Source organism: Streptomyces laculatispora, from assembly GCF_017353455.1.
GTDB lineage: Bacteria > Actinomycetota > Actinomycetes > Streptomycetales > Streptomycetaceae > Streptomyces > Streptomyces laculatispora.
Map to the genome: position 1 here is coordinate 1 of NZ_JAFMPZ010000505.1, position 40636 is coordinate 40636.

Genomic DNA, 40636 nt, shown 5'->3' on the forward strand with positions numbered 1-40636 from the left:
CCGGGCCTCGTCCAGCACCCCCGGCTGCACTGCGTGGTCGCCGCGGAGGGCAGCACGGGCGCCGAGGTGCGTCTGCTCGTCGACGGCGTACCGCTGGGACCGGTGGGCGTGCCGGGCGACGGCCTGACCTTCACGGAGCGGCTGCCGGCCACCTTCGGCGCCACCGTCTCCTTCGAGATCCAGGCGAAGGTCGCGGCCACCGGCGACACCCTGCGCTGCCGTCCGCTGGCGCTGTACGGCATCCAGTCCTGACGCGCTCCGGGACCGGCCGCGCGTCACGCGCGGCCCGGTCCCGATCCGTCAGCCGTCGGACGGCCACCCCATCAACCACCGAGGAGGGCACCCGCGTGCTGCCTGAAAACATCCCCACCGTCACCGTCACCGCCCGCTACCTGACCCCCGACGGCCGCCCGATGAGCGGCACCGTCGAATTCCGGCCCCCGGCGCTCCTCACCCACGCCGAGGAGGACCTCTTCCTGGGCGGTCCGATCCGGGCCACGCTCGACGCGGAGGGCAGGATCAGCGTCGTCCTGCCCGCCTCCGACGCCCCCGGCTGGAACCCCGCCGCCTGGACGTACACCGTCACGGAGAAGCTCGCCGGGCTCTCCCGCGGCGGACGCGTCTACCAGATCGCTCTGGCGGCCGCGGTCCCGGCCGTGGACCTCGCCGACATCGCCCCGGCCGATCCGGGCACCCCGCAGTACGTGGCCGTACCGGGGCCGCCGGGACCCGCCGGGGAGCTGGGCCCCGAGGGCCCGGCCGGACCGGCCGGCGCGGTGCACTCCGTCAACGGCCACGCCGAGGCCGACATCGTGCTGGGCGCGGCGGACGTCTCGGCCCTCGCCGCGGCGTCGGCGGGAGCGCCCGGCGGCGTGGCCACCCTCGGCACCGACGGGCTGGTCCCGGCAGCCCAGCTCCCGGCCGGCGGCGGCGCCGTCGCCTCCGTCAACGGCCAGACCGGTGAGGTCCTGCTGACCGCGACCGACCTGGGGGCGCTGACCCAGGCGGCGGGCGACGCCCGCTACCTGGCACTCGGCGGCGCCCCGGTCGCCTCGGTGAACGGCCTCACCGGCGCCGTCACCCTCGCAGCGTCGGACGTGGCCGCGGTACCGGCGGGCGAAGGCGTCCTGCTCGCGGGGGCCCAGGAGATCGCGGGCGCCAAGTCGTTCGTCACCCCGCCCTCCACGAAGGCTGCCCCGGCCACCGCCGACCAGCTGACCCGTCGCGGCTACGTGGACGCGGTCTCGTCGGCCGGTACCTGGACCCCGTCGTCGATGGGCTTCAGCGGCTGGGCGTTCGACCCGGCGGTGAGCTCCGCGAGCACCCCGCAGTACTGCATCAACGGCTGGGTGTACCTCATCGGCGTCCCGCTGCACGCGCCCACGACCGTGAAGAACGTGGTGTTCTACATCCCGGGGTACGTCGGCGGCACGCTCAGCGTGTCCTCGTACGCGGGCCTCTACACCGACACGGGCACCCGGGTCGGGCTGACCGCCAACCTCACCACACTCATCAAGCAGACCGAGGGCACAACCGTCGTCTGCCCGCTGGCGGCCTCGTACAACGCGGCGGCGGGCAACTACTGGATCGGGCTCGTCGTCAACGGCCCCAACCCCAGCAACAGCGGCCCCGCCTTCCTGCGGGCGGCCAGCGTGGGCGAGGCCCCCGGCGGCAGTGCCCGGATGCCCGGCAAGTTCATCCGCCACGGCCGGCTGAGCACCACCGGCCAGACCTCGCTGCCCAACTCCTTCCCCACCGACAAGGTGGTTGCCGACTCCAACTCCATCTGGGCGGCGCTCTCCTGACCACGCCTTCGTGAAGGGGCCCCGCACCGGGTGGTGCGGGGCCCCTTCACGTACCCACCCGAACGAAGGGACCACACGACCATGGCCACTCCCCTGACCGCCGGCCAACTGCTCGCCGCGTTGCACGCCGAAGGCGTCGACGTCGTCGGCTACGAGAGCTGGCGCACCCACAACCGCAACCACAAGGGCGCCTGGGGCCCGCTGAACGGCGTGATGATCCACCACACCGTCAGCAGCGGCACCGACGCCTCCGTGGCGCTCTGCTACAACGGCCACTCCGCACTGCCGGGCCCCCTGTGCCACGGGGTCATCGACAAGGCCGGCACCGTCCACCTGGTCGGCAACGGCCGCGCCAACCACGCAGGCGGCGGCGATCCGGCCGTCCTCCAGCGGGTGATCGCGGAGGACTACGGCGACCGCCCGCCCGCCCCGCACGAGCACGAGGGCAGCGCCGGTTCCGTCGACGGCAACGCCCGCTTCTACGGATTCGAGTGCGTCAACCTCGGCGACGGCGAGGACCCGTGGCCGGCCGCCCAGCTCGAAGCGATCGAACGCGTCTCGGCCGCCATCTGCCGCGCCCACGGCTGGACCGCCCGCAGCGTCATAGGCCACCTGGAATGGTCCGACTGGAAGGTCGATCCGCGCGGCTTCACCATGCCCGCGCTCCGGGACCGGGTCGCCGCCCGGCTGGGCGGCCCGGCCGGTGGCGGGTCCGCTGGCCGGCCGGCCGGCGGGACCTCCGCCCCCCGGTACCAGCCGTTCCCGGGCGCCTCGTTCTTCTCCGGCCGCACCAGCTCGCCCGCGATCACCGCCATGGGGCGCAGGCTCGTCGCCGAGGGCTGCTCGTCGTACACCGTCGGCCCCGGCCCCCGCTGGACCGACGCCGACCGCCGCTCGTACGCCGCCTGGCAGCGCAAGCTCGGCTTCCGGGGCAGCGACGCCGACGGCGTACCGGGCCGCACCTCCTGGAACGCCCTCAAGGTCCCGTACACGAAATGAGGAGCCCGCGACCATGTCCGATGCCGCCCGCCGCACCACCCGCACCCTGGTCCAGACCGCCCTCTCCCTTGCCGTGCTTCTGCCCGCACTCGTCGACGCGTCCGGGCTCGCGGCGACCCTGCCCCGGGTCGCCGGGGCCCTGGCCGTCGCGGGGGCGCTGACCCGGGTGATGGCCGTACCCGGGGTGCAGGCGCTGCTCCCGGCGTGGCTGCGCACCGGGCCGACGGGGGACGACACCACAGGAGCCGCCCATGACCGAGACTGATCCGAACAATCCGGTCGCCGTCGCCCTGGAGCTGGAACGCCTGCGCGGCACGCTGGAGGCAGGCTTCGCCCGCGCCGACGGCCAGCTGGCGCTGCTGGTCCAGCGCAGCGACCAGACCGACAAACAGCTGGCCGACCACGAGTCCCGGCTCGACGCGCTGGAACGTACCCGCTGGCCGCTGGCGAGCATCGGCGTCCTCACCGCTACCGCCGGCCTCGCCGTCGCCCTGTGGGAGACCGTGCGCTGACCCGCGCCCGGATCGGCCTGCGGCAGTCAGGCCTCAGACGACGCGGCAGCCGCTCGCTAGCGCCTGTATTGCGTTGTCACGCGGCGTCACGGGGCTGGGCACGCAGAAGGGCGCCCACCCCGTACCTGACGGGGTGGGCGCCCTTCTCACTCACTTCTACTGGTTGTACGGACCGTAGTCGTAGTCCTCCAGCGGAACGGCCTGGCCGGAGCCCGTGCCGAACGGCGAGTAGTCGATGTCGTCGTAGCCGACGGCCGAGTACATCGCGGCCTTGGCCTCCTCGGTCGGCTCGACCCGGATGTTGCGGTAGCGGGACAGACCCGTACCGGCCGGGATGAGCTTACCGATGATGACGTTCTCCTTGAGGCCGATCAGGGAGTCGGACTTGGCGTTGATCGCCGCGTCCGTCAGGACCCTGGTCGTCTCCTGGAAGGAAGCCGCGGACAGCCACGACTCCGTCGCCAGCGAGGCCTTGGTGATACCCATCAGCTGCGGACGGCCGGAGGCGGGGTGACCGCCCTCGGTGACCACACGACGGTTCTCGGTCTCGAACTTCGAACGCTCGACGAGCTCGCCCGGCAGCAGTTCCGCGTCGCCGGACTCGATGATCGTCACACGGCGCAGCATCTGCCGGATGATGATCTCGATGTGCTTGTCGTGGATCGACACACCCTGCGAGTTGTAGACCTTCTGGACTTCGCCGACCAGGTGGACCTGGACCGCGCGCTGACCGAGGATCCGCAGCACGTCGTGCGGGTTGGTGGCACCCACGGTGAGCTTCTGGCCCACCTCGACGCGGTCGCCCTCGCCCACCAGCAGACGGGCGCGCTTGGAGATCGGGAAGGGGATCTCCTCGCTTCCGTCGTCCGGCGTGACGACGAGCTTCTTGGTCTTCTCGGTCTCCTCGATCCGGACCCGGCCCGCGGACTCCGAGATCGGGGCGACACCCTTGGGCGTACGGGCTTCGAAGAGCTCGACGACTCGGGGCAGACCCTGGGTGATGTCGTCACCGGCCACACCACCGGTGTGGAAGGTACGCATCGTCAGCTGGGTACCGGGCTCACCGATGGACTGGGCGGCGATGATGCCGACCGCCTCACCGATGTCGACCAGCTTGCCGGTGGCGAGCGAGCGTCCGTAGCAGAAGGCACAGGTGCCGACCGCGGACTCACAGGTCAGGACCGAGCGGGTCTTGACCTCCTCGACGCCGGCGCCCACCAGGGCGTCGATCAGGACGTCACCGAGGTCGACGTTGGCAGGCGCGATGACCTTGCCGTCGATGACGACGTCCTCGGCGAGCATGCGGGCGTAGACCGAGGTCTCGACGTCCTCCGTCTTGCGGAGCACGCCGTCGGCGCCCTTGACGGCGATCTTCAGCTTGAGGCCGCGGTCGGTGCCGCAGTCCTCCTCGCGAATGATCACGTCCTGCGAGACGTCCACCAGACGACGGGTCAGGTAACCCGAGTCGGCGGTACGCAGGGCGGTGTCCGCCAGACCCTTACGGGCACCGTGCGTGGAGATGAAGTACTCCAGAACGGTGAGGCCCTCACGGAAGGACGCCTTGATGGGACGGGGAATCGTCTCGTTCTTGGCGTTGGACACCAGACCACGCATACCGGCGATCTGACGCATCTGCATCATGTTTCCTCGGGCACCCGAGTCAACCATCATGAAGATGGGGTTCGTCTTGGGGAAGTTCGCGTTCATCGCCTCGGCAACCTCGTTGGTCGCCTTGGTCCAGATCGCGATGAGCTCCTGCGTGCGCTCGTCCTTGGTGATCAGACCGCGCTCGTACTGCTTCTGGACCTTCTCGTCCTGGTCCTCGTAGCCCTTGACGATGGCCTTCTTGGCCTCGGGCACGACGATGTCCGCCACGGAGACGGTGACGCCGGAACGGGTGGCCCAGTGGAAGCCCGCCGCCTTCAGGTTGTCGAGCGTCGCCGCCACGATGACCTTGGGGTAGCGCTCGGCGAGGTCGTTGACGATCTCGGAGAGCTGCTTCTTGCCGACCGAGTAGTCGACGAACGGGTAGTCCTCGGGCAGCAGCTCGTTGAAGAGCGCGCGGCCCAGGCTCGTCCGCAGCCGGAAGGTGTCACCCGGCTGGTACTCGGGCTCGCCCTCCTCGGCGACCGGCGGCACCCAGCCACGCGGCGGGATGGTGCCCACCGGGAAGCGGATGTCGACGGACGACTGGAGCGCCAGCTCACCGGAGTCGAACGCCATGATCGCCTCGGCCGTGGAGCCGAACGCGCGGCCCTCGCCCTTGGTGTCACGGAGTTCACCGTCGGTGGTCAGGAAGAACAGACCCAGCACCATGTCCTGGGTCGGCATGGTGACGGGACGGCCGTCGGCCGGCTTCAGGATGTTGTTCGAGGACAGCATCAGGATGCGGGCCTCGGCCTGCGCCTCCGCGGAGAGCGGCAGGTGCACGGCCATCTGGTCACCGTCGAAGTCCGCGTTGAACGCGGTGCAGACGAGCGGGTGGATCTGGATGGCCTTGCCCTCGACCAGCTGCGGCTCGAAGGCCTGGATGCCGAGGCGGTGCAGGGTCGGTGCACGGTTCAGCAGCACCGGGTGCTCGGCGATGACCTCTTCGAGGACGTCGTACACCACGGTGCGGCCGCGCTCGACCATGCGCTTGGCCGACTTGATGTTCTGCGCGTGGTTCAGGTCCACCAGGCGCTTCATCACGAACGGCTTGAAGAGCTCCAGCGCCATGGCCTTCGGCAGACCGCACTGGTGCAGCTTGAGCTGCGGGCCGACGACGATCACGGAACGCGCGGAGTAGTCCACGCGCTTGCCGAGGAGGTTCTGACGGAATCGGCCCTGCTTGCCCTTCAGCATGTCGCTGAGGGACTTGAGCGGGCGGTTACCGGGACCGGTGACCGGGCGACCGCGGCGGCCGTTGTCGAACAGCGCGTCGACGGCCTCCTGCAGCATCCGCTTCTCGTTGTTCACGATGATCTCGGGGGCACCGAGGTCAAGGAGACGCTTGAGGCGGTTGTTGCGGTTGATCACACGGCGGTACAGGTCGTTCAGGTCGGAGGTCGCGAAGCGGCCACCGTCCAGCTGCACCATCGGACGCAGGTCCGGCGGGATGACCGGCACGCAGTCGAGCACCATGCCCTTGGGCTTGTTGCTGGTCTGCAGGAACGCGGAGACGACCTTGAGGCGCTTGAGCGCACGGGTCTTCTTCTGGCCCTTGCCGGTACGGATGATCTCGCGGAGGCGCTCGGCCTCCTCGTCGAGGTCGAAGGACTCCAGGCGCTTCTGCAGAGCAGCGGCACCCATGCAGCCGTCGAAGTACGTGCCGAAGCGGTCACGCAGCTCGCGGTAGAGCAGCTCGTCGCCCTCGAGGTCCTGGACCTTGAGGTTCTTGAAGCGGCTCCACACCTCGTCGAGACGGTCGATCTCGCGCTGCGCACGGTCGCGCAGCTGCTTCATCTCGCGCTCGGCACCTTCGCGCACCTTGCGGCGCACATCGGCCTTGGCGCCCTCGGCCTCCAGCTCGCCGAGGTCGGTCTCGAGCTTCTTGGCACGGTTCTCGAGGTCCGAGTCGCGACGGTTCTCGACCTGCTGGCGCTCGACGGAGACGTGCGCCTCCAGCGACGGGAGGTCGCGGGTACGGCGCTCCTCGTCGACAAACGTGATCATGTACGCGGCGAAGTAGATGACCTTTTCGAGGTCCTTCGGCGCGAGGTCCAGCAGGTAGCCCAGTCGGGACGGGACGCCCTTGAAGTACCAGATGTGGGTGACGGGAGCGGCAAGCTCGATGTGGCCCATGCGCTCACGGCGCACCTTGGCGCGAGTTACCTCGACGCCACAGCGCTCACAGATGATGCCCTTGAAGCGGACACGCTTGTACTTGCCGCAGTAGCACTCCCAGTCCCGGGTCGGACCGAAGATCTTCTCGCAGAAGAGTCCGTCCTTTTCGGGCTTGAGCGTGCGGTAGTTGATGGTCTCCGGCTTCTTCACTTCGCCGTGGGACCAGGTCCGGATGTCGTCCGCGGTGGCAAGGCCGATCCGCAGCTCGTCGAAGAAGTTGACGTCGAGCACTTGTCGTCAATCCCTCTTTCGGGGGTTCGAGCCCCCTCGCATCACGCGAGAAATCGGGGCACTTCAGCAATGGTCTGAACGGGTCCGGGGAGAGCCGGCCGGATCACAGGGATCCGGCCGGCCAACCCGTCAGACCTCTTCGACGCTGCTCGGCTCGCGCCGGGACAGGTCGATTCCGAGCTCCTCCGCCGCGCGGAAGACGTCCTCGTCCGTGTCGCGCATCTCGATGGACATGCCGTCCGAGGACAGCACCTCCACGTTGAGGCAGAGCGACTGCATTTCCTTGATGAGCACCTTGAAGGACTCGGGAATGCCGGGCTCGGGGATGTTCTCGCCCTTGACGATGGCCTCGTAGACCTTCACGCGGCCGGTCACGTCGTCGGACTTGATCGTCAGCAGCTCCTGGAGGGCGTACGCGGCGCCATAAGCTTCAAGGGCCCACACCTCCATTTCACCGAAGCGCTGTCCACCGAACTGAGCCTTACCACCCAGCGGCTGCTGGGTGATCATGGAGTACGGACCCGTCGAACGAGCGTGGAGCTTGTCGTCGACGAGGTGGTGGAGCTTGAGGATGTACATGAAGCCGACCGAGACCGGCTCGGGGAACGGCTCGCCGGAGCGGCCGTCGAACAGGTTGGCCTTGCCCGAGGGCTGGACCAGCCGGTCGCCGTCGCGGTTCGGGATCGTGGCCTGGAAGAGGCCGGTGATCTCGTCCTCACGGGCACCGTCGAAGACCGGGGTCGCGACGTTGGTGCCGGGGGCGACCTGGTCGGCGCCGATGGTCTGCAGGCGCTTGGCCCACTCGTCACCGAGGCCGGAGACGTCCCAGCCGCGGCTGGCGAGCCAGCCGAGGTGGATCTCCAGGACCTGTCCCGGGTTCATTCGGGACGGGACACCCAGCGGGTTGAGGATGATGTCGACCGGGGTGCCGTCCTCCAGGAACGGCATGTCCTCGATCGGCAGGATCTTCGAGATGACGCCCTTGTTGCCGTGACGGCCGGCGAGCTTGTCACCATCGGTGATCTTGCGCTTCTGCGCGACGTAGACGCGCACCAGCTGGTTCACGCCCGGCGGCAGCTCGTCGCCCTCTTCGCGGTCGAAGACGCGGACGCCGATGACCTTGCCGATCTCACCGTGCGGCACCTTCAGCGAGGTGTCGCGCACTTCGCGCGCCTTCTCACCGAAGATCGCGCGGAGCAGGCGCTCCTCGGGGGTCAGCTCGGTCTCGCCCTTGGGCGTGACCTTGCCGACGAGGATGTCACCGGCGACGACCTCGGCACCGATCCGGATGATGCCGCGCTCGTCGAGGTCGGCGAGGACCTCTTCGGAGACGTTCGGGATGTCCCGGGTGATCTCCTCCGGGCCGAGCTTGGTGTCACGGGCGTCGACCTCGTGCTCCTCGATGTGGATCGAGGAGAGGACGTCGTCCTGCACGAGGCGCTGCGACAGGATGATCGCGTCCTCGTAGTTGTGACCCTCCCACGGCATGAACGCCACGAGCAGGTTCTTGCCCAGGGCCATCTCACCGTTCTCGGTGGCCGGACCGTCGGCGAGCACCTGGCCCTCGATGACCCGGTCGCCCTCGGAGACGACGACCTTCTGGTTGACCGAGGTGCCCTGGTTGGAGCGCATGAACTTCGCGATGCGGTACGTGGTGTACGTGCCGTCGTCGTTGGTCACGGTGATGTAGTCCGCGGAGACCTCCTGGACCACACCGTCCTTCTCGGCCTTCAGCACGTCACCGGCGTCGGTGGCGCAGCGGTACTCCATGCCGGTGCCGACGAGCGGGGCCTCCGACTTGATCAGCGGCACCGCCTGACGCATCATGTTCGCGCCCATGAGGGCACGGTTGGCGTCGTCGTGCTCCAGGAACGGGATCATCGCGGTGGCGACGGACACCATCTGGCGCGGCGAGACGTCCATGTAGTCGACTTCGGTGCCGGGCACGTAGTCGACCTCTCCGCCACGACGGCGGACCAGGACGCGGGGCTCGGTGAAGCGCAGCTCGTCGGAGAGCGTCGCGTTCGCCTGGGCGATGACGTAACGGTCTTCCTCGTCGGCCGTGACGTAGTCGACCTCGTCGGTGACCTGGCCGTCGACGACCTTGCGGTACGGCGTCTCGATGAAACCGAACGCGTTGACGCGTCCGTACGAGGCGAGCGAACCGATCAGACCGATGTTCGGGCCTTCAGGGGTCTCGATCGGGCACATGCGTCCGTAGTGGGACGGGTGCACGTCACGGACCTCGAAGCCGGCCCGCTCACGGGAGAGACCACCCGGGCCAAGAGCCGACAGGCGGCGCTTGTGGGTGAGACCCGACAGCGGGTTGTTCTGGTCCATGAACTGCGACAGCTGGCTGGTGCCGAAGAACTCCTTGATGGAGGCGACGACCGGCCGGATGTTGATCAGGGTCTGCGGCGTGATGGCCTCGACGTCCTGAGTCGTCATGCGCTCACGCACGACGCGCTCCATCCGCGCCAGGCCCGTGCGGACCTGGTTCTGGATGAGCTCGCCGACGTTGCGCAGACGACGGTTGCCGAAGTGGTCGATGTCGTCGGTCTCGACGACGATCGAACGGCCGGACTCGCCGACGGTCTCGGTCTCCCCGGCGTGCAGCTTCACCAGGTACTTGATGGTCGCGATGATGTCGTCGCTGGTGAGAACACCGGCGTCGAGCGGCTCATCCGCGCCGAGCTTCTTGTTCACCTTGTAGCGGCCGACCTTCGCGAGGTCGTAGCGCTTCGGGTTGAAGTAGAGGTTCTCGAGCAGCGTCTGAGCAGCCTCGCGGGTGGGCGGCTCGCCCGGGCGCAGCTTGCGGTAGATGTCGAGCAGCGCGTCGTCCTGGCCCTGGGTGTGGTCCTTCTCCAGGGTGGCGCGCATCGACTCGTACTCGCCGAACTCCTCCAGGATCTGCTCGGTGGTCCAGCCGAGAGCCTTCAGGAGGACGGTGACGGACTGCTTGCGCTTGCGGTCGATGCGGACACCGACCATGTCGCGCTTGTCGATCTCCATCTCCAGCCAGGCACCCCGGGAAGGGATGATCTTGGCGGAGAAGATGTCCTTGTCGGACGTCTTGTCGATCGAGGAGTCGAAGTAGACACCCGGCGAGCGGACCAGCTGCGACACAACGACACGCTCGGTGCCGTTGATGACGAAGGTGCCCTTGTTGGTCATGAGCGGGAAATCGCCCATGAAGACCGTCTGGGACTTGATCTCGCCGGTCTCGTTGTTGGTGAACTCGGCCGTCACGAAGAGCGGGGCGGCGAACGTGAAGTCGCGCTCCTTGCACTCGTCGATCGAGTTCTTCGGGGGCTCGAAGCGGTGGTCGCGGAACGTAAGCGACATCGACCCGGAGAAGTCCTCGATCGGTGAAATCTCCTCGAAGATCTCCTCCAGGCCGGACTTGGTGGGGACGTCTTGTCCACTGTCCAGAGCAGCCTCGACGCGAGCCTTCCAGGCGGCGTTGCCGAGGAGCCAGTCAAAGCTCTCGGTCTGCAGCGCGAGGAGGTTCGGAACCTCGAGGGGCTCCTTGATTTTTGCAAAAGAGATGCGCAGCGGGGCGGTGCTGGCGCCGTTGTTCGTATTCGCGGTCGAGGCGTTGCGCGAGGCGGCCAAGAGGGGGTCCTTCCGAGGGCTCGGACTCACTACGCGCGTACCGGTCCCAAACTGGACACATGGATAGATGTCCCTCTTCAGAGATGATCAATCCACGGTGCACAAGATGAGTATGCCCCTGGTGACGGGCAGGAGGCAGCTAACAGGCAGCGCAAAGGGTCAGTGTAGCCAAGCGGCACACTGATGTCCAGTCGGGGTTCTCAGAGACCCACGTTGCTCTCAACAGCTTGTTCTCAACACCTATGTCTAGCCCTGCATGAGCTGCGCTCTTCTTTACTGCCCTCTTCGTCATCGATCCATGCCTCGGATCCGGATCGATGTGACGACGCGCCTTGAGAATTGCGCGCCTCGTGCGGTTCGTCAAGGCCCCCCAGCCGGGCCAGGCCCCGGAGACCCGCATACGCCGCCCCTCTTCGCCGTTCGCGCTCCCCTTCGAGAGGCGCACGGCGAAGATCACCATACTCGTCAGCGCGGGAAGAGCAAGGCACCCTCATGGGTACGCCGAAAGGCGATCACCCGTACGGGTGATCGCCTTTCGCGATGTGACGTCCGTGCCTCGCGGCACGGGGGTCCAGACGAGTCAGAAGACTCGCAGGGTCACTTGACCTCGACGGAGGCGCCGGCGCCCTTGAGGGACTCGGCAGCCTTCTCGGCGGCCTCCTTGGCGACCTTCTCGAGGACGGGCTTCGGGGCGCCGTCGACGAGGTCCTTGGCCTCCTTGAGACCCAGCGAGGTCAGCTCACGCACGACCTTGATGACCTGGATCTTCTTCTCGCCGGCACCCGTGAGGATGACGTCGAACTCGTCCTGCTCGGCCTCGGCCTCGGCGGCGGGGCCACCGGCGGCGGGACCGGCGACGGCGACGGCCGCGGCGGCGGTGACGTCGAACTTCTCCTCGAAGGCCTTAACGAACTCGGAGAGCTCGATGAGGGTGAGCTCCTCGAACTGGGCGAGCAGGTCTTCCTGGCTGAGCTTCGCCATGATGGCGTCCTTCCACTATTCGGCAGGTGCCGGATGTATATGTCGGCGGGCGTACGTGGAGCCCGCTGGACCGCTGAGCGAAATTACTCGGCGGCCTCGGCGGGAGCCGGAGTACCGGCACCGCCCTGCTCTTCCCTCTTGGCGCGAAGCGCTTCCGCGGTGCGGACGAACTTCGACGGCAGAGCCTGGAAGAGCTGCGCAGCCTGAGTCTGCTTGCCCTTCATGGCACCGGCCAGCTTGGCGAGCAGAACCTCGCGGGACTCGAGGTCCGCGAGCTTCTTGAACTCATCGGCGGACAGCGCCTTACCGTCAAGGACACCGCCCTTGATGATGAGGTTGGGGTTGTCCTTGGCGAAGTCACGAAGACCCTTCGCCGACTCCACCGGGTCACCGGTGACGAAGGCAACCGCCGTCGGACCTGCGAACAGGTCGTCGAGCGTGTCGATCCCGGCCTCGTTGGCCGCAATCTTGGTCAGCGTGTTCTTCACCACGGCGTACTGGGCGTTCTCACCGAGCGAACGGCGCAGCTGCTTGAGCTGTGCCACGGTGAGACCCCGGTACTCGGTCAGCACGGCGGCGTTCGAGCTGCGGAACTGGTCCGCGAGCTCGGCTACCGCGGCAGCCTTGTCGGGCCTTGCCATGAGCTTGGCCTCCTTCCGGGTGATGAGGACCGCTCAGAAGGGGCCGGAAAAGACGAAACGCCCCAGCACAAGTGCCAGGGCGTAGCTCAACCGCACGAAGTCCGGGAGCTTTCCACAGTCACCTGCGCAGGTCGTCCGTGCTCAACGGATCCTTCGGTTGCTGTCCCCCTTGCGGGAGTGCAGCAACGACCAGCGGTCTTTGGCTTCTGCAGAAGAGTACGCGACCGGGGTCGCGCCGAGCAAATCCGTCCCACTCCGGGTACTGCGGGAGGTTCAGGACGCGCCGCCGGACGCTCCCTGCTGCTGCTTCAGGAGCTCGGAGAAGTCGACGCTGTCGGAGGCCGGCGGCCGCTCGACCGACACCTTGGTGCCGTAGTCGCTGTAGAACACGGTGGAGTTGAGCTCGCCGGTCTTCATCCGGCCGCGCTCGGTCTTCTTCACCAGCAGGTCGTTCTTGTCGACCCAGATGTCGACCTTCTCCGTGGTGATCCCGGCGTCGCTGAGCTGCTTCTTGAACGCGGCGAGCTGATCGGCGTCCAGCTCGGAGTTCTTGGCGGTCAGCTCGGCGACGTCGACCGTGCCGGAGTAGTGCGTGGTGGCGACACCCCGGACGTCCTCCTGGCCCGTCCTCTTCACGTCCCCGGAGGCCAGCAGCGCCTTCACCCCCTGGTCGGGGGTGGTGTTCTGCATCTGGTCCTTCATCAGCTCGCCCGAGGCGCCGGAGAGCTTGGCGAGGTCCTCGTAGCTGTAGTTGATCCAGTGCTTGCCACCGGCCTGCTGGGCGAAGGCATCGCCCATGTTGGCCGCGTAGCCGTCCTTGAAGTAGCGCGCCTGCATCGTGCCGTCGCTGCCGGACTGCTTCAGGGTGTCCGCCATGGTGCCGCCGGTGTACTTGATCTCCAGGGCGCCGCTGATGCCGTCGGACCAGTCGATGGCCCCGGACTGCTTCATGGACATCTGGGTGCCCATCGTGGTGGTGCCCTCGACCTTCGCCGAGTTCGCCCCGCCGGTCTTCTTCTGGACCGCGAGCAGTGCGGCGATCGGTTCGGCCTTCGTCGCCGCCGCGCCGCCGCGGCTCTCGCTCTTGCTGTCCGATCCGCCGCAGGCCGCGACCGACGTCAGCGCCGCTGCCACTGCCACGGACAGACCCACGCGCCGTACGGTACTTGTCCTCATATCCGCTCCCACCCCTGTGTCCGGCTCTCGGTGACCTCACGCTAACTCACGGCTCCGACAGCCACCGGTATGTACGTACGAGGACGGGCCCCGCACCTCGAAAGGTTGCGGGGCCCGTCAATGTCACACGTGACGCGGCGTTCGTACGAGCACTCAGGCTCAGACGGAGGCCGGGTCCTCCTCGACGAGGAGGTTACGGGTGCGGTTGGAGTCCAGCGGGATGCCGGGGCCCATCGTGGTGGCCAGGGTGGCCTTCTTGATGTAGCGGCCCTTGGCGGCGGACGGCTTCAGACGGAGGATCTCGTCCAGCGCCGCTGCGTAGTTCTCCACCAGCTTGGTCTCGTCGAACGAGGTCTTGCCGATGATGAAGTGCAGGTTCGAGTGCTTGTCGACGCGGAACTCGATCTTGCCGCCCTTGATGTCGTTGACAGCCTTCACGACATCGGGGGTGACGGTGCCGGTCTTCGGGTTCGGCATCAGACCACGCGGACCGAGCACGCGGCCCAGGCGGCCGACCTTGCCCATGAGGTCCGGGGTCGCGACGACGGCGTCGAAGTCCAGACGGCCCTTCGCCACCTCGTCGATGAGCTCGTCGGCGCCGACGATGTCGGCGCCCGCGGCTTCCGCGGCCGCAGCACGGTCACCGGTCGCGAAGACCAGGACCCGGGCGGTCTTGCCGGTGCCGTGCGGGAGGTTCACGGTGCCACGGACCATCTGGTCGGCCTTGCGAGGGTCAACACCCAGCGCAAACGCGACCTCGACGGTGCTGTCGAACTTCGTGGAGGCGGTGTCCTTGGCGATACGGACGGCCTCGAGCGGGGCGTAGTTGCGCGCCCGGTCGATCTTGGCGTCCGCAGCGCGGAGGTTCTTGCTGCGCTTCACTTCTACTCCTGTGGTTTCAGAGTGTGGAGTCGTGGTGCGGACCAGCGCTTGGTCCTACCACTGAGGGCGGTGGGGCTGAATCAGCCTTCGACCGTGATGCCCATGGAACGGGCGGTGCCGGCGATGATCTTCGACGCTGCGTCGAGGTCATTGGCGTTCAGGTCGGGGAGCTTCGTCGTGGCGATCTCGCGGACCTGGGCGGCCGTCAGCTTGGCAACCTTGGTCTTGTGCGGCTCGCCGGAGCCCTTGTCCACACCCGCGGCCTTGAGGATCAGCTTGGCGGCCGGCGGAGTCTTGGTGATGAAGGTGAAGGAGCGGTCGTCGTAGACCGTGATCTCCACCGGCACGACCATGCCACGCTGCGACTCGGTCGCGGCGTTGTAGGCCTTGCAGAACTCCATGATGTTGACGCCGTGCTGACCCAGTGCGGGGCCGACCGGCGGGGCCGGGTTGGCCGCACCGGCGTTGATCTGGAGCTTGATAAGCCCCGTGACCTTCTTCTTCTTGGGAGGCATGTGCTCTCTCCGGGTCCTAGTGAGAGTTTTCGCCGTCATCCGGTCATCCGGATGACGGCATACCGCACAACGATAACGGGTATAGCTGCGCGACCAAAAACCAAGCAGGTCAGACGGGCTTTGACAGCCGGTCTGACCTGCTTGGTAGGCATGTGTCCAGAAGCTGGCGGGCGCCTGCTACGGCAGTCGCTAGTTCTTCTGGATCTGGTCGAAGCTGAGCTCGACCGGCGTCTCGCGGCCGAAGATCTCGACGAGACCCTTGACCTTCTTCGAGTCGGCGTTGATCTCGTTGATCGTCGCCTGCAGCGTCGCGAACGGGCCGTCGGTGACGGTGACGGAGTCGCCCACCTCGAAGTCCAGCACCTGGACCTCGACCTTGCGGGACGGAGCCGGCTTGCCCTCGGCCTCCGCGGCCTCACGGGCGGCCTTCTCCTCGGCCTCCGGCGCGAGCATCTTGACGATCTCGTCCAGGGTCAGCGGGTACGGGTCGTAGGCGTTGCCCACGAAGCCGGTGACACCGGGAGTGTTGCGGACGACGCCCCAGGACTCGTTCGTCAGGTCCATGCGCACCAGGACGTAACCCGGGAGCTTGTTCTGACGGACGTTCTTGCGCTCGCCGTTCTTGATCTGGACGATTTCCTCCTCAGGCACCTCGGCCTGATAGATGAACTCCTCCACGTTCAGCGAGACGGCGCGCTGCTCCAGGTTGGCCTTCACACGCTTCTCGTAACCGGCGTACGTGTGGATGACGTACCACTCGCCCGGCAGGGTGCGCAGTTCCTCGCGCAGGGCCGTGACGGTGTCGACGGGGGCGGCCGGCTCGGCCTCTTCCTCGTCGGCCTCGTCGTCGGCTTCCTCGGCGTCGGCTTCCTCGGCGTCGGCCGCTGCGGCCTCGTCGGTGGTCTCGGCGTGCACTGCGGCCTGCTCGGCGGGCGCGCCCGCGGCGGCGTCGGCAGCTTCAGCCTGGTCCGGCTCCACAGCGTCCGCCGCCTCGACGATGTCGAGCTCGTCCTCGGCGGACTCGAAGGCGCCCGCCGTCGGCTCGACGGCGTCGTTCAGGTTCGGGTCAGACACGGTGGCTGCTTCTTCCTGGATACAAATGGGTGGAACATGCGAAAGGGGCGCCCATGAGGCGCCCTCCGCGGGATCAGCCGAAGACGTACTTGATGACCCGCTGGAATCCGAAGTCAATCACGGTAACGAGACCGATCATGACGACCACGAACACAATCACCACTGAGGTGTATGTCGTGAGCTGGTTGCGAGTCGGCCAGACAACCTTGCGGAGTTCGGCGATGATCTGGCGGTAGAAGAGCGCGAGACGGCCCAGAGGGCCCTTCTTGCCGCGCTTACCGCCCTTCCGGGTCTTCTTCTTCGACTCGGGGACTTCATCCTCGGCATCAGGCATGTCGATGGAGCCCACGGCGTCCGTCACGCTTCTCACCTGATTCCGGGTCATGGCCGTGCCGCGCCCGGTGGAGCCGCACGGCGATGCATTGAAGTACGTACATGCGCACACATCCTGGCGAAGGAGTGTGTAGCAGGGCCGGAGGGACTTGAACCCCCAACCGCTGGTTTTGGAGACCAGTGCTCTACCAATTGAGCTACGACCCTTTGTGGTTTCCACCAACCTACCGCATGTTCTCGGATGCCCCGAGTGCAGGAACGGTGCGGCTGGTGAAGGCCAACGACAGGTGAGTGTACGTGCTCAGCGGCCCGGCGTCGAACAGATAGCTCCCGACCGGTCCTGTCCGATTGTTGTCCGCATGCTGTCCGAGTGCTGTCCGGTCCCTGAAACCCCTGTGCCGACGCGGAATACGGTCTGGGAACATGGGGGGCATGAGCGCTGCTACTCCTCCCTCCGAGCGCCGGGTCTCCGCCCGCATCGGTGCAATCTCCGAGTCCGCCACCCTCGCCGTCGACGCCAAGGCCAAGGCCCTCAAGGCCGCCGGCCGTCCGGTGATCGGCTTCGGTGCCGGCGAGCCCGACTTCCCGACCCCCGGCTACATCGTCGACGCCGCGGTCGAGGCCTGCCGCAACCCGAAGTACCACCGCTACACCCCGGCCGGCGGGCTCCCCGAGCTCAAGGCCGCCATCGCGGAGAAGACGCTGCGCGACTCCGGCTACGAGATCGACGCCTCCCAGATCCTGGTGACCAACGGCGGCAAGCAGGCCATCTACGAGGCCTTCGCGACGATCCTCGACCCGGGCGACGAGGTCATCGTCCCGGCTCCGTACTGGACCACCTACCCCGAGTCGATCCGCCTCGCGGGCGGTGTCCCGGTGGAGGTCGTCGCCGACGAGACCACCGGCTACCGGGTCTCCGTGGAGCAGCTGGAGGCGGCCCGTACCGAGCGTACGAAGGTCGTCCTGTTCGTCTCCCCGTCGAACCCGACCGGTGCGGTCTACAGCGAGGCCGACGCCGAGGCGATCGGCCGCTGGGCCGTCGAGCACGGCCTGTGGGTGCTGACCGACGAGATCTACGAGCACCTGGTCTACGGCGACGCGAAGTTCACCTCGCTGCCGGCGATCGTGCCCGAGCTGCGCGACAAGTGCATTGTGGTCAACGGTGTCGCCAAGACGTACGCGATGACCGGGTGGCGCGTGGGGTGGATCGTCGGCCCCAAGGACGTGGTGAAGGCCGCGACCAACCTGCAGTCGCACGCCACGTCCAACGTCTCCAACGTCGCCCAGGTCGCCGCGCTGGCCGCCGTCTCCGGGAACCTGGACGCGGTCGCCGAGATGCGCACCGCCTTCGACCGGCGCCGGCAGACCATCGTGCGGATGCTCAACGAGATCGACGACGTGCTGTGCCCGGAGCCCGAGGGCGCGTTCTACGCGTACCCCTCGGTGAAGGCGCTGCTCGGCAAGGAGATCCGCGGCAAGCGCCCGGCCACCTCGGCGGAGCTGGCCGCGCTGATCCTGGACGAGGCCGAGGTCGCGGTCGTGCCGGGCGAGGCCTTCGGTACGCCGGGCTACCTGCGTCTCTCCTACGCGCTGGGCGACGACGACCTCGTCGAGGGCGTCTCGCGGCTCCAGAAGCTGCTGGGCGAGGCCAAGGCCTGATCACCTGACGCATCCAGCGGGCGACCCTCGGCCACGGCCGGGGGTCGCTTTCCTGTTCGGGGGGCAACTCGATGGGGAATCCGGCTACCGCGACACCCCGTCCGTGCGGCAGGATCTTGGAATGGAGCGTGATGTACGGCTGTTGCCCAAGGCCCACCTGCACTTGCATTTCACCGGGTCGATGCGGCCCACGACGCTGCTCGAACTCGCCGACAAGTACGGCGTGCGGCTGCCGGAGGCACTGACCGGCGGCGAGCCTCCCCGGCTGCGCGCGACGGACGAGCGGGGCTGGTTCCGTTTCCAGCGGCTCTACGACATCGCCAGATCCTGTCTGCGCTCGCCCGAGGACATCCAGCGGCTGGTGCGCGAGGCCGCCCAGGAGGACGTCGCGGACGGCTCCGGCTGGCTGGAGATCCAGGTCGACCCCACCTCGTACGCGCCCCTGCTCGGCGGGCTCATCCCGGCGATCGAGATCATCCTGGACGCGGTGGACAGCGCCTCGCGCGCGACCGGGCTGCCGATCCGGGTGGTCATCGCGGCGAACCGGATGAAGCACCCGCTGGACGCCAGGACCCTGGCCCGGCTCGCGGTGCGCTACGCCGACCGGGGCGTCGTCGGATTCGGGCTCTCCAACGACGAGCGGCGCGGCATGGCCCGCGACTTCGACCGGGCCTTCGCCATCGCCAGGGAGGGCGGCCTGCTGGCGGCCCCGCACGGCGGTGAGCTGTCGGGCCCCTCCAGCGTCCGCGACTGCCTGGACGATCTGGAGGCGTCCCGGGTCGGGCACGGGGTGCGGGCCGCCGAGGACCCGCGGCTGCTGCGCAAGCTGGCGGAGCGCGGGGTGACCTGCGAGGTGTGCCCCGCGTCCAACGTGGCGCTCGGCGTCTACGAGAAGCCGTCGGACGTACCGCTGCGCACCTTGTTCGAGGCCGGGGTGCCGATGGCGCTCGGCGCGGACGACCCGCTGCTCTTCGGCTCCCGGCTGGCCGCGCAGTACGACCTGGTGCGGCGCCATCACGCGTTCACCGACGAGGAGCTGGCGGAGCTGGCACGTCAGTCGGTACGCGGTTCGGCCGCGCCGGACGCGGTGCGGGCGGAGCTGCTGGCGGGCGTGGACGGCTGGCTGGCGAAGCCGGTGGGCTGACCGGCCGCCGGCCCGGGCTGCTCGCCGATCCCCCGCAGCAGCGCGCGGGCCACCGACGCGGCGAACTCGTCGAGGGACTGCGGCGGCCGCCCGTCCTCCGTGGCCGCGTAGGCGAAGGCCCGCTGTGCGCAGGCCCCCAGCAGCAGGGACGCGGCCGCGTAGGTGTCGGCGTCGGTCCGCACCCGGCCCGCGGACTGCTCGGCGCGCAGATAGGCGTCCAGCCCGCGGATCGGCACATGGGGGCCGGTACCCAGCTCCCGCATCGCCGCGTTGTGACGGTTCCTGAGCCTCGGCTCGGCGTACAGGGACGCCGCGATCGGGAAGCTCTGCTCGTAGAAGAGGGCGGCCTCGCGGGCGATCTCGGTGAGGTTCTGCTCGACCGTCCGCTCCCCCTCTCCCGGGTCGGCGATCAGCCGCTTCAGGATTCCGTCGACCTTGGGCAGCCGTTCCTTCAGGACCGCCACGAAGAGCTCCTCCTTGCTCGGGAAGTGCTTGTAGAGCGCGGCCTCCGAGCAGCCGGCGGCCTTGGCGATCTCCTTGGTGGTGGCGCGGGCCAGGCCGATGGTGAGCATCAGCCGGTGAGCGGCGTCGATGATGCGGGCGCGGGCCGGCTTCTGATCCATGTGCACTCCAACGAAGCTTGACGGGTGGGTAAGTGTTCACTCACTGTAGAGGTGAGTGAACACTTACCCACCCGAGGAGGGTGCGCAATGAGACTCACTGTGTTCGGTGCGACAGGCGGTATCGGACAGGAGATCGTCCGCCAGGCGGTGGCGGCGGGGCACCAGGTGACGGCGGTGGTGCGTGACCCCGCGCGGCTGCCGGTCCCGCTCTCCGACGTGACGGTCCACACGGTGGCCCGGATCGATGACCCGGAGGCACTGCGCGAGGCTGTCGCGGGCCGCGACGCGGTGCTCTCGGGCCTGGGCTCACGGGGCCGGAAGGCCGGCGGGATCGCCGAGCGGCTGACCCGCGCCGTGCTCGCGGCGATGGAGGCCGAGGGAACGCGACGGCTGCTCGTGGTGAGCGCGGCCCCGGTCGCGCCGGAGCCCGCGGACGACCCGCTGCTCGACCGGATGATGCTCTCGGCGATCGGCATGATCCTCAAGGAGGTCTACGCGGACCTCACCGCGATGGAGGCGGCGCTCGCGGCCTCCGCGACGGACTGGACGTCCGTCCGGCCCCCGAAGCTCACCAACGGCCCGATGACGGGGACGTACCGGACGGTCCACGGCAGCAACCCGCGCAGCGGCCGGTCCATCTCCCGGGCCGACGTGGCGCACGCGATGCTGGCGCTGATCGACGACCCCGCGGCGGTGAAACAGGGCGTGGGTGTGGCGTACTGACCGGCCGGCCCGCGCGGGGCCCTGCGGCCCGGGCGCTGCTACAGGGCCACGCCGACGGTCACCGGTTCGTTGACGAGCGTGACGCCGAAGACCTCGTGGACCCCGGCGACGACCTCGCGGGCCAGGGCCAGCAGGTCGTCGGTGCTCGCGGCGCCCCGGTTGGTGAGGGCGAGCGTGTGCTTGGTGGAGATGCGGGCCGGGCCGGTCCCGTATCCCTTGGTGAATCCGGCCCGGTCGATGAGCCAGGCCGCCGACGTCTTGGTGCGTCCCTCGCCCGCGGGGAAGGCGGGGGGCGACACCTCGGGTCCGAGCCGGTCCGCCACTCGGGCGAGGAACGCCTCGAACTGCTCCCGGTCCAGGATCGGGTTGGTGAAGAACGAACCGGCCGACCAGGTGTCGTAATCCTCGGGGTCGAGCACCATGCCCTTGCCGGCCCGGAGCCGGAGCACGGTTTCGCGGGCGGCGGCGGCGGGAACGCGCTCCCCCTCCGCGACGCCCATCGCGCGGGCCGTTTCGGGGTACTTCAGGGGCGCGGACAGGCCGCCCGCCTCCTCCAGCCCGAAGCGGACCCGCAGCACCACGAAGCGGTCGGGTTCGGCCTTGAAGCGGCTGTGCCGGTACGAGAAGTCGCACTCGGCGTTCGGGATCGTGACCGTCTCACGGCTGTGCCGGTCGTAGGCGACGACCTCCCTGATGGTGGACGACACCTCCTGCCCGTACGCCCCGACGTTCTGGATCGGCGTCGCACCGGCGGAGCCGGGGATTCCGGCCAGGCATTCGAGCCCGGCGAGACCGGCCTCCACACTGCGGGCGACGGCGTCCGTCCAGACCTCCCCGGCGGCCAGTTCGAGCGTCGCACCGTCCAGCACGAAACCCTTGGTGGCGATGCGCAGGGCGGTGCCGTCGAAGCCCTTGTCGCCGATGACCAGATTGCTGCCGCCGCCGATGACCAGGAGCGGGGTGCCGCTGTCATCGGCCGCGCGGACTGCGTCGACCACTTCGGCGTCGGTCGTCGCGGTGAGGAGGCGGGTGGCGGGGCCGCCGAGCCGGAAGGTGGTCAGGGGGGCGAGGGGCGCGTCGTGGAGTTCCTGCACGGGGACAAGAGTACGGTCCGCTACCCCGCCGTCGGGGCGGGGCCGCGGACCGTATCGGCGTGACAACCCCTCAGGCGGATACGGGGACCCGCGCCTCGGCCTGCTCCGCCTCCTGCGCCAGGGTGCTGCGGCGGCCCGGGATCATCAGGGCGACGAGCGCGGCGAGGGCCACCACCGCGGCGCCGATCCAGACCGCGAGGACGGTCCCGTCCGTGAAGGTCTGCGGGGAGTCGTAACCGCCCTGCGAGGAGAAGGCCGTGGCGAGCACGGCGACCCCGAGGGCTCCGCCGACCTCACGCAGCGCGTTGTTGGCACCGGAGGCGATGCCCTGTTCGCCGGGGCGGACGCTGGACATCACCAGGCTGGCGGCGGGTGCGAAGTACAGGGCCATTCCGACGCCGCCGACCATCAGACCGGGCAGTTGCGAGGCGTAGGAGGCGTCGGGTGCGAGGGCCAGGGCGAACAGGCCGAGGCCGGCGGCCTGGAGGGCGAGTCCGGTCACGACCACCGGGCGGCCGCCGAACCGGTCGGCGAGCAACCCGGCGACGGGCGCCACCAGCATCGGCATTCCGGTCCAGGGCAGCATCCGCAGACCGGCCTCGGTGGGCGAGTAGCCCAGCACCCCCTGGAAGTACTGGCTGAGCAGGAAGATCGAACCGAACATGCCGAAGAACATCAGCAGGCTGGCCGTGTTGATCCCGAAGAACGCCCGGTTGCGGAAGAGCCGCATCGGCAGCATCGGGTTCTTGGCGCGGAATCCGTGGTGGATGAAACCGCCGAGGAGAACGCCACCGGCGATGAGGGCGCTCAGGACGGTGGGGTCGGTCCAGCCGTCGGAGTTGGCGTTCACCAGGCCGTAGACGATCCCGAAGAGCCCGCCGCTGACCAGGAGGGTGCCGGGGATGTCGAGCCGGGAGTCCGGGGCGTGCGACTCCGCCAGGCGCAGCCGGGCGAGGGGCAGCAGGACCAGGCCGATCGGAACGTTCAGCCAGAAGATCCACTGCCAGGAGAGGTGTTCGGTGAGGGTGCCGCCGACCAGCGGCCCACAGGCCACCGCCAGCCCGGTCACGGCGCTGAAGAGGCCCAGCGCGGCGCCGCGGCGGGCGGGCGGCACGGCGGCCGTGAGCAGGGTGAGCGTCAGCGGCATCATGATCGCCGCGCCCACGCCCTGGATCGCGCGGAAGGCGATCAGTTCGTTGATTCCGGGCGAGAGGGCGGCTGCGGCGGAGGCGCCGGTGAAGATGCTGAGCCCGACGACGAAGAGCCGGCGCCGGCCGAACCGGTCACCGAGCGAGGCGCCGAGCATCAGCAGGACGGCGAAGGTGAGGGTGTACGCGTTCACCGTCCATTCGAGCTCCGGCAGCTCGCCGCCGAGGCTTTCGCGGATGGACGGCAGGGCGGTGGTGACGACGAGGTTGTCGAGGGCCGCCATGAAGCTGGCGACGCTGGTGATGACAAGGGCCCAGACCGCTCCCGAGCGGCCTTTCGTGTGCTGGGTCACTGCTTCTCCTGTGAGTTAGTCATTGATTACTAACTTTTTTGGGCAGAAAATCGGGCCGAACCCGGGCCGTGCCGGTCAGCCCGTCGGCTTGGCCGTCGGCTTGGCCGATTCGTAGAACCTGGCCCAGATCCGGTGGCCGGCCGGAAAGCCGAGCGAGGCCAGGGTGTTGACGAGCATTCCGTACGCGAGAAACGTGGTCGCCTCGTCGGCGTCGCCGAGCGTGAGGGCGATGTCGTCGAACATCTGCAGCCATCCGGCCCGCAGCGTCTCACCGAACTCGTGGTCGTCGGCGGCCTCGGCCGCCGCGACGGCCGCGTACATCTGCATCTGCATCAGCAGCCGGTCCGGGTCATCGACGATCAGGCGCTGATAAGCCGCGGCCATGGCATGCAGCGCGTCATCACCCTTGAGGCCGTCGGCGGCCTCGGCGAAGACTCCGCGGGTGTCCGCCAGGCACCGCTCGGCGGCCGCGATGAACATGGCCTGCTTGTTGGGGAAGAGCCGGAAGAGATACGGCTGCGAGACGCCCACCCGTCTGGCGATCACCTCGGTGGACGTGCCGTTGTACCCGCCGCGGGCGAACTCGGTGATCGCCGCGCGGATGACGCTTTCGCGTCGCTCGTCCGCACTCATCCTTGCCATGCGACTAAGTTAGTACTCAATCACTAACCTAGTCAACCCGGACGCCCGCACCGCTCATCGGCGCTGCCGCCACCGCTCGTGGCTGCCACCGCCCTCACCCATGCGCGGGGGGCGCGGGACATGCCCAGCACCTTCTTGCCGTCGCACATGGCCGTCAGGTCGACGCGCACCCGCTTGTCGTCCAGCAGGGCGGCCACCTTGCCGCTGACGTCGATCAGGGCGCCCTTGTCGTCGTTCGGCACGACGACCGGCTTGGTGAACCGCACCCCGTACTCGACGACCGCACCGGGATCGCCGGCCCAGTCCGTGACCACCCGGATCGCCTCGGCCATCGTGAACATGCCGTGCGCGATCACGTCCGGCAGCCCGACCTCGCGGGCGAACTTCTCGTTCCAGTGGATCGGGTTGAAGTCGCCGGAGGCTCCCGCGTACTGCACCAGCGTCGCCCGGGTGACCGGGAACGACTGCGCCGGCAGCTCCGTACCGACCTCGACCGACCCGAAAGTCACCTTCGCCGTCATCACGCCTCCTCGGCGGCGCGCGCCACCAGCTTCGTCCACGCCGTCACGACATGCTCCCCGGACGCGTCGTGGACCTCGCCACGGACGTCCAGGATGTCGTTGCCCGCCAGGGACTTGACCGCCTCGATGGTCGACGTGACCGTCAGCCGGTCCCCCGCCCGCACCGGGCGGGTGTACACGAACTTCTGATCGCCGTGCACCACCCGGCTGTAGTCCAGGCCCAGCTGCGGGTCCTGCACGACCTGCCCCGCGGCCTTGAAGGTGATCGAGAACACGAACGTCGGCGGCGCGATCACATCGCCGTGACCGAGCGCCCTGGCCGCCTCGGGATCGACGTACGCCGGATTGGCGTCGCCGACCGCCTCGGCGAACTCCCGGATCTTCTCCCGGCCGACCTCGTAAGGCGCGGTGGGCGGATAGGTCCGCCCCACGAAGGACTGGTCGAGCGCCATGAGCTCGCAACCTCCTGATGAAAGACGAATGGGCCGAAGTACAGCCCTATACAACGACACGAGGCCGCCCCCAACGGGGACGGCCTCGTGTACGAGCCTGATTCAGCGCGTTTCGCGGTGCGCAGTGTGCGAGTTGCAGCGCGGGCAATGCTTCTTCATCTCAAGACGGTCCGGGTTGTTACGCCGGTTCTTCTTGGTGATGTAGTTCCGCTCCTTGCACTCCACGCAGGCCAGCGTGATCTTCGGGCGGACGTCGGTGGCAGCCACGTGAGTGCTCCTTGGACGGACGGTGGACGGATGAACGCAAAAAAAGAGTAGCCGATCGGAGGACCGACCCCACAATCGGCTACTGTTAGTAGCGGTGACCGGACTTGAACCGGTGACACAGCGATTATGAGCCGCTTGCTCTACCGACTGAGCTACACCGCTTTGATGAGTGAGTCCCCCCGCCGAAGCGGGGTTTCCCGATCACCAGAGCCCCAATGCGGAATCGAACCGCAGACCTTCTCCTTACCATGGAGACGCTCTACCGACTGAGCTATTGGGGCGAGCGATGAAGACATTACACGCTCGGTCGCCGATCGCCCAAATCCGTTTCGAAGCCCCATCCCGAGCCCTTGATCGGCGCCGCTCCGAACCCTTGATCAGCCGCTCGTCCGGCACTTGATCAGCGGTTCGGCAGCCACCGGACCACCCCTCCCGGTACGTGCGCCCAGGTCCCGCGCACCTCACCGGACGGCACCGGTACGACTATTCAGCTCCTCCTCGAACCCGACACATCACACCCCTAGGCTCGACTCACTCTGCGTGACCCTGTCCCCTCTCTGGAGCGCAATGCCCGACAGCCGGCCGCGGCCGCCAGACGACCACACCGCCGACGCGGCCAACGGCCGGGAGAGCTCCGCGCTGACGCTCTGCGGTGCCCGTCTCGCCGATGGCCGCATCGTGGACGTACGGCTCGGCGGCAGCCGTATCGAGGCCGTCGGCACCGCCGGCAGCCTCTCCGCACCGTGCGCCCGCATCGATCTGCGCGGCCACCTCCTGCTGCCCGCGCCTGCCGAGCCGCACGCCCACAGCGACACCGCGCTCACCGCCGACGGCACCGGACCCGGCGCGCCCGGACCGGCCTCGCAACTCCCCGAGGACGTCCAGCGACGCGCCACCGAGGCCGCGTTGCTGCAACTCGGCCACGGCGCGACGGCGCTGCGCTCACACGTACGGATCGGCGGCGTGCAGGGCCTCGGCGCCCTCGAAGCCGTCCTCCAGGCGCGCCGCTCGCTGCGCGGGCTCGCCGATCTGACACCGGTCGCCGTCCCCCGGCTGCTCACCGGTGTCGCGGGCGCCGACGGCCTGGCCATGCTCCGCGACGCGGTGAAGATGGGGGCGGGCGCGGTCGGCGGCTGCCCCGACCTCGACCCGGACCCGACGGGGTACGTGGAAGCAGTCCTGGAGATCGCCGCCGAGCACGGCTGCCCCGTCGACCTGCACACGGACAGTGACGACCCGGCCCGGCTGGCCCGGCTCGCGGCCATGGCGGGCGGGCTGCGCCAAGGTGTCGCCATCGGCCCCTGCGCGGGTCTCTCGCGGCTCACCCGGGAGACCGCGGGCCGCGCCGCCGACCAGCTCGCCGCGTCCGGGGTGACGGTGATCTGTCTGCCCCAGGGCGGCTGCTGCGGAGTGGAGCGCCGGGGCACCGCCCCCGTACGGCTGCTGCGCGCGGCCGGGGTCCGGGTCGCGGCGGGCAGCGGGTCGCTGCGTGACCTCGCCAACCCGGTGGGGCGCGGCGATCCGCTGGAGGCCGCCTTCCTGCTGGCCTCGCAGAGCGGGCTGCGGGCCGAGCACGCCTACGAGGCGGTGTCCACGGAGGCCAGGCGCGTGCTGGGACTGCCCGAGGTACGGATCGAGGCGGGCTTCCCGGCCGAGCTGCTCGCCGTGCGCGGCGAGCAGCTCACCGGGGTGCTCTCACTGGCGTACAGCCGGATCGTGGTGCACCGCGGCCGGGTGGTGGCCCGGACCAGCGCGGTGCGCGAGTACTGCGACTCCGAGACGGGCGGCGGGCCCGGACTCCCCCGCCAGGGGCGATCGGAATCCAGTCCCGGCGGCGGGGCTTGAGCGCGCCGCGGCGTGGTCCGGCGTACGGTCGTGACCATGCGCATTGTCATCGCAGGTGGACATGGTCAGATCGCGCTGCGGCTGGAGCGGCTGCTCGCTGCACGCGGGGATGAGGCGGTGGGGATCATCCGCGATCCCGGACAGCGTGACGCCCTCCGGGCGGTCGGCGCGGAACCGGTGGTCCTGGATCTGGAATCGGCCACCGTGGAGGAGACCGCGGAGGTGCTGCGCGGCGCCGACGCGGTGGTCTTCGCGGCCGGTGCGGGCCCCAACAGCGGCGCGGACCGCAAGGACACGGTGGACCGCGGGGCCGCGGTGCTCTTCGCGGACGCCGCGGAACGGGCGGGGGTGCGGCGTTACGTCGTGGTCTCGTCCATGGGCGCCGACCCCGACCACCCCGGCGACGAAGTGTTCGACGCGTACCTGCGGGCCAAGGGTGCGGCGGACGCGTACGTACGCTCCAGGACGGCGCTCGACTGGACGATCCTGCGCCCCGGCATGCTGACCAACGACGCGGGCACCGGCCAGGTGCTGCTCGCCGCGTCGACCGGCCGCGGCCCGGTGCCGCGCGACGACGTGGCGGCAGCGCTCCTGGAGCTGCTGGACACCCCCGCGACGGCGGGCCTGACGCTGGAGCTCACCTCGGGCAAGGTGCCGGTGATGGTCGCGGTGAAGGACGTCGCGGGGAACTGACCAAGGCGCCGGGGGCGGCGGACCCGCCGCCCCGGTCAGCCGCCCGGTGCCGGGCGTACGGTGATGCCGTGCCGCTCCAGCAGGGCCGCGGTGACCCCGTCACCGTCGCGCAGCTCGCCGGTGAACGTGCCGTCATAAACCCTGCCCCGCCCGCACGAAGGGCTGCGGGCCATCAGCAGCGCCTCCGTGCAGCCGGCCCTGCGTGCCGCCTCCAGGGCCCGCTCTGCGCCCTCCAGGAAGGCCTCGGTGACATCGAGCCCGGTGTCGTCCACGACGCGTGCACGGCCGTCCAGCACGTCGTGGCCGTCGCCGCCGATGATCTCGGCGGGACGGCGGGGCGTGGACAGCCCGGCGGCGACCTCGGGGCAGAAGGACACGGGCCGGCGGTCGCCGATGGCCGCGGCCGTCTCCGAAGAGGCCTTGCCCCGGCCGTCGAAGCGGCACGGCACGCCTTGCAGACAGGCACTGACCAGCACGGATTCCATGTTCACGCCCCTCGCGACATAACAGAGTAAGGCCCCCGTCCGAGGACGAGGGCCTTGCTTTGTGGCGGCGCCAGGGTTCGAACCTGGGTAGGCTGAGCCGGCAGATTTACAGTCTGCTCCCTTTGGCCACTCGGGCACACCGCCAAGGGATGTTGCCGTGAGGACCGTCTCTCGACGGCGCTCTGTGGCAACGACGTAAACGATACCTGATGCCCAGGGGTGCTGTGCCACTGGATTGACCAGCGGCCCGAACGGGCTCGGGTGGCTAGGCTTTGGGGGGCGGCGTGGTGCCAGCGGGCCCCGCGGCCGCCCCGTGGACATTCCGTTTCCAGCACCCCCGATACAAGGAGCAACACGTCATGGCCGACTCCAGTTTCGACATCGTCTCGAAGGTCGAGCGGCAGGAGGTCGACAACGCCCTCAACCAGGCCGCCAAGGAAATCTCGCAGCGTTACGACTTCAAGGGCACCGGCGCCTCGATCTCCTGGTCCGGCGAGAAGATCCTCATGGAGGCGAGCGGCGAGGAGCGGGTCAAGGCGATCCTCGACATCTTCCAGTCCAAGCTGATCAAGCGCGGCATCTCGCTGAAGTCGCTGGACGCGGGCGAGCCCCAGCTGTCCGGCAAGGAGTACAAGCTCTTCGCCACCATCGAGGAGGGCATCTCCCAGGAGAACGCCAAGAAGGTCGCGAAGATCATTCGCGACGAGGGCCCCAAGGGCGTCAAGGCGCTGGTCCAGGGTGACGAGCTGCGGGTCAGCTCGAAGAGCCGGGACGACCTGCAGGCCGTTCAGGCGCTGCTGAAGGGCCAGGACTTCGACTTCGCCGTGCAGTTCGCGAACTACCGGTAGGACGCGGCGGTCCGGGCGCGGGGTGGAACATCCCGTTCCGCACCCGGACGTCATGTCCGAATACCGCCGGTCGCAGCGGTGCGGGCAACGCAGACTGGTCCGTGGCGGCCGATGATCCGGCTGTCGGCCGGACGAGGAGAGGGACGAGTCATGACCATGTACGCGACGGTCGACAGCCCACTGGGCGAACTGCTGCTGGTCGGCGAGCAGGCCGCGGGACCGGCCGGCGACGCGGTCGCGCTCGTCTCGCTCTCCCTGCCGGGCCAGAAGGGCGCGGCGGTCGTCCAGGACGGCTGGAGCTGCGAGCCCGCGGCCTTCGCGGGAATCGCCGCGCAGCTGCGGGAGTACTTCGAGGGGCGGCGGACCCGCTTCGACATCGCCCTGGCGGACGGCCGGGGCACCGCATTCCAGCGCCGGGTATGGGCCGCGCTGGACGACGTCCCCTACGGGGAGACGGTGTCGTACGGGCAGATCGCCGAGCGGGTCGGTGCCTCCGGGGCGGGGGTACGGGCCGTGGGCACGGCGATCGGGCGCAATCCGCTGCTGGTCGTACGGCCGTGTCACCGGGTGATCGGCGCGGACGGGGCGCTGCGCGGCTACGCGGGCGGCCTGGAGCGCAAGGAGCGGCTTCTGGGGCTTGAGGGCGCCCTGGCGGTGAGCTGATGGCCGGGCTCTTCCCCAGGCCGCGGGCACAGGTCGCGCCGGGTGCCGTGCATGTCCCCGAGTGGCTGTCCGTGGAGCAGCAGCGGGAGTTGGTGACGGCCTGCCGGGAGTGGGCGCGCGGGCCCGTACCCCTGCGGCACACGGCGCTGCCGGGCGGCGGGGTGATGTCCGTACGGACTGTGTGCCTGGGGTGGCACTGGCAGCCGTACCGGTACACGCGTACGGCGGACGACGTGAACGGCGCACCGGTCGCCCCGTTTCCGGAGTGGCTCGGGGAGTTGGGGCGGGCGGCGCTGGTGGCGGCGTACGGGCAGGAGAGCCCGGTGCGGGCGTACGCGCCGGACACCGCGCTGATCAATTTCTATGACGACGCGGCGCGGATGGGCATGCACCAGGACAAGGAGGAGCGGTCCGGCGCCCCCGTGGTGTCGCTGAGCATCGGTGACACCTGTGTCTTCCGCTTCGGGAACACGGAGAACCGGGGAAGGCCCTGCACGGACGTGGAGCTGGCCTCGGGGGATCTGTTCGTCTTCGGCGGGCCGTCGCGTTTCGCGTTCCACGGGGTGCCGAGGATCCGCCCGGGTACGGCCGGTCCCGCGACAGGCATGAGCGGTGGTCGGCTCAATCTGACCCTGCGCGAGACCGGGCTGGGCGTCTGAGGAAAGGACGGGTCTCAGCGGCGTTCGCGGGAGTTCCCGAAGAACAGGCGGTAGATGATCAGCAGGACCAGCGATCCGCCGATGGCCGCGACCCAGGTCCCCGCGTCGAAGAAGTCCTTGGAGATCGGGCGGTCCAGGAACTTCGACGATATCCAGCCACCCAGGAAGGCGCCGACGATCCCGGTCAGGGTGGTCCCCACGAGGCCACCGGGGTCTCTGCCCGGCAGCAGAATCTTGGCGATGACGCCGGCAATCAGTCCGAGAATGATCCAGCCAATAATGCTCATGCGTGCGAACCTACCCGTCACTCGGTCTTGGAATCCAAGACGTTCGTGATGGTCGGCCGGTTGCGGTCCGCGGTGCGCGAACTGCGCGTATCCCGTTGTCCCGTCCGCCGCCCGGGGCTTCTACCAGCCGGCGAACGGTTCGTCGGTACTGACGATCTCCTTGCCGAAGGGCATCAGCGATACGGGGATCAGCTTGAAGTTCGCGATGCCCAGCGGGATGCCGATGATCGTGATGCACAGGGCGATTCCGGTGGTGATGTGCCCCAGCGCCAGCCACCAGCCGGCGAGGACCAGCCACAGGACGTTGCCCACGCAGGAGGGTGCGCCCGCGTCCCGGCGGTCGACGACACGGTGGCCGAAGGGCCAGAGGGCGTAGACGCCGATGCGGAAGGCCGCCAGGCCGAACGGGATACCGATGATCGTGATGCACAGCAGGAGGCCCGCGACGAGGTAGCCGAGGAACATCCAGAAGCCGCACAGGACCAGCCAAATGACGTTCAGAATCGTTTTCACGGGCGATGACCTGCCATCTGCTCGAGTCGGGCAATACGCTCCGCCATCGGCGGATGTGTCGAGAACATCTTGGACACACCCTGCCCCGGGCGGAAGGGATTCGCGATCATCATGTGGCTCGCGGTCTCGATCCTCGGCTCGGGCGGCAGGGGAAGCTGCTTCGTGCCGGCCTCCAGCTTCCGCAGGGCGCTCGCCAGGGCCAGCGGGTCACCGGTCAGCTGGGCGCCCGAGGCGTCCGCCTCGTACTCGCGGGAACGGCTGACGGCCAACTGGATGACGGAGGCGGCGAGCGGGCCCAGGATCATGATCAGCAACATGCCGAGGATGCCGGGGCCCTCGTCGTCGTTGGAGCGGCCGACCGGGATCAGCCAGGCGAAGTTGACCAGGAACATGATGACGGAGGCGAGGGCTCCGGCGACGGACGAGATCAGGATGTCGCGGTTGTAGACATGGCTGAGCTCATGGCCGAGGACACCGCGCAGCTCCCGTTCGTCCAGGATCTGGAGGATGCCATCGGTGCAGCAGACCGCGGCGTTGCGCGGGTTGCGGCCGGTCGCGAAGGCGTTGGGGGCCTGCGTCGGGGAGATGTAGAGCCGTGGCATGGGCTGGCGGGCGGCGGTGGAGAGCTCGCGGACCATGCGGTAGAGCTGGGGCGCCTCGAACTCGCTCACCGGGCGGGCGCGCATGGCGCGCAGCGCCAGCTTGTCGCTGTTCCAGTACGCGTAGGCGTTGGTGCCGACAGCTACCACGAGCGCGACGATCAGGCCGGTACGTCCGAAGAAGCTGCCGATGAGGATGATGAGTGCGGACAGGCCCCCGAGGAGTACGGCGGTTCTCAGCCCGTTGTGCCGGCGGTGCACGGTACGCCCTCCAAATGGTGCAAGCAGGGGAACCCTTTGCTTGGTGGTGCTCCACTGCCCAGTGGAGCCTCCCGTACTGGTCAACGCCAGGCGAGGAGAGCTAGTTCCCTTGTGCTCACGGCCGCGGGGCCCGGCCGGCTCCGGCTGTTCGCGCCGGAGCGGGCCGTAGGCCGTACGGGTGGAGGTGTGCGTCCGGGTCAGCGCTGGACGGGGAGTTTCGCGAGCGCCAGGGCCTCGGGGTCGGGCTCGACCTCGCTGGTGCAGTGGGCGCAGCGGGAGGCCACGGCCGGGATCTCCGTGTAGCAGCGGGGGCAGTCGCGCAGGGCTGCCTTGATGTCGGCCTTCTCCTCGTCCTTCTTGGCCGTGAAGCGGTTCTGGACCTTGGCCATGGGCACGACGACACAGAAGTAGAGGACCGCGGCGGTGATGAGGAAGGCGATCGCGGCGCTGACGAAGAGTCCGTAGGGGAACGTCACACCGTCGAACTTGAAATCGGCCTTGCTGAAGTCGCCGGTGCCGCGGGTGATGATGCCGATCAGCGGCACGATGAACGCGTTGCTGAACCCGGTGACGACTGCGGTGAACGCGGCTCCGACGGCGAGGCCGATCGCCATGGAGATCACGTTTCCGCGCAGGATGAAGTCCTTGAACCCGTTCAGCACTGCTCTGGCTCCTCTGTGATGTCAACGCCGAGTGCGTCATGTGCGGGCATGACCCTGCCCTGTGCGGGCTGCCGGGGGCAAGCCGATCTTGAAGCCGTCGGAACAGGCGCCGGAACAGCCGCCGGAACAGGCGTCAGAACAGGCGTCAGAACAGGTTGACGGCGGCGAACCTGAGGACGGTCTGGGGAGCGCCCGAGAGGGCGATACCGGCGGCGGCGGTGAGGACGATCGCGGCGGTCAGCGGGGCCGGGGTCCGGTGCCGGGTGGTGGGCCGCGGCTGCTCCGTACCGTCTTCCGCGGGACCGCGGAACAGGACGGCGGTCCACTGGAGGTAGTAGTAGAGCGCGATCACGACGTTGACGGCCATGACGACGGCGAGCCAGCCGAGTCCGGCGTCGACGGCCGAGGAGAAGACGGTGACCTTGGCGAAGAGGCCGATGATGCCCGGTGGCAGTCCGGCCAGGCAGAGCAGGAAGAAGCCCATCGTGAGGGCGGCCAGGGGGCGGGTGGCGTAGAGGTTGCGGTAGTCGGCGATGCGGTTGTGCGGGTGGGTGCGGGCGACCAGGGCGGCCACCGCGAAGGCGCCGAGGTTCACGACGGCGTACATCAGGGCGTACGCGACGGTGGAGCCGATCTGCCGGTCCCCGGCGTACGCGGCTGCGGCGATCGGCACCAGGAGGTAGCCGGCCTGGGCGACGGACGACCAGGCGAGGAGGCGTACGGCGCTGCGGGCGCGGGTGGCGCTCTGGCGCAGCGCGGCGACGTTGCCGATGGTCATGGTGAGCGCGGCGAGGACGGCGAGGGCGGGGCCCCAGACGTCCGCGTAGGAGGGGAAGGCGACCACGGTGACGAGGATGAGGCCGGAGAAGCCGACCGCCTTGCCGACGACCGAGAGGTAGGCGGCGACCGGCAGGGGTGCGCCGACGTAGGTGTCGGGGACCCAGAAGTGGAAGGGCGCCGCGGCCGTCTTGAAGGCGAAGCCGACGAGGGTGAGGGCGACGCCCGCCTGGGCGAGGACGGAGAGCTGTCCGGGGACGTCGTCGAGGCGGCCGGCGATCTCCGTGAGGTGGAGGGTGCCGGTCGCCGCGTAGACGAAGCTGACGCCGAGGAGCATCACGGCGGTCGCGACGACGGAGGACAGGAAGAACTTCAGCGCGGCCTCGGAGGAGCGCCGGTCGCCGCGCTTGATGCCGACGAGGGCGAACGCGGGCAGCGAGGCGACTTCGAGGGCGACGACGAGGGTGGCGAGGTCGCGGGCCGCGGGCAGCAGCGCGGCGCCCGCGGCGGAGGACAGCAGCAGGAACCAGAACTCGCCGGCCGGGAGCTTGCGGGTGTCGCCGATCGAGAGCAGCGCGGTGAGCAGGGCTCCGCCGAGTACGAGGACCTGGATGACGAGGGCGAAGTGGTCGGCGGTGTAGCTGCAGGCGCGGGTGCCGGTGGTGAGGCAGAAGGTGGAGCGGTCGCCGTCGCGCAGCGGGATGAGGAGGGCGAGGGCGGCGACGAGTCCGGCGACGGCCCCGTAGCCGAGGAGCGGTTTGCGTGCCCGGGGTACGAAGAGGTCGGCGACCAGGACGACGAGGGCGACGGCCGCGACGGTGACCGGGGGCGCGATGGCGAGCCAGTCGACGGACTGGACGAGGCTGGTGGTGCTCTCGGCCGCTGTGGTCACGACTTGCCTCCTGCGAGGAGCTTCTGCACGGCCGGGTCGGTGAGGCCGAGGAGGACGGCGGGCCACAGGCCGGCCAGGACGGTGAGGGCGGCGAGGGGGGTCCAGGCGGCGAACTCGTGGTGCTGGATGTCAGGGATGCGGCGCGGTACCTCGGGTTTGGCGCCCATGCAGACGCGGCGTACCAGGATGAGCATGTACGCGGCGGTGAGCAGGGTGCCGAACGCGGCGACCGACATGAAGGTCAGGAAGGCGGGCCGGCTCAGGCCGTCGGCCGGGTCGAAGGCGCCGAACAGCGCGAGCATCTCGCCCCAGAACCCGGCGAGGCCGGGCAGGCCCAGGGAGGCGATCGCGGTGAACGCGAGGAGGCCGCCGAGGCGGGGCGCGCTGCCGTAGAGCGCGGCGCCGGTGGCGCCGGAGAGGGTGTCGAGGTCGGCGGTGCCGTACCGGTCCTTGACCGCGCCGACCAGGAAGAACAGCAGGCCGGTGATGAGCCCGTGGGCGATGTTGGCGAAGAGCGCGCCGTTGACGCCGGTGGGGGTCATGCTCGCGATGCCGAGGAGTACGAAGCCCATGTGGCCGACGGAGGAGTACGCGATCAGGCGCTTCAGGTCGCCCTTGGCGCCGGGCCGGACGAGGGCCAGGCAGGCGAGCGATCCGTAGATGATGCCGGCGACCGCGAAGGCGGCGAGGTAGGGCGCGAAGGTGTGCATGCCGTCGGGGGCGATCGGGAGCAGGATCCGGACGAATCCGTACGTGCCCATCTTCAGCAGGACGCCCGCGAGCAGGACCGAGCCGACCGTGGGGGCGGCCGTGTGGGCGTCCGGGAGCCAGCTGTGCAGCGGCCACATCGGGGTCTTGACCGCGAGTCCGATCCCGATCGCGAGAACGGCGATGACCTGCACGGACGAGGTGAGGCCGCGGCCGTTGTCAGTGGCGAGTGCCACCATGTCGAAGGTGCCGCTCTTCAGTCCGATGAGGAGCAGGCCCAGCAGCATGACGACCGAGCCGAGCAGTGTGTAGAGGATGAACTTCCAGGCGGCCGCCTGCTTCTGCGCACCGCCCCAGCGGGCGATGAGGAAGTACATCGGGATGAGCACCATCTCGAACGCCAGGAAGAACAGCAGCAGATCGAGGACGGCGAAGGTCGCGAGGGTGCCGGACTCCAGGACGAGGATCAGTGCGACGAACGCCTTCGGGGAGGGGCCCGCGGGCATCTTGAAGTAGCTGTGGAGCGCGCAGAGGAAGGTCAGCAGCGCGGTCAGTACGAGGAGGGGGAGCGAGATGCCGTCGATGCCGAGATGGATGCGGACGTCGAGCGCCGGGATCCAGCTGATGTCGGTGGTGGCCTGCATCTTCGACGGGTGGTCGTGGTCGAAGCCGACGGCCAGCACGATCGCGGCGATGAGGATCACGCCGGTGACGGTCACGCCGTGGCGGAGCACGGCCTGGTCGGGGTTGCGGCCCTTCAGTCCGGGCGGGGCCGGGAGCAGGGCCGCGACGGCTCCGAGGAGCGGGACGACGACGATGAACGCCAGAAGGAACTGCATCACGGATGCGCTGATATCGAACACGGCTCACGACCCGGCGTTGACGTTGGCGAAGACGACGGCGGCGACCGCCAGGACCAGGGAACCGGCGAGCAGTGCGCTGAGGTAGGTCTGCACGTTGCCGGTCTGGGCACGGCGGACGGCGGTGCCGAGCCAGCGTGCGCCGGTGGCGGAGCCGCGTACGTAGGTGTCGACGACCTCGCGGTCCAGGAAGCGGACGAGGCTCGCCGCGGCCTGGACGGGGCGGACGAACAGCGCCGCGTAGACGGCGTCCAGGTGGAAGCCGGCGGCCGCGTGGTGGTGGAGCGGGCCGAGCAGCAGCCGGCCGGGGTCGGCCGGGTCGGGTGCGTCACCGGCGTCTCCGTAGGCGGCGGTGTGGCTCTCCATGGCCTCGACCTCGACGAGGGCGGGTTCCGCTTCGGGGTGGGCGACGACGGAGCCCATGGGGGTCCGGGCGGCCAGTGCCGTGGTGTGGCGCCAGGCCCCGTAGGTGACCAGGCCGCCGACGAGGCCGACGCCCGTGGAGAGGACGGCGGTGGTCAGCGACGGCGTGAGGCTGTGGCCGTCGAACCAGTCGCCGATCACGCCGACGGTGAGTCCGAAGGCGATGGTGGGGACGGCCAGGACCCAGAGGACCGAGGTCATGGCGACGGGCTGCCTGCCGTGGTCGGGGACCTCGGCGCCGCGGCCCCGGAAGGCGAGCAGCCAGAGGCGGGTGGCGTACGCGGCGGTGAGGACGGCGGCCAGGAGCCCGGCGACGAGGACGGTCCAGCCGGCGGCGGCCGGGGCGACGTGGCGGTCGCCGAGGGCGGTGTGCTCGGCGGCGACGAGGACGGCTTCCTTGGAGAAGAAGCCGGCGAACGGCGGGATGGCGGCCAGCGCGAGGAGCGCGACGGTCATCGTCCAGTAGGCGTCGGGGATGCGCTTGGCCAGGCCGCCCATGCGGGACATGGCGGCCAGCGAGTTGGTGCCGGCGGCGTGGATGACGACGCCCGCGGCGAGGAAGAGGACGGCTTTGAACGCACCGTGCGAGAGGAGGTGGAAGACGGCGGCGCCCCGGTCGCCGACGGCCAGGGCGCCGGACATGTAGCCGAGCTGGCCGATCGTGGAGTAGGCGAGGACACGCTTGATGTCGTCCTGGGCGAGGGCGGCGAATCCGGAGCCGATCATCGTGACGGCGGCCATGACGGCGAGGACGACGAGGGCGGCGCCCGAAGCGGCGAAGACGGGGAGCAGCCGGGCCACGAAGTAGATGCCGGCGGCGACCATCGTCGCGGCGTGGATCAGCGCGGAGACGGGGGTGGGGCCGGCCATCGCGTCGGGCAGCCAGGTGTGCAGGGGGAACTGCGCGGACTTGCCCGCGACACCGGCGAGGAGCAGCAGGGCGATCGCGGTGGGGTGGTCGAGGCCGCCGTGGGCGACGGAACCCAGGATGCCGGTGATGCGGAAGGTGCCCGTGTCGGCGGCGAGGGCGAACAGGCCGATGAGGAAGGGGACGTCGCCGAGCTTGGTGACCAGGAAGGCCTTGAGGGAGGCCGCGCGGGCCTCGGGCGTCTCCCAGTAGTGGCCGACCAGGAAGTACGAGCAGATGCCCATGATCTCCCAGCCGACCAGGAGCACCATCAGGTCGCCGGAGTAGACGACGAGCAGCATCGCGGAGGTGAAGAGGGAGACGAGAGCCGCGTAGGAGGGGTAGCGGGGGTCGTCGCGCAGGTAGGCGGTCGAGTAGATCTGCACGCAGCTCGCCACGAGGGCGACCAGGACCGCGACCAGGACCGCGAAGCCGTCGAGGTGCAGGGCGAGGTCGACCGGGACCGAGCCGGTGGGGGTGAGCTGGGTCGAGGCGTCGATGGCCCGGCCGCCGCCCTGGCGGGCCGCGACGACGGCCGCGATGACGAGGGAGGCGAGGGAGGGCAGTACCGCGAGCGGGCGGACGAAGCCCGGCGCGCTGCGTCCGAGCAGGAGTCCGGCCGCAGCTCCCAGGAACGGGAGGAGGGGGACGAGGACGGCGAGGGTCGTGGTGGTCACGGGGTGGCCTCTGCCTTCTTTGCCTTCCCTGCCGAAGCAGTGGCCTGGTCTTCGGTGCCGGTGCCGGAGGCAGTGGCTGTGCCGTCACCGTCGTCACCGTCGTCGCTGTCGTCGCCGTCCGGGACCGTCTCGGCCTCGTCGGTCTCGGCGGTGTCGCGGAGGCGGTCGACGTCGGAGCTGCCGCGGTTGCGGTACACGGCGAGGACGATGGCCAGGCCGATACCGATCTCCGCCGCCGCGATGGCGATGGTGAACAGGGTGAGGGCCTGGCCGGAGTGCAGGGCGTCGCGGAGCCAGATGTCGAAGGCGACCAGGTTGAGGTTGACGGCGTTGAGCATCAGCTCGACGGACATCAGGACCAGGATCGCGTTGCGGCGCGCGAGCACTCCGTAGAGCCCGGTGCAGAAGAGGAGGACGGCCAGCACGGCGGGATAGGCGAGGTGCATCAGCTCTTGTCCTCTCGGCCCTTGCGGGACAGGACGATCGCGCCGACGAGGGCGGCGAGCAGGAGAACGGAGAGCGCTTCGAAGGGGAGCACCCAGTGCCGGAAGAGGAAGGCGCCGGTGGCTTCGGTGGACCCCTGGGCCGGCCCGTCCAGCTCGATCCAGGTGGTGCGGAAGGCGTCCACGACGACCCAGACGAGGGTGCCGGCGGCGGCGACGGCCACCGCGAGGGCGGCCCAGCGGTTCTCCGAATCGGCGTCCGGTGAGCGGCCGATGGGGGCCCTGGTGAGCATCAGGCCGAACAGCAGGAGGACGACGACGGAACCGACGTAGATCAGTACCTGCACCCAGGCGATGAACTCGGCCGTGAGCAGGAGGTACTCGACGGCGAGGCCGCCGAGCGCCACGATCAGCCAGAGGGCCGCGTGCACCAGCTGCCTGGTCGTGACGGTGACGAGGGCCGCGCCGAGGGTGGCGATTCCGACCAGGACGAAGGCGATCTCGATACCGGTCGGGGAGAGGAAGCCTGAGTGGCTCTCGTTGACGGTGATGACGGGGCCGGAGGCGGCGCCGAGGGTGGCGGCGGTTGCGGCTGCGGTGATCACGCCTGGCCCTCCTCATCCGTCGGGGTGGGATCGGTCGGGAGAGGATCAGTCGGGGCAGGGTCCGTCGGGGCAGGCGGGGTGGCCGCGGCGGCGGCCTCCTGCTCGCGCTGGGTCCGGAGCTTCTCCGCCGTCTTGCGGGCGGCGGCGATCTCCTTCGGCTCCTCGGCCGCCGGATCGAGCGCCGGCGGCTCCGGCACCGTCCACATCCAGTCGCGGAGCTTGTCGCGCTCGTGGGTGAGTTCGAGGATGTCGGTCTCCGCGTACTCGAACTCCGGCGACCAGAAGAGCGCGTCGAACGGGCACACCTCGATGCAGATCCCGCAGTACATGCAGAGCGAGAAGTCGATGGCGAAGCGGTCCAGCACATTGCGGCTCCGCTCGCGTCCGCCCGGGGCCGCGGCGGGCACCGTCTCCTTGTGGGAGTCGATGTAGATGCACCAGTCGGGGCACTCACGGGCACAGAGCATGCAGACCGTGCAGTTCTCCTCGAACAGCGCGATGACGCCGCGGGAGCGGGGAGGCAGTTCGGGCTGCACGTCCGGGTACTGGGCGGTGACGGTCTTCTTCGTCATCGTCCGCAGGGTGACGGCGAGGCCCTTGGCCAGTCCTGCGCCGGGGATCGGGGGCACTAGTTGATCGCCACCTTCACGATGCCGGTGAGCGCGATCTGCGCGAGAGCGAGCGGGATGAGCGTGGTCCAGGCGATTTTCTGCAGCTGGTCCTCGCGGAGACGGGGATAGCTCACGCGCAGCCAGATCACGACGAAGGCGAGGACGGCGACCTTCAGGAGCGTCCAGACCCAGCCCAGTCCGTCGGCGCCCAGCGGGCCGTGCCAGCCACCGAGGAAGAGGACGGTGGTCAGTGCGCACAGCACGACGATGCCCGCGTACTCGGCGAGCAGGAACAGGGCGAAGCGAAGGCCGGTGTACTCGGTGTACGCACCGAAGATGATCTCCGAGTCCGCGACCGGCATGTCGAACGGCGGGCGCTGGAGTTCGGCAAGCCCGGCCACGAAGAAGACCAGGGCGCCGATGATCTGCCACGGCAGCCACCACCACTCGAAGGCATCGAGGATGCCGGGCAGCGAGACCGTGCCGGCCGCCATCGCCACCGAGGCGGCGGCCAGCAGCATCGGCAGCTCGTACGCGAGCAGCTGCGCGGCGGTACGGATGCCGCCGAGCAGCGAGAACTTGTTGGCCGATGCCCAGCCCGCCATGAGCGAGCCGAGCACGCCGATGCCCATCACGGCGAGCACGAAGAAGATGCCCGCGTCGATGACCTGGCCGACCGCGCCCTCGCCGGGCCCGATCGGGATGACGACGAGCACGAGCAGGTACGGGAGCAGCGCGACGGCGGGGGCGATCTGGAAGACGCGGCGGTCGGCCTCGGCCGGGACGATGTCTTCCTTCTGTACGAACTTCACGCCGTCCGCGACGAGCTGGGCCCAGCCGTGGAAGCCGCCGGCGTACATGGGGCCCAGGCGGCCCTGCATGTGGGCCATCACCTTGTGTTCGGCCTGGCCCACGACGAGGGGGACGACCATGAACACCGCGAACACGATGACGAGGCGGAGGGCGACGTCCAGTACATCGTTCACTCGGTATCGCCTCCGGC

Annotated in this window: 38 protein-coding genes, 4 tRNA genes and 3 pseudogenes; 13 read left to right on the top strand and 32 right to left on the bottom strand. The window is 69.4% G+C overall.

Going from position 1 to position 40636, the window contains the following annotated elements:
* The 5 genes and pseudogenes from J1C73_RS26005 to J1C73_RS26025 all read left to right on the top strand — a co-directional run.
* Positions 1–252, top strand: a pseudogene (locus tag J1C73_RS26005) (hypothetical protein); the annotation flags it as partial.
* A gap of 95 nt (positions 253–347) precedes the next feature.
* On the top strand, positions 348–1805 hold the full coding sequence (locus tag J1C73_RS26010; RefSeq protein ID WP_207318529.1) for a phage tail protein: 1458 nt from the start codon (positions 348–350) through the stop codon (positions 1803–1805).
* 81 nt (positions 1806–1886) lie between these two features.
* Positions 1887–2804 carry a peptidoglycan-binding protein gene (locus tag J1C73_RS26015; RefSeq protein ID WP_207318530.1) on the top strand — a complete coding sequence of 306 codons (918 nt, stop codon included), beginning with the start codon at positions 1887–1889 and terminating at the stop codon, positions 2802–2804.
* A 13-nt stretch (positions 2805–2817) separates the two neighbouring features.
* On the top strand, positions 2818–3069 hold the full coding sequence (locus J1C73_RS26020) for a hypothetical protein (protein ID WP_207318531.1): 252 nt from the start codon (positions 2818–2820) through the stop codon (positions 3067–3069).
* On the top strand, positions 3056–3316 hold the full coding sequence (locus tag J1C73_RS26025) for a hypothetical protein (RefSeq protein WP_123461046.1): 261 nt from the start codon (positions 3056–3058) through the stop codon (positions 3314–3316). The genes J1C73_RS26020 and J1C73_RS26025 overlap by 14 nt, the downstream gene beginning before the upstream one ends.
* A 156-nt stretch (positions 3317–3472) precedes the next feature.
* On the opposite strand, the gene J1C73_RS26030 is transcribed toward J1C73_RS26025, so the two are convergent.
* The 10 genes from J1C73_RS26030 to J1C73_RS26075 form a co-directional block, all read right to left on the bottom strand.
* Complete coding sequence (locus tag J1C73_RS26030; protein ID WP_024493180.1) at positions 3473–7372, bottom strand: DNA-directed RNA polymerase subunit beta'; 3900 nt, start codon at positions 7370–7372, stop codon at positions 3473–3475.
* A gap of 129 nt (positions 7373–7501) precedes the next feature.
* Complete coding sequence (gene rpoB, locus J1C73_RS26035; RefSeq protein ID WP_123461045.1) at positions 7502–10987, bottom strand: DNA-directed RNA polymerase subunit beta; 3486 nt, start codon at positions 10985–10987, stop codon at positions 7502–7504.
* Positions 10988–11584: 597 nt separating this feature from the next.
* Entirely contained in the window at positions 11585–11968 is a 384-nt protein-coding gene (rplL, locus tag J1C73_RS26040; protein WP_103517760.1) for a 50S ribosomal protein L7/L12, read from the bottom strand.
* An 83-nt stretch (positions 11969–12051) separates the two neighbouring features.
* Positions 12052–12609: a 50S ribosomal protein L10 gene (rplJ, locus tag J1C73_RS26045; RefSeq protein WP_123461043.1), complete on the bottom strand. Its 558-nt coding sequence runs from the start codon at positions 12607–12609 to the stop codon at positions 12052–12054.
* Between the two features lie 273 nt (positions 12610–12882).
* The gene (locus tag J1C73_RS26050) at positions 12883–13785 is read right to left on the bottom strand and encodes an SCO4651 family lipoprotein (protein WP_207318532.1); all 903 of its coding nucleotides are present in this window, start codon (positions 13783–13785) and stop codon (positions 12883–12885) included.
* 159 nt (positions 13786–13944) lie between these two features.
* Positions 13945–14667 carry a 50S ribosomal protein L1 gene (gene rplA, locus J1C73_RS26055; RefSeq protein ID WP_123461041.1) on the bottom strand — a complete coding sequence of 241 codons (723 nt, stop codon included), beginning with the start codon at positions 14665–14667 and terminating at the stop codon, positions 13945–13947.
* An 80-nt stretch (positions 14668–14747) separates the two neighbouring features.
* The gene (gene rplK, locus J1C73_RS26060) at positions 14748–15182 is read right to left on the bottom strand and encodes a 50S ribosomal protein L11 (RefSeq protein WP_024494105.1); all 435 of its coding nucleotides are present in this window, start codon (positions 15180–15182) and stop codon (positions 14748–14750) included.
* 189 nt (positions 15183–15371) lie between these two features.
* Positions 15372–16256, bottom strand: coding sequence for a transcription termination/antitermination protein NusG (gene nusG, locus J1C73_RS26065; RefSeq protein ID WP_207318533.1), 885 nt, complete (start codon positions 16254–16256; stop codon positions 15372–15374).
* A 73-nt stretch (positions 16257–16329) separates the two neighbouring features.
* A complete protein-coding gene (secE, locus tag J1C73_RS26070) occupies positions 16330–16617 on the bottom strand; it encodes a preprotein translocase subunit SecE (RefSeq protein WP_037687986.1) in 288 nt (95 codons plus the stop codon).
* 106 nt (positions 16618–16723) lie between these two features.
* A tRNA-Trp gene (locus J1C73_RS26075) sits at positions 16724–16796 on the bottom strand.
* Positions 16797–17021: 225 nt separating this feature from the next.
* Here J1C73_RS26075 and J1C73_RS26080 point away from each other — a divergent pair.
* Positions 17022–18248, top strand: a complete 1227-nt coding sequence (locus J1C73_RS26080) for a pyridoxal phosphate-dependent aminotransferase (protein WP_207318534.1) — start codon at positions 17022–17024, stop codon at positions 18246–18248.
* Between the two features lie 121 nt (positions 18249–18369).
* Positions 18370–19392, top strand: a complete 1023-nt coding sequence (locus tag J1C73_RS26085; RefSeq protein WP_207318535.1) for an adenosine deaminase — start codon at positions 18370–18372, stop codon at positions 19390–19392.
* Positions 19393–19418: 26 nt separating this feature from the next.
* On the opposite strand, the pseudogene J1C73_RS26090 reads toward J1C73_RS26085, so the two are convergent.
* Positions 19419–20015 (bottom strand): annotated as a pseudogene (locus J1C73_RS26090) (TetR/AcrR family transcriptional regulator); the annotation flags it as partial.
* 87 nt (positions 20016–20102) lie between these two features.
* On the opposite strand from J1C73_RS26090, the gene J1C73_RS26095 reads away from it, so the two are divergent.
* Complete coding sequence (locus tag J1C73_RS26095) at positions 20103–20738, top strand: NAD(P)-dependent oxidoreductase (RefSeq protein ID WP_207318537.1); 636 nt, start codon at positions 20103–20105, stop codon at positions 20736–20738.
* Between the two features lie 38 nt (positions 20739–20776).
* On the opposite strand, the gene J1C73_RS26100 is transcribed toward J1C73_RS26095, so the two are convergent.
* The 8 genes and pseudogenes from J1C73_RS26100 to J1C73_RS26135 form a co-directional block, all read right to left on the bottom strand.
* Positions 20777–21832: a UDP-N-acetylmuramate dehydrogenase gene (locus J1C73_RS26100; RefSeq protein ID WP_207318538.1), complete on the bottom strand. Its 1056-nt coding sequence runs from the start codon at positions 21830–21832 to the stop codon at positions 20777–20779.
* Positions 21833–21902: 70 nt separating this feature from the next.
* On the bottom strand, positions 21903–23333 hold the full coding sequence (locus J1C73_RS26105) for a DHA2 family efflux MFS transporter permease subunit (RefSeq protein ID WP_207318539.1): 1431 nt from the start codon (positions 23331–23333) through the stop codon (positions 21903–21905).
* Between the two features lie 75 nt (positions 23334–23408).
* Positions 23409–23966, bottom strand: coding sequence for a TetR/AcrR family transcriptional regulator (locus tag J1C73_RS26110; protein WP_207318553.1), 558 nt, complete (start codon positions 23964–23966; stop codon positions 23409–23411).
* 119 nt (positions 23967–24085) lie between these two features.
* Positions 24086–24496 (bottom strand): annotated as a pseudogene (locus J1C73_RS26115) (MaoC family dehydratase); the annotation flags it as partial.
* Positions 24496–24948, bottom strand: coding sequence for a MaoC family dehydratase N-terminal domain-containing protein (locus J1C73_RS26120; protein ID WP_207318540.1), 453 nt, complete (start codon positions 24946–24948; stop codon positions 24496–24498). The gene J1C73_RS26120 and the pseudogene J1C73_RS26115, both read right to left, overlap by 1 nt.
* A 102-nt stretch (positions 24949–25050) precedes the next feature.
* Positions 25051–25215, bottom strand: coding sequence for a 50S ribosomal protein L33 (rpmG, locus tag J1C73_RS26125; protein ID WP_003956487.1), 165 nt, complete (start codon positions 25213–25215; stop codon positions 25051–25053).
* 89 nt (positions 25216–25304) lie between these two features.
* A tRNA-Met gene (locus J1C73_RS26130) sits at positions 25305–25377 on the bottom strand.
* Between the two features lie 46 nt (positions 25378–25423).
* Positions 25424–25496: transfer RNA gene (locus J1C73_RS26135), tRNA-Thr, on the bottom strand.
* Between the two features lie 286 nt (positions 25497–25782).
* On the opposite strand from J1C73_RS26135, the gene J1C73_RS26140 reads away from it, so the two are divergent.
* Both J1C73_RS26140 and J1C73_RS26145 read left to right on the top strand, forming a co-directional pair.
* Positions 25783–27060 carry an amidohydrolase family protein gene (locus tag J1C73_RS26140; protein WP_207318541.1) on the top strand — a complete coding sequence of 426 codons (1278 nt, stop codon included), beginning with the start codon at positions 25783–25785 and terminating at the stop codon, positions 27058–27060.
* A 36-nt stretch (positions 27061–27096) separates the two neighbouring features.
* Positions 27097–27753: an SDR family oxidoreductase gene (locus tag J1C73_RS26145; protein WP_207318542.1), complete on the top strand. Its 657-nt coding sequence runs from the start codon at positions 27097–27099 to the stop codon at positions 27751–27753.
* Positions 27754–27788: 35 nt separating this feature from the next.
* Here J1C73_RS26145 and J1C73_RS26150 read toward each other — a convergent pair whose 3' ends face one another.
* Both J1C73_RS26150 and J1C73_RS26155 read right to left on the bottom strand, forming a co-directional pair.
* Positions 27789–28238 carry a 2-thiouracil desulfurase family protein gene (locus tag J1C73_RS26150; RefSeq protein WP_207318543.1) on the bottom strand — a complete coding sequence of 150 codons (450 nt, stop codon included), beginning with the start codon at positions 28236–28238 and terminating at the stop codon, positions 27789–27791.
* A 62-nt stretch (positions 28239–28300) separates the two neighbouring features.
* Positions 28301–28382, bottom strand: a tRNA-Tyr gene (locus J1C73_RS26155).
* 215 nt (positions 28383–28597) lie between these two features.
* Between J1C73_RS26155 and J1C73_RS26160 the strand changes: the two genes are divergently transcribed.
* From J1C73_RS26160 to J1C73_RS26170, 3 genes are all read left to right on the top strand, one after another.
* The gene (locus J1C73_RS26160) at positions 28598–29086 is read left to right on the top strand and encodes a YajQ family cyclic di-GMP-binding protein (protein ID WP_123461029.1); all 489 of its coding nucleotides are present in this window, start codon (positions 28598–28600) and stop codon (positions 29084–29086) included.
* Between the two features lie 150 nt (positions 29087–29236).
* Positions 29237–29749 carry a methylated-DNA--[protein]-cysteine S-methyltransferase gene (locus J1C73_RS26165; RefSeq protein WP_207318544.1) on the top strand — a complete coding sequence of 171 codons (513 nt, stop codon included), beginning with the start codon at positions 29237–29239 and terminating at the stop codon, positions 29747–29749.
* Positions 29749–30408, top strand: coding sequence for an alpha-ketoglutarate-dependent dioxygenase AlkB family protein (locus J1C73_RS26170; protein WP_207318545.1), 660 nt, complete (start codon positions 29749–29751; stop codon positions 30406–30408). The genes J1C73_RS26165 and J1C73_RS26170 overlap by 1 nt, the downstream gene beginning before the upstream one ends.
* A gap of 14 nt (positions 30409–30422) precedes the next feature.
* Here the strand turns inward: J1C73_RS26170 and J1C73_RS26175 are convergent, their stop codons facing one another.
* The 11 genes from J1C73_RS26175 to J1C73_RS26225 all read right to left on the bottom strand — a co-directional run bounded on the left by J1C73_RS26175 (position 30423) and on the right by J1C73_RS26225 (position 40619).
* Positions 30423–30695, bottom strand: coding sequence for a GlsB/YeaQ/YmgE family stress response membrane protein (locus tag J1C73_RS26175; protein ID WP_207318546.1), 273 nt, complete (start codon positions 30693–30695; stop codon positions 30423–30425).
* Positions 30696–30815: 120 nt separating this feature from the next.
* The gene (locus tag J1C73_RS26180; protein WP_123461025.1) at positions 30816–31208 is read right to left on the bottom strand and encodes a YccF domain-containing protein; all 393 of its coding nucleotides are present in this window, start codon (positions 31206–31208) and stop codon (positions 30816–30818) included.
* Entirely contained in the window at positions 31205–32068 is an 864-nt protein-coding gene (gene htpX / locus J1C73_RS26185) for a zinc metalloprotease HtpX (RefSeq protein ID WP_207318547.1), read from the bottom strand. The genes J1C73_RS26180 and htpX overlap by 4 nt, the downstream gene beginning before the upstream one ends.
* A gap of 197 nt (positions 32069–32265) precedes the next feature.
* Complete coding sequence (gene mscL, locus J1C73_RS26190) at positions 32266–32730, bottom strand: large conductance mechanosensitive channel protein MscL (protein WP_207318548.1); 465 nt, start codon at positions 32728–32730, stop codon at positions 32266–32268.
* 145 nt (positions 32731–32875) lie between these two features.
* A complete protein-coding gene (locus J1C73_RS26195; protein WP_207318549.1) occupies positions 32876–34399 on the bottom strand; it encodes an NADH-quinone oxidoreductase subunit N in 1524 nt (507 codons plus the stop codon).
* Entirely contained in the window at positions 34396–35946 is a 1551-nt protein-coding gene (locus J1C73_RS26200; RefSeq protein WP_207318554.1) for a complex I subunit 4 family protein, read from the bottom strand. Before J1C73_RS26200 ends, J1C73_RS26195 begins: the two co-directional genes overlap by 4 nt.
* A gap of 27 nt (positions 35947–35973) precedes the next feature.
* A complete protein-coding gene (locus J1C73_RS26205) occupies positions 35974–37974 on the bottom strand; it encodes an NADH-quinone oxidoreductase subunit 5 family protein (RefSeq protein ID WP_207318550.1) in 2001 nt (666 codons plus the stop codon).
* Entirely contained in the window at positions 37971–38420 is a 450-nt protein-coding gene (nuoK, locus tag J1C73_RS26210) for an NADH-quinone oxidoreductase subunit NuoK (protein WP_207318551.1), read from the bottom strand. Before nuoK ends, J1C73_RS26205 begins: the two co-directional genes overlap by 4 nt.
* Complete coding sequence (locus J1C73_RS26215) at positions 38420–38968, bottom strand: NADH-quinone oxidoreductase subunit J family protein (RefSeq protein ID WP_207318555.1); 549 nt, start codon at positions 38966–38968, stop codon at positions 38420–38422. The genes nuoK and J1C73_RS26215 overlap by 1 nt, the downstream gene beginning before the upstream one ends.
* A gap of 50 nt (positions 38969–39018) precedes the next feature.
* Entirely contained in the window at positions 39019–39651 is a 633-nt protein-coding gene (locus J1C73_RS26220) for a NuoI/complex I 23 kDa subunit family protein (protein ID WP_207318552.1), read from the bottom strand.
* Positions 39651–40619, bottom strand: coding sequence for a complex I subunit 1/NuoH family protein (locus tag J1C73_RS26225; RefSeq protein ID WP_207318556.1), 969 nt, complete (start codon positions 40617–40619; stop codon positions 39651–39653). The genes J1C73_RS26220 and J1C73_RS26225 overlap by 1 nt, the downstream gene beginning before the upstream one ends.
* Positions 40620–40636: the final 17 nt, after the last annotated feature.

Bases quoted from the DNA above. Each gene is read 5' to 3' on its own strand.
- J1C73_RS26015 (WP_207318530.1), top strand. From the start codon at position 1,887: ATGGCCACTCCCCTGACCGCCGGCCAACTGCTCGCCGCGTTGCACGCC.
- J1C73_RS26020 (WP_207318531.1), top strand. From the start codon at position 2,818: ATGTCCGATGCCGCCCGCCGCACCACCCGCACCCTGGTCCAGACCGCC.
- J1C73_RS26025 (WP_123461046.1), top strand. From the start codon at position 3,056: ATGACCGAGACTGATCCGAACAATCCGGTCGCCGTCGCCCTGGAGCTG.
- rplL (WP_103517760.1), bottom strand. From the start codon at position 11,968: ATGGCGAAGCTCAGCCAGGAAGACCTGCTCGCCCAGTTCGAGGAGCTC.
- rplJ (WP_123461043.1), bottom strand. From the start codon at position 12,609: ATGGCAAGGCCCGACAAGGCTGCCGCGGTAGCCGAGCTCGCGGACCAG.
- J1C73_RS26050 (WP_207318532.1), bottom strand. From the start codon at position 13,785: ATGAGGACAAGTACCGTACGGCGCGTGGGTCTGTCCGTGGCAGTGGCA.
- rplK (WP_024494105.1), bottom strand. From the start codon at position 15,182: ATGCCTCCCAAGAAGAAGAAGGTCACGGGGCTTATCAAGCTCCAGATC.
- J1C73_RS26080 (WP_207318534.1), top strand. From the start codon at position 17,022: ATGAGCGCTGCTACTCCTCCCTCCGAGCGCCGGGTCTCCGCCCGCATC.
- J1C73_RS26085 (WP_207318535.1), top strand. From the start codon at position 18,370: ATGGAGCGTGATGTACGGCTGTTGCCCAAGGCCCACCTGCACTTGCAT.
- J1C73_RS26095 (WP_207318537.1), top strand. From the start codon at position 20,103: ATGAGACTCACTGTGTTCGGTGCGACAGGCGGTATCGGACAGGAGATC.
- J1C73_RS26110 (WP_207318553.1), bottom strand. From the start codon at position 23,966: ATGAGTGCGGACGAGCGACGCGAAAGCGTCATCCGCGCGGCGATCACC.
- J1C73_RS26120 (WP_207318540.1), bottom strand. From the start codon at position 24,948: ATGGCGCTCGACCAGTCCTTCGTGGGGCGGACCTATCCGCCCACCGCG.
- J1C73_RS26140 (WP_207318541.1), top strand. From the start codon at position 25,783: ATGCCCGACAGCCGGCCGCGGCCGCCAGACGACCACACCGCCGACGCG.
- J1C73_RS26145 (WP_207318542.1), top strand. From the start codon at position 27,097: ATGCGCATTGTCATCGCAGGTGGACATGGTCAGATCGCGCTGCGGCTG.
- J1C73_RS26150 (WP_207318543.1), bottom strand. From the start codon at position 28,238: ATGGAATCCGTGCTGGTCAGTGCCTGTCTGCAAGGCGTGCCGTGCCGC.
- J1C73_RS26160 (WP_123461029.1), top strand. From the start codon at position 28,598: ATGGCCGACTCCAGTTTCGACATCGTCTCGAAGGTCGAGCGGCAGGAG.
- J1C73_RS26165 (WP_207318544.1), top strand. From the start codon at position 29,237: ATGACCATGTACGCGACGGTCGACAGCCCACTGGGCGAACTGCTGCTG.
- J1C73_RS26170 (WP_207318545.1), top strand. From the start codon at position 29,749: ATGGCCGGGCTCTTCCCCAGGCCGCGGGCACAGGTCGCGCCGGGTGCC.
- J1C73_RS26175 (WP_207318546.1), bottom strand. From the start codon at position 30,695: ATGAGCATTATTGGCTGGATCATTCTCGGACTGATTGCCGGCGTCATC.
- J1C73_RS26200 (WP_207318554.1), bottom strand. From the start codon at position 35,946: ATGCAGTTCCTTCTGGCGTTCATCGTCGTCGTCCCGCTCCTCGGAGCC.
- nuoK (WP_207318551.1), bottom strand. From the start codon at position 38,420: ATGCACCTCGCCTATCCCGCCGTGCTGGCCGTCCTCCTCTTCTGCACC.